General features: G+C 38.6%; 31 protein-coding genes and 1 rRNA gene (1 of these 32 running past the window's edge). 3 read left to right on the top strand and 29 right to left on the bottom strand.

The features are described from left to right. The 19 genes from D0817_RS21320 to D0817_RS21235 form a co-directional block, all read right to left on the bottom strand. Nucleotides 1–1,034: the 5' portion of a glycoside hydrolase family 28 protein gene (locus D0817_RS21320; protein WP_127340374.1), read on the bottom strand. The gene continues 538 nt to the left of window position 1, outside the view; only the first 1,034 of its 1,572 coding nucleotides appear in the window; its start codon is at nucleotides 1,032–1,034; its stop codon lies off the left edge, out of view. A 109-nt stretch (nucleotides 1,035–1,143) separates the two neighbouring features. Then, entirely contained in the window at nucleotides 1,144–2,544 is a 1,401-nt protein-coding gene (locus D0817_RS21315; protein WP_127340373.1) for a glycoside hydrolase family 140 protein, read from the bottom strand. A gap of 154 nt (nucleotides 2,545–2,698) precedes the next feature. Next, the gene (locus tag D0817_RS21310) at nucleotides 2,699–5,857 is read right to left on the bottom strand and encodes a DUF6298 domain-containing protein (RefSeq protein WP_127340372.1); all 3,159 of its coding nucleotides are present in this window, start codon (nucleotides 5,855–5,857) and stop codon (nucleotides 2,699–2,701) included. Between the two features lie 97 nt (nucleotides 5,858–5,954). Continuing rightward, a complete protein-coding gene (locus D0817_RS21305; RefSeq protein WP_127340371.1) occupies nucleotides 5,955–7,664 on the bottom strand; it encodes a polysaccharide lyase in 1,710 nt (569 codons plus the stop codon). A gap of 151 nt (nucleotides 7,665–7,815) precedes the next feature. Further along, complete coding sequence (locus D0817_RS21300; protein WP_127340370.1) at nucleotides 7,816–8,487, bottom strand: DUF3826 domain-containing protein; 672 nt, start codon at nucleotides 8,485–8,487, stop codon at nucleotides 7,816–7,818. Between the two features lie 108 nt (nucleotides 8,488–8,595). Continuing rightward, the gene (locus tag D0817_RS21295) at nucleotides 8,596–10,188 is read right to left on the bottom strand and encodes a polysaccharide lyase (protein ID WP_238160923.1); all 1,593 of its coding nucleotides are present in this window, start codon (nucleotides 10,186–10,188) and stop codon (nucleotides 8,596–8,598) included. Nucleotides 10,189–10,401: 213 nt separating this feature from the next. Further along, a complete protein-coding gene (locus tag D0817_RS21290) occupies nucleotides 10,402–12,378 on the bottom strand; it encodes a RagB/SusD family nutrient uptake outer membrane protein (protein ID WP_127340368.1) in 1,977 nt (658 codons plus the stop codon). Between the two features lie 18 nt (nucleotides 12,379–12,396). Next, complete coding sequence (locus D0817_RS21285) at nucleotides 12,397–15,792, bottom strand: SusC/RagA family TonB-linked outer membrane protein (protein ID WP_127340367.1); 3,396 nt, start codon at nucleotides 15,790–15,792, stop codon at nucleotides 12,397–12,399. Nucleotides 15,793–16,452: 660 nt separating this feature from the next. Beyond that, a complete protein-coding gene (locus D0817_RS21280) occupies nucleotides 16,453–18,474 on the bottom strand; it encodes an aceric acid hydrolase (RefSeq protein WP_202866496.1) in 2,022 nt (673 codons plus the stop codon). A gap of 493 nt (nucleotides 18,475–18,967) precedes the next feature. Next, nucleotides 18,968–21,418, bottom strand: coding sequence for a pectate lyase family protein (locus tag D0817_RS21275; protein ID WP_127340366.1), 2,451 nt, complete (start codon nucleotides 21,416–21,418; stop codon nucleotides 18,968–18,970). Nucleotides 21,419–21,423: 5 nt separating this feature from the next. After that, complete coding sequence (locus tag D0817_RS21270; RefSeq protein WP_127340365.1) at nucleotides 21,424–23,754, bottom strand: DUF5703 domain-containing protein; 2,331 nt, start codon at nucleotides 23,752–23,754, stop codon at nucleotides 21,424–21,426. Nucleotides 23,755–23,856: 102 nt separating this feature from the next. Continuing rightward, on the bottom strand, nucleotides 23,857–25,290 hold the full coding sequence (locus D0817_RS21265; RefSeq protein ID WP_127340364.1) for a sialate O-acetylesterase: 1,434 nt from the start codon (nucleotides 25,288–25,290) through the stop codon (nucleotides 23,857–23,859). 501 nt (nucleotides 25,291–25,791) lie between these two features. Beyond that, nucleotides 25,792–25,923 (bottom strand): hypothetical protein, encoded by a 132-nt coding sequence (locus D0817_RS26445; protein ID WP_262708236.1) that lies wholly within the window; start codon nucleotides 25,921–25,923, stop codon nucleotides 25,792–25,794. Between the two features lie 107 nt (nucleotides 25,924–26,030). Continuing rightward, nucleotides 26,031–29,441 (bottom strand): glycosyl hydrolase, encoded by a 3,411-nt coding sequence (locus tag D0817_RS21260; RefSeq protein WP_127340363.1) that lies wholly within the window; start codon nucleotides 29,439–29,441, stop codon nucleotides 26,031–26,033. Between the two features lie 106 nt (nucleotides 29,442–29,547). Further along, nucleotides 29,548–32,883, bottom strand: coding sequence for a glycoside hydrolase family 2 TIM barrel-domain containing protein (locus D0817_RS21255; protein WP_127340362.1), 3,336 nt, complete (start codon nucleotides 32,881–32,883; stop codon nucleotides 29,548–29,550). Nucleotides 32,884–32,942: 59 nt separating this feature from the next. Beyond that, a complete protein-coding gene (locus D0817_RS21250) occupies nucleotides 32,943–34,052 on the bottom strand; it encodes a glycoside hydrolase family protein (RefSeq protein ID WP_127340361.1) in 1,110 nt (369 codons plus the stop codon). A 214-nt stretch (nucleotides 34,053–34,266) separates the two neighbouring features. Further along, on the bottom strand, nucleotides 34,267–35,958 hold the full coding sequence (locus tag D0817_RS21245) for a glycoside hydrolase family protein (protein ID WP_127340360.1): 1,692 nt from the start codon (nucleotides 35,956–35,958) through the stop codon (nucleotides 34,267–34,269). Between the two features lie 157 nt (nucleotides 35,959–36,115). Then, complete coding sequence (locus D0817_RS21240; protein WP_127340359.1) at nucleotides 36,116–38,305, bottom strand: alpha-L-rhamnosidase-related protein; 2,190 nt, start codon at nucleotides 38,303–38,305, stop codon at nucleotides 36,116–36,118. Between the two features lie 208 nt (nucleotides 38,306–38,513). Then, on the bottom strand, nucleotides 38,514–39,332 hold the full coding sequence (locus D0817_RS21235; protein ID WP_127340358.1) for an AraC family transcriptional regulator: 819 nt from the start codon (nucleotides 39,330–39,332) through the stop codon (nucleotides 38,514–38,516). Between the two features lie 101 nt (nucleotides 39,333–39,433). Here D0817_RS21235 and D0817_RS21230 point away from each other — a divergent pair, with 101 nt between their 5' ends. Further along, a complete protein-coding gene (locus D0817_RS21230) occupies nucleotides 39,434–40,645 on the top strand; it encodes an MFS transporter (RefSeq protein WP_127340357.1) in 1,212 nt (403 codons plus the stop codon). 1,169 nt (nucleotides 40,646–41,814) lie between these two features. On the opposite strand, the gene D0817_RS21220 is transcribed toward D0817_RS21230, so the two are convergent. The 9 genes from D0817_RS21220 to D0817_RS21180 form a co-directional block, all read right to left on the bottom strand. Then, nucleotides 41,815–43,395 carry a sodium:solute symporter gene (locus tag D0817_RS21220; RefSeq protein ID WP_127340356.1) on the bottom strand — a complete coding sequence of 527 codons (1,581 nt, stop codon included), beginning with the start codon at nucleotides 43,393–43,395 and terminating at the stop codon, nucleotides 41,815–41,817. Then, the gene (locus D0817_RS21215) at nucleotides 43,392–44,456 is read right to left on the bottom strand and encodes a Gfo/Idh/MocA family protein (RefSeq protein ID WP_127340355.1); all 1,065 of its coding nucleotides are present in this window, start codon (nucleotides 44,454–44,456) and stop codon (nucleotides 43,392–43,394) included. Before D0817_RS21215 ends, D0817_RS21220 begins: the two co-directional genes overlap by 4 nt. Nucleotides 44,457–44,637: 181 nt before the next feature. Next, a complete protein-coding gene (locus D0817_RS21210; RefSeq protein WP_127340354.1) occupies nucleotides 44,638–47,148 on the bottom strand; it encodes a right-handed parallel beta-helix repeat-containing protein in 2,511 nt (836 codons plus the stop codon). A gap of 272 nt (nucleotides 47,149–47,420) precedes the next feature. Then, nucleotides 47,421–49,562: a bifunctional aldolase/short-chain dehydrogenase gene (locus tag D0817_RS21205; protein WP_127340353.1), complete on the bottom strand. Its 2,142-nt coding sequence runs from the start codon at nucleotides 49,560–49,562 to the stop codon at nucleotides 47,421–47,423. A gap of 193 nt (nucleotides 49,563–49,755) precedes the next feature. Beyond that, nucleotides 49,756–50,586 (bottom strand): amidohydrolase family protein, encoded by an 831-nt coding sequence (locus D0817_RS21200; protein WP_127340352.1) that lies wholly within the window; start codon nucleotides 50,584–50,586, stop codon nucleotides 49,756–49,758. A gap of 6 nt (nucleotides 50,587–50,592) precedes the next feature. Further along, on the bottom strand, nucleotides 50,593–51,393 hold the full coding sequence (locus D0817_RS21195) for an SDR family oxidoreductase (protein ID WP_127340351.1): 801 nt from the start codon (nucleotides 51,391–51,393) through the stop codon (nucleotides 50,593–50,595). A 21-nt stretch (nucleotides 51,394–51,414) separates the two neighbouring features. Further along, a complete protein-coding gene (locus D0817_RS21190) occupies nucleotides 51,415–52,425 on the bottom strand; it encodes a zinc-binding alcohol dehydrogenase family protein (protein WP_127340350.1) in 1,011 nt (336 codons plus the stop codon). 18 nt (nucleotides 52,426–52,443) lie between these two features. Continuing rightward, complete coding sequence (locus D0817_RS21185) at nucleotides 52,444–53,298, bottom strand: fumarylacetoacetate hydrolase family protein (protein ID WP_127340349.1); 855 nt, start codon at nucleotides 53,296–53,298, stop codon at nucleotides 52,444–52,446. 190 nt (nucleotides 53,299–53,488) lie between these two features. Continuing rightward, nucleotides 53,489–54,253, bottom strand: coding sequence for an SDR family NAD(P)-dependent oxidoreductase (locus D0817_RS21180; protein ID WP_127340348.1), 765 nt, complete (start codon nucleotides 54,251–54,253; stop codon nucleotides 53,489–53,491). A gap of 375 nt (nucleotides 54,254–54,628) precedes the next feature. Between D0817_RS21180 and D0817_RS21175 the strand changes: the two genes are divergently transcribed. Together D0817_RS21175 and fucP are read left to right on the top strand one after the other, a co-directional pair. After that, nucleotides 54,629–55,702, top strand: a complete 1,074-nt coding sequence (locus D0817_RS21175; protein ID WP_127340347.1) for a Gfo/Idh/MocA family protein — start codon at nucleotides 54,629–54,631, stop codon at nucleotides 55,700–55,702. 109 nt (nucleotides 55,703–55,811) lie between these two features. After that, a complete protein-coding gene (fucP, locus tag D0817_RS21170; RefSeq protein WP_127340346.1) occupies nucleotides 55,812–57,119 on the top strand; it encodes an L-fucose:H+ symporter permease in 1,308 nt (435 codons plus the stop codon). A 469-nt stretch (nucleotides 57,120–57,588) separates the two neighbouring features. Here the strand turns inward: fucP and rrf are convergent. Then, nucleotides 57,589–57,671: ribosomal RNA gene (gene rrf / locus D0817_RS21165) — 5S ribosomal RNA — on the bottom strand; the annotation flags it as partial.

The raw sequence follows: 57,671 nt of genomic DNA, 5'->3' as shown, positions 1-57,671 counted from the left end.
TCCTTAATGTTTTTCATGACAATATTATCCACACGAATATCTTCAACAACCCCACCTCTTCCCCGAGCCGATTTGATACGGATTCCTCGATCTGTGCCATCAAAAACACAATTCGAAATTGTGACTTTTTTGATTCCGCCGGACATTTCGCTTCCAATCACAACACCTCCGTGACCACTTAACATGGTGCAGTTGGTGATGGTCACATTTTCTGTAGCTCTTGCATATTTACGGCCGTCTCCGTCTCTTCCTGATTTTATCGTGATGCAGTCATCTCCAACGCTGATGTGGCAATTTGAAATATGAACATTTTTACACGAGGAGGGATTGATTCCGTCTGTGTTAGGCGAATGCGGATTGAAAATGGTCACTCCTGTTATGGTTACATTATCACAAAATTCGGGATTTATCGTCCAGAAAGGCGAATTTTGAAACGTTACGCCTTCCACCAATATGTTTTTACAATTGTAAGTCTGGAAAAAAGAGGGCCTGAAAAACTTTTTATCGATGGTTCTTTTGTAATACGGTTCTGTAAATAACCCCTTGTTTTGTTCTTCCCACATTTTTTGGTATTTGGTCAGCGGTAAAGGCTCTTTGGTGGTTTCAATCCGATAGACTTCATTCCACCATGCTTTTCCCTGTCCGTCAATTACCCCTCTTCCTTTTATAGTAATATTCTCGGCATCTTTTGCATAAAATAAGGGTGAAAAACTCTGCATCACAATTCCTTCATAACGCATTTCCACAAAAGGCAGGTAATCATCAAAATTATCGGAAAATTTCAAAAGCGCACCTGAGTCCAGATAAATGGTGATGTTGCTTTTTAATTTTAAAGCACCTGTTAAATATTCCCCCGCCGGAAAGAAAATGGTTCCGCCACCCTTTTGAGAAGCTTTTTCAATGGCTTTCTGAATGGCGTCTGTACAAATTAGTCCTTTGTTGTTGCCCCCTTCGTTTAGGATATTCAGCCAGCCGTCATTTGCAAAGGCTGCGTTGAAAGTTATAAAACAAAGAATGATTAGTATGTTTTTCATGGTTTTATGCTTTTTGGTTTCACGCAGATTTACCAGATTGCGCGGACTTATTATTTTTTTGCTATCCGATTTAAACCCGACAGGTTTTAAAAACCTGTCGGGTTAATCGTTACTTATTTGACTTCAAAATCAAGACCCAGTCGTTTCCATCAACTTTATTTCCGGATGGCTGAAATTCCTTTGTTCCTTTATTTTCAACAGATCCGATTTTTGTTTCTTTTCCGTTTCTGGGATTGTACCAGCTTGCGGTTACTTTATCACCGGCAATTTTTCCCATATTGAGTAAAATTTCCCTACCGTTGTAGGTATAAATTAAGGCGTACTTTCCTCCTCTTGTTGCTATAAGGTAATCGTATTTCTCGCCCTGGTTTGCAATCAATGTCTGGTCGGGAACTCTTTCTAAATACGGAAAATCCAGCATTAGTTTTTTAAGGTATACCATTTGTCCGGCTCCGGGTGCGTTGATCGCGTTTGTCCATAAAACCTTGTTTCCGTAAGCAGGTTTATCGCCTTTTCGGAACATCTGCATTACGGCATTATGCCCGTAGGTATAGCCTGCCGCTCCTGCAAAAACCGACCAGTAGCCGTAACGTCTTACATCATTAGCTGTCCATTTTGGCTGTAATGTATCGTGAAGTCCATGCGGAATTCCTTCGTAAGAGGGTTCCCCGTCCAATGTTGGTTTAGCTGGTTTTAATTCGTAGTCTCTTTGAACGAATTTGTAATTGTCTTCTTTGAAAGATCCTGCCAGTGTATCCTGGTCATACCTGCGGTGACCGGACTGGAACATATTAAAATCCAGCCATTTTTCGTTGTGATAATTTTCAGAAGAATCGGTTCGGCCGAAAGGATGAAACGTCACCAACTGATCCGGATTACTGGTTTTCAGGGTACTTCCAATCGTATTCCAGATGGCTGTGAACTCGTTTCCGTGTGTGTCTCCGCCATTTAACCAGATAATGTTGGTTCTGTTTTTGTAGCGGTCTGCTAAAAATTGGGCATATTGTTGTGCCTGTTCTTTGCTGACTTTATTTCCTTTTGAAACATTGGTGCCCCAAACCGGGACCATAGCCACATAAATTCCGTTTTTCTGAGCAACGTCCAGCGTATAATCTACGTGATCCCAATAATCATATTCCTGAGGATTATTAAAATTATTCCCTGCTGTCGTCAATGGTTTCGAAACATCTTCATTTACTAAAGCTTTATCTCCATACACATTTGTTACATTCAGCGAATGCAAAACCATTACCTGAACCACATTGAAACCCTTTTCTTTTCGATCCTGAAAATATTTCGTTACGCCTTCTCTGTCCAATTTTCCAAAAGTCAGCCAACCGGTATCGCCAAGCCAGAAAAATGGTTTTTGGTCTTCGGTGACAAAATAATGATGGTTTTCTGATACTTTAACTTTCGGTAATTTTCGCGCAGACTGAGCATATCCGTTATAGGCTACTAACAGTAAAAGGCTTATAATAAGTATGCTGTGATATTTTGGCTTATGGATCATTTTATGCTGTTTTGAATTATATATTATCTGGATCGCGGGTTTAACGGATTATACGGGTTTTCGCTGTTTTTTATTTCTCGCAGATTTAGTTTAATTTTTAGGCTTTAGTTTTAATGGTGTTAGCTTAAATCCGTTTCGTCTTTGCGATCTGTGGCTAACTTTTTTTTACTATGAATAGTACTTTTTCTTTAATTTCAATTTTCGGAATTACGATTTTTTTACCTCCGCTGATACTTGCTTTTTTCGTTAAAGCTCCTGTCGAAGCGTTAATGGCATATACTTCAAAAGTGCCTTTGTAACCTGCTAAGTCAACTGAAATATCCTGATCGTTTTTCAGGTAAAAAAGATAACTTTTCCCTTTGTTTTCCAATGTCCAAACTGCATCTGAAAAAGTATTTCCTTCCACGGGTTTCATTTCGGAAAGTGCTGTATAAAACTGCGGCAATTCAACGGTTGGAATGTTGGGCAATGAAGCTCCTGCCATTAAAACAGCCCATCCAAATCTTGAAGATGCATCGGTCGAATACAAAATCACTTTTTCGGGATAGGGATCACGGTATTCCCGAATGGCACGATAGACCTGATTTTCGGTTTCTTTTCCTGTTTTCAGTTTTCTTGCATGCTGACGGGGTGCTAAATTTACACCGCCTTCCGGGGCATATGCCGTGCCGTCTTCTTTGTAATACCAATACCTGATATCGATTACGTCAACTGTTTTTACTCTTTTGGCATCTTTTAAAACAGCATCCTGTACGTCTTTAGTGGCACTTAAACCAATAAGTCCTTTTTTACCGGTTTCGTCTTTCCATGTCTGAACTTCATCCAGCCAGAATTGCATAAATTCTAAAGGACCTGTATATTCGGCACTTGTTAACTGAATTACATTACTGTTATCCTGAAAATTCTCTAATGATTTACGAATAAATCCCTGATGTAATTTTCTTCGCTGTGGGTTATTAATGTCATAAAACTGCTCTGCCATAAAGATCCTTTTGTCTCCTGCATAGGGCGGCGGTTCCGGAAAACCGGTGCTGTTGATATTGTTTGCAGAACGCCAGGGTGAACTTGCCCAATGGGCTCCGGCTTCTAAAATATTGTGCTGAAAATATTGCTGGTTGATTAGCAGCTGCCCGTTTGTTTCTGCCAGATTAGCGAAAGACGTCAGACGGTTCCAGTACCAATCGTTGAATTTGGTCAGGTCATATTTGCTCAGGTGATCCCAGGCTAAATCCTGTCCGCTTCTGGCAAAGGGCTGCTCATAATACGGAGGCCATGCATCGGCATCGATACGGCGAACACGTTCGTGATCATCCATTCTTCTGTCGTACCATAAACCGTAATTGTGTTCCAGCGCGATCGTATGGTTCGTTTTCAGATAAGCAACAACTTCCTCTATCTGGTCTGTAAGTCCGGTTCCGGTTCTTCCGGGCACAAAACGTGTTACGTGTGGCAGTGATTTGGTTACATCATTATCTAAAAGACTTCCTCTCCACCAGGCCGTATTCATTTGCTTTCCGGCGATAAGTTTTCCTTCAAAAGTAAGCAGGCCGTTTTCGGATTTTATTTTTGAAGCTGAATCTGTTGTTTTATTATTTGTTGCAATTTTTAAATCATCTGCATTTTTAAGTTTTGAATTGACGGTATTTATCGGATTTGACTTCGACGCTTCTGCAATCCATTCCGGTAAACTCATTGCTGTTTTTACTGAATTTTGAGTCAATTCTTTGGCAACCTCAACCGTTGGACTTGATGAAGGTTCTGAGCCCAGATCGTAAATGAAAGGTTTTACGGGAAGTGGTCCTAGGCGGTTTTCTAATTGAGCATAGAATAAACTTCTTGGACTAATATGTCCGTTTACATCTTTCCAGATTCCGTTTCCTTCAAACTGTCCCCAGACTCCAAATGCCCAGTTAAGGGCTGTCGGCGGACTGTAACATTCTATTTTCGACGCTGATGATTCCCAGATTACAGAATTGGCCGCTGTCCATCCTGCGCCCCTTCCGCCTTGTTCCCTGTTGTTGTAACTTAATGCTTTTCCGTCAATGTTTACGATATCGAATAAAACTCCGGTGGCCCAGCTTCCGATTGCGCCACTATTTTCATAAGGCAAATGTGATTCGCATTGTACAAATACATTCGGGCCTGCCGTACCAAAACCTCCAACTGCAAAATCATGATATCCGTATTCGGAATAACAGCGTTGAAATAAGGTCTGTTGTCCTTCTGTGTAAAAAGTATAACGCCTGAAAGAAGCAATTTCAGAAACCGGTTCTGTTGCTATGCAATCCTCCACTGTAATTTGCTGTGCCGTTTTTAAAAGGGTAACGGCTCCGCCTGCAAAATGCTTAAAATTAACTTGTCTTACCCAGGCATTTCTGGCATTTTCAATACTAATGGCCTGCCATCTGTGCTCTTCGTCTTTTGGGTTTGACGCATTAAAAGTCGATTTTATTAAAATATTTTCGATTCCGTTTTGCTCTGTTCTTCCCGGCCAGGAATAGGAAATTACTTTTGCCGTAGCATATACTTCATTTAAAGCCATCGTTAACGGGGCATCAAGCGTAATTTCATTTCCTTTGATATTGGCGACAACCCTGTTCCAGTTCATATCCCAATCTCCTTTTTTCCACCCGATCCAGGAAGTTTCTCCTCCAAAATCCTGCATTTTCAGTTCCCTGATCCAATTATCGGTTAATGGATTACTGACGATAATTTCATCTGAAACTTTTAATTTTGAAGCATTTTTAAGCTGAATTTTTTGTGTTCCTAAAGGAAAGAAGCCATTGGCCAATTCGAAAGTTTCCTTGTATTTTCGATCATCTGTTCCCAGAATTCTGATTAAGGCTTCTCTTTCTAAGCCTGTTCCTAAAAGAATTGTTCCCTCTTCGGTGTTTCCGCTTCCACGGAGTACTACTCCCGATTTTCTGATGTATAAGGTTCCTTTGATTTTGAATGTGCCTTTATCTAAAAGAACCGCACCGCGAAAACCGGATTGGTCCGGCTTTAGAGTACTGACATAATCGATCGCAGTTTGTATTTTCTGGGTAGCATCTTCTTCCTGTTTTGGGACAAAAATTTTATTCTCAGGATTCGGAATTGCTTTTTCTGATGAACGGTATCCGGCAAAAGAAAAATCAGGAATCCGGTTTCCTAACTGATCTGCCGTAAAAGAAAGTTTCCCTTCTTTGGTTTTGACAATATCCGGAAAAGTGTTTTGCCCAGCCATCGCACTGCTAAAAAGCAATGCAAAAAGGAACAAACCGATTTTATCTTTTTGAAGAAAAATGATATTTTTTAGCTGGATAAAATTCACTTTATTATAATTTTAGAATGAAAACTGTGTTTTTTGTTTCAGGTTTCAAGTTTCAGGTTTCAGGTTAAACTGTGACTGAAAACCGCGACTCACTTCTTTACTGTAATAATCCTTTTGACAATTTAGATAATGTATCGGTATTATTTTCAGTTTTTGTCCAGTCGATTTTTTCTTTTGGATCAATTCCGTTAAAATATTTCTCGATATTGGTATATCCGTCACCGTTTGAATCCTTGTTTGCATCAGAGGCATCGTTTGGATTCAGTCCGTATTTTTTCTCCCAGTTGTCCGGAATTCCGTCAGTATCCGAATCTTTATAGGCTTTTCCTTTGTAGTCGGGATAACCTCCTACTTGTTCGATACTGGTGATTATTCCTTTTTTATAAGAATCCGCAGGAAGCCTTCTTTTAATGAATTCTTTCCCAATAGCATTCTCTAAACCGTCTTTCGATTCTATTTTTCCGGTTCGGACCTGTTTGATTATTCTTTCGTCTACAGCGTCCCTTTTTGGTAAAGTCGCCCCAACATTATTCAGGACAAATTCATACGCTTCTTCTGCTTTCATAATCGTAATGTGCGGCATCGAAAATTGTTTCGGCTGTCGGATACTTTCTAAAAATGATTTAGTCTGTTCCGCAGAAAGATCTTCCAATTGCACTCCTCCATTCCAGTTATCCGCTGTAACTTCAGGTGAACCTGCCATATAATTGCCCGCTACATAAGCCCTTCCGTATTGTTTCGGTTCAATATAACCTGATTCCGGTTTTACAATTCTGTGCGCAATAGGCTGATCTGCTGGCGTAATGGGCCCCGGTTTGAAATAATTGTTGATGATGTTCAGCATCGAACGATAATCGCCACCGTCTAAAGTACGATTCCACCAATTGAAAATTACATTATTCACAAAATTAAAATCACCGTACATTCCGATAGAAGCATTTCTTGAAATATTATCGGCCCATAAATTTCTCATAAAGGTACTGTTTAATCCTCCAATCGTGCTTCCAAAAGCGTGATTGTAAGTATCTAAGCCTTCTGATGAAATAGTATTCTGGATGGTAATATTGCAAGCCGGTAATTTTTCTAATTTAGATTTTTCGTTGGCCTGAAACTGATGTCTGTACAAAGAAATATTTTCGTCTAATCCCCAACTCACAGAACAATGATCAATAATAATATTTCCCATTGGATTTCCGCCCAATGCATCATCTCTTCTGGTGACTTCGGTTGCACCCCGTCTGAAACGCATGTGCCTGATGATTACGTCATGAGTATCTATTTCTAATGTCTCGCCCGCAATACAAATTCCGTCACCCGGAGCAGTCTGACCTGCAATGGTTACATAAGGCGCACGCATGCTGATTCTTTTCTGCAATCTGATAATTCCGGAAACATTAAACACGATTGTTCTTGAGCCTACTGCTTCACAGGCTTCCCTGAAAGTTCCTTTTCCGCTGTCCTCTAAACTGGTGACTACAAAAATCTTTCCTCCGCGGCCACCCTGCGTAAATGCTCCTCCGCCTTCTGCTCCCGGAAATGCGGGAATAGCTGCCTGTACAAAATCTTTTGGGTAGGAAGCCCAAGGTAAATAGGGTTTTCCCTGTTTGGCTTCTTCTTTAATAATAGCCGCATTGCTGACCCATATTTCATGAAGCCTTTTTTCTTCATCGGCTAAAAGGGCATCGGCTTTTTCCTGAACCGGTTTTGGAATGACAGGATATTGTGCATAGGCTGATGAAACTAAAGAACAAAATGACAACACCAAAAATGTTCTTTTTAAAGTACTGCTGGGAAAATTATTTTGCATGAGAATATCATTTTCAATTGAAAAACTAAAGGTTTTTAAGTGTTTGTCATTTCGACGAAGGAGAAATCACACCTGTATCTCGACAAACATGGCGAATTGATACGGAATTTCTTTATGTGATTCCTCCTTCGTCGGAATGACAATATTGTGTTTATTTTTTTGCTTTTTCCTTTTCTCGTTCCTCAACACGTTTATGCCAATCAGCACTTTCTTTGTTCAGGTCGTAACCCTGCTTTGATAAATAATTATTGATTCTTCCTTTGTATTTACCAAACCAGCCGTGTTTTTCTTTAGAAGATCCTCCGTCCATTGCATGTTCTCTCGCTTCAACAAGAGCTTTATAAATATAGTCTTTTTGTTCGGCAGTTAAATTGGGAAGCATGTCCTGATAGCCCGCATAGGTAATAGGCAGCACTCCGTAGGTCATTCCGTCTTTTACCTCAGTGATTTTTTCTTCAGTCAGCTGAGTCCCTAATTTTTTCAGATAGGCTTTGTGTAATTTTTCGATGGACTGGTCTGCCTTTTCTTTTAGTTTATCAATCTTCTCGTTTTGCTTTTCTTTTGATAAACTGCTGTCATCTTTCAGTTTTTTGATTTCAGCATCTCTTGGATCCTGAATAGCGCTTAAATCTCTGAATTGCTTAGCTACTATATCCGTTACTGCTTTTTCTTTTTCAATATTATTCAACGCTAGTTTGGCAACAATTTTTGCCGCTCTTTCGTTGGTAACTTTGATGTATTCGGGATCTGAATTTTGTTGCGCAATACCGGTACAAAATACCAGTAACAGGATCAGAACACTTTTATTTTTGATTGATTTCATTTTAATAAAGAATTATTAATTGCAATGACTTTTGTGAAGTCTGCCTAAATTGCGAGCTAAATTTTTATCTCGCAGATTTAGCAGATTTTGGAGATTCTTTGTCTTAAATTATTCTTGCAAAGACTTGGTTAGCGTTTCATGATTGTTGCTTAGGTCTTTCCAGTCTGTCTTTTGGTTTGGATCTGTACTGTTGATGTACTCTTCGATATTACCATAACCATCTCCGTCGGTATCTAACTTTGCATCAGATGCATCATTCGGATTTAAACCGTGTTTTTTCTCCCATTTGTCCGGCATACCGTCTTTGTCTGTATCTGTATACGGTTTTCCTTTGTATTCCGGATATCCTCCAACCTGCGAAATATCGGTGATAATTCCCTGTTTGTAGGAATCCATCGGTAAGCGTCTGTGTTCAAACTGATAGAAAGTTTTTTTCTCTAATCCTTTTGCGTATTCAGGAACTCCGGTTTTAACGGTTCTGACAATTCTTTCGTCTACTTTATCTCTGATTGGCAAAGTTGCCCCTACATTTTTAAGTACAAAATCATACGATTCTTCAGCAGTCATGATTTTGTTGAACCATGGCATTGGAAATGGCCGGTCGCTTTTCATTTTATCGAAATACGTTTTCGCTTCCTCATACCCCATTAACTCCCCTTTTTTGTTTTCGATCTGAACTCCGCCGTCCCAGTTGTCTTTAGTAACTTTTTCATTATTATTAATAACATTTCCGTTTACATAGGCTCTTCCAAATACCATATAAGGCAATTTGCTTCTTCCGGATTCCGGTTTTAAGATTCTATAGCTGATTGGCTGTGCCAAATCGGTAACAGGTCCCGGTTTATAAAAGTTGTTGATGATATTATAATTTGCGGTATAATCGCCTCCGTCTGTAGATCTGTTATACCAGTTGTAAATGACATTGTTTACAAAATTGAAAATACCGTTCCATCCAATTGAAGGATTTCTTCCGGCATTGCTTGCCCACATATTTCTCATGAACGAACAATTTTCTCCGCCCAGCGTACTTCCAAAAGCGTGATTGTAAGTATCTAAAGCTTCTCCGAATAAACTGTTCTGAATCGTAATATTCACCGTAGGTTTCTTCTCGTCGGGATAACCGGCACCAGGGCTGTACATATGTCTGTAAATAGACATATTTTCGTCTAATCCCCAGGTAGCGGAAACGTGGTCGATCATGATATTACCCACCGGATTTCCTCCAATGGCATCATCACGGCGGCCTACGAAAGTTTCTCCTCTTCGAAAACGCATATGTCTTATTACCACGTCGTGTGTATTGATCCAAACCGATTCCCCTGCTACACAAATACCATCTCCGGGAGCAGTTTGTCCCGCAATAGTGATATAAGGAGCACGAATAATTAAAGGGCTTTTGATCCTGATAATTCCGGAAACATTGAAAACAACGATTCTGGCTCCACCTTTCTCGCATGCTTCACGCAAAGTTCCGGGACCTCTGTCTTCTAAGCTTGTCACCGTGTAGACATTTCCGCCACGACCTCCGTTAGTAAACATTCCTCCTCCTTCTGCACCGGGAAAAGCTGGAATTGCGGCCTGTGGTAAATCATTTGGACGGGACGCCCATGGAATGTAAGGTTTGCCATGTTTGGCTTCTTCCTCGATAACGACAAGCGCTTTTTCCCAGGCTTCGTTAGAAAGTTTGTCCGCTTCATCCATGATAACTTTGGATTCTGCCTGAACTTCCGGGCTTATTTTGGGATATTGTGCGAAACATTGGAAACTTCCTAAAAACAACAGGAAATAGCCGATAAAGTGATATTTTTCATACTAATTTTTAATTGGGGTAATTCTTTTTAAACAAATCACCTGTACTTTTTTAAAGAATACAGGTGAAGTGTTTTTATATAAAACTTGTCTTGATCTTAAAATTTATTCCTGGTAATTAAATGTTCCCTGTCCACCAAAATTATCATTCCATCCTATCGTTTGTAACAACCATGGATTTGAAGTCAGGGCAGTTGTATTAAGACCATTTATATAATAATTTGGATTGAATTTAATATTTACTGCAACGCCGTTAAAATTGTCCATAGGCGTAAGCAATGGTGTACGAATAAAATTTGCGTTATAGAATGCTGCCAGAGCTGTAAGCTGTGTTCCGAAATTTGCAGCATCCGGATCTGCCACTACATTTGCACGATCACCTGCTAAAGGATCTGTACTGGTAGAAGTTGTTGGAACTTTATACTGTAAAAAGTTACCGGTACGTTTTGTTCCATTAATTGGAGCTAAACCTAATTTACTTACGGTTCCTCCTGTAACTCCGGGAAGTACTTCATTATCATATAACATCCATCTCTGAACATCCCAAAAACGTTTTCCTTCATAAGCCAGTTCTACTCTGCGCTCATACAAAACGGCTTCAATTGCCTGATACTTACCTGTTAATGTACCAATTCCATAATTGTTTGCAGCAGGTATGCCAACACGATTTCTAATTCTTCCTAAATAAGCTAAAGTATTGTTGGTCTGACCTAACGCCGCATAACATTCTGCAATATTCAATAATAATTCAGCATAGCGATATTCAAAAATATCTGTTCCGGAATACTGGAAGTTAGTTTCTTTGCTAGCCGCCAGATTAGTCATTTTTCTAACGAAAGCCGGGCTTGATATTGCTGTGTTTCCATCTGAAAAACCTGCTTTATTGGAGCCATCTACCCAACGATACGCCCAAAGAACAGAATTAGGAGTTTCTTTTGAGCCCCATTTAGCCCCTGAAAAAGCAAAAGTTCTGTAAAATCTTGGATCTCTGTTAACGAAGAAAGTAAAATCATTGTACCCGTTTGCAGCAGTTGGTCTTCTGCCATCTGCCAACGGAAACAGGTCGATCATTTCTTTAGGTGCCGCTACTCCGCCTCCTGTTCCGCCTAAACTTAGCAAACGAATTGATTTTTCCCAGGAATTATTAATGGCCTGAGAAGTAATTCCAATTCCACAAAGTTGTACCGTGATGGCTTCCGGGCAAAAAGCATTGTCAATCAAAAACATTTTTTCCCATTGTTTCGCACTGCTTCCATATAATCCATAGCCATCAGCAGTCAATTGAGCTTCTGCTTCTAATCCGGCTTTCAAAGCGGCTTCCCAGCGCTCATTTGAACCATCCCAGTTTTTATTAAATAACGGACTTGCAAAAGTTAAAAGAACTCTCGATTTTTGAGCTAAAGCTGCCCCTCTGGTAAAACGTCCGTAAGCACCTGATCCCCAGTTACCAGGCAACAAAGTTGCCGCCAGGTCTAAATCTTTTACAATTTGCGCTACCACCTCAGACGGTTTAGCTCTTGGAAGCTGAATAGACGGATCGTCAGCCGAAGCTGCCTCTACAGTAGTAACAATAGGAACTCCACCGTAAACACGCAGTAAATCAAAATACTGCATGGCACGCATATAATACATCTGTCCTTTTGCCTGATCCCGAAATGTTTTATCAAGATTTGAACCTTTTACATCAATTTCTTCTAAGAAAGCATTACATTCCCTAATTCTGTTGTAGGGATGATTATTTATACTTGTTGCTAATTTTGCTCCATAGTAACCGCTTGCATCAGCCGAGTTTACAAGGGTTTTATTCGGATTGATAAAATCCTGTGTTCCGCCTAATTCTTCTGTTAATCTTGAATTTGCATCTGTATAAGAACCAATTACTGTAGAGACAGGCGACTTATAAGCGTTATAAAAATCATAATATTGATTATCTACATAGGCTTGTGCACGTTCCTGAGTCTGATAAAACGTATCATCATAAAAGCCATACCCTTTCTTATCTTTCAGAAAATCATCACTACATGAAGCGGCACCTGCAGCAAGTAATAGTGATAGTGTTATATATTTAAATGGTGTTTTCATAATTACTTTTTAATTTGATTAGAATGATACGTTAAAGTTAAGCGACCAGGTTCTAAGTGTCGGATAGTTTACTGAAGAATTATCATACATATTTCTGTAATGATCCGGATAAGGATTGTATAAATCCCAAAGATTATTACCTGTAATACCCAATGTCATGGCAGCGATTTTCGTATCTGCAAAGACTTTCTTAGGGATATCGTAATTGACACTTAAGTTTCTCACAAAACAACGGAAAGTGTTCACCTGCCAGAAATCTGACGGACTGGAAATATAGGCCCATTGCGCCACATTCGGATATTTACCATTTGGATTATCCTCCCCGTACATATCTTTCCAGAAACTCTCGCGGGACCACATATTGTTTGCAGATGATGTACCCTGATTTACTAAATCAACAAAATTAGCGCCTCCCCATGAAGTTGATATTTGGGTTCTTAAAGAAAATCCTTCATATCTAAAACCTAAATTTGTTATCACATTATACGTTCTGTTGCTGTTGGCTAATTTCACATAATCATTCTCTTTCATAATTTGCCCGTCTGCCGGTGCCAATGTTCCGTCTTGATTAAGTTGCCCTGCAACATCCTGATAAGCAAGGGATCCTTTTCTGATTCCGGAAGCTGAGTTAATATCTAAATATCTTGGTACCCCGCCAACTGCGTTAGCACGTTCTGTCAGATAGGCCCAGTAATTGGCAATATCTTCATCGGTACGCAGAATACCGTCTCCTGTTGATGTTCCTTTCCAGGTTGCAAATCCCCACACCGGATTGAATGATGAATAGCCTACTCGCGAAGTGTTATTAGACGGAACAACATTTCCCTGATCCGGATATTTTTTGATTTCATTGTTATTATAACTAAAGTTGATTCCAACATTATAGCTCAATTTACCTTTTATCTTATCACTCCAGTTAATGCCAACCTCTGATCCCCATGCATCAATTTGACCATAGTTTTGTTCAGCATAAGCTCCTCCTACAGAAATTGGCACACCTACAGCACTGCTCATATCTGTTAACATTTCTTTATTTTTATCGTAATAGAAATCATAAGTTAAGCTTAATCTGTTTTTCAGCAAATTAATATCAACTCCCACGTTATTTTTTATAGTCGTATCCCATGTTACATCTCTATTTGGATTTACTCTTGGCGTCAAGCCATTTCCATTAAATCCACCTCCACCGGTAGCCGTACCAGGTCCGAACTGAAAACCTTTATCTACAATAAGATCGTAATACTGTTCCCATCTCCACGGACCGATATTATCTTTACCGGTTTTACCAATTGAGTAACGAATTTTAAAGAAGTCAACCCACGGTACACTTTTTTCAAACCAGTTTTCTTTCGACATTACCCAACCCAATTGAACTGATGGGAAAGTTCCCCAATAATTTTCCGGTGCAAATTTTGTCGAAGCATCACTACGCAGAATAAACTGGAACAGGTATTTTTGTTTAAAGCTATAATTTAAACGTCCAAAATAAGATAATGTCCCTCCTTCTACTTTTGTAGCCTGGCTATTAGAAGTACTTAAGGTACCCGCTGTACGATAATCACCTAAGTAATCTTTTCCGGTGTTCTCATAAGCCAAACGTGTAAAAGTATTATAGGTTTCTGAAGCCTCTCCACCTACCATGGCTCCAATTTGATGATCTCCAAAAGTTCTGTCATAGTTGATCAGGAAATCTCCCTGAGTACTTTTGCTATCTGTATTATTATAATAAACTCTTGAGTTTCTAACGTTTGTTTCTAAAATATAACTTCCTGTCGGATTAGTGGATCCATTATAAAAACTCGGATTAGCAGCACTTGCTAAGTGTTTGTCCTGAAGTTGATAATCTCTAATTCTCGCTAAATCATATGGCAATTGAATCTGCTCATTATATGATGAACTTTGATTTCTTGAATAGCTCACTTTGAATGACAATCCTTTCACCGCAGCTACCTTATAATTTAATGAAGCATTTACATTGAATGTGTTATCATCAGTAGTTTGATGCGAACCATTGTTTAAATTGGCAAAATAGTTCCAGCCGGCAATATTATTATTTGCATTGGCACTTCCAAAGTTTTTGTTTGAATTAGGAAATGGCGATACGTAATATTGGTTACCATCTACAGTTGTTTGCCACGGTACATGTTGCGGCATATGTAGTAAAAATCCATAATCAGCTTGTTCTCCGCCAGCTGCAGAAGCATAACTTCCGTCACTGATATTAGAGGACGCTTTGGTAAACGATTTATCGGTAAATCCAACATTTCCGGAAACAGAAGCAGAAAAATCTAAATTCTTAGCAATTTTCGCATTAATACCTGTACGGAAATTCCACTTTTCATATTTTTGATACCCTAAATTAGCATCTTGCGTCAGGTACGTTGCACCTGCAAAGTAGGTAATATCTTCAGTCCCTCCACTCACGTTGAACGAGTGTTTTTGCTGAATAGCCGGTCTCCACGCTTCTTCTAACCAGTTATAATTTAAGCTTTTCATTTGCTCCAGCTCTGAAGCTGAATAAATAGTAGCCTGATCAATCACAGCCGGCGGAGTCACTCTTGAGTTAAAAAATCGGTTACTAAACACTCCAAATTCATAAGCATTTAAAACTTTACTATGACTAACCGCATCATTTACAGCAAACTGACTGTTATACGAGAATTTCGCTTTACCCGCTTTACCACGTTTCGTTTTTACCACAATTGCCCCTTGTGAAGCACGGGAACCATAAATTGCAGCAGAACCATCTTTTAAGACAGTAATACTTTCAATCTCAGAAGGATCTAATCTATTGAACTGTTCTAATGTAGGCTTACCATTACTCGGATCTACCTGGATCATATCATCAATGATTATCAAAGGAGCACTAAAACCTCCATCTTTAGACAAACTAAACGTTTGACGAATTGAAACGCTTCCTGCTTCGCCGGGACGACCAGTTCCACTAGTAACGTTAACACCCGCAACTAATCCTTTTAATGCATCAGATAAATTTGTAACTGGCAAATCCATTAAATCATCTGCCTTGATCGTAGCAATAGCTCCGGTAAGTTCCTTTTTTTTCTGGGTACCATAACCAACCACAACAATATTATCCAGCTGGTTAGAATCATCCTGCATTTTGGTATTAACAATCGTTCGTCCATTTAATGGTAATTCTACTTTCTTCATTCCGATGAAAGAAAAAACTAATGTTCCTCCGCTCTTTATCTTAATTTTGTATTGTCCGTTAAAATCTGTCGTTACTGTATTTTTGCTGGATTTTTCTGTTACGTTAACTCCAGGTAAAAGAAGTCCTGAATTATCGGTAACCGTTCCTGTTACAATAACATTACTTGATTCTTGAGCATAAGTAAGTACACTCATTAAGGTAAACAAAAGAAAGCTACATCTTTTTATAAGTGCTTGTTTCATAAATGTTTTTTTTGGTTAGGTTATTTATTGTTAGTTAGTCATGTTTAAAAAATAAAGCACTTTTATTTTAATTAAATAGTAAAACATTTTATTAAATGTTAAAAATACATTTATTTTTTATATCCCAAAAATATAACGACGATACATTAGAACCGTCCTGCTCTATCCTGCTTTAATCGGATAATCACAAAAAATAAGACTTAAAAAAACAATATTAATAAAAAAAGAAAGAAAAAAATAGACTAAATAAAAAAATCCTCCTTCAATATTGATCATTATTGAATTAGAGAATCTATTTTGGGTGCAAAACAGCAAAAAATACAGCAAAATCGATAATTAGCTGTAAAATCTCTAAAAATCGACAATGAACCCTTGATATGTAAGCGATTACACTTTATTAGGAGAAAGTAATTTTTAGTTTACTTTTAATTAAAATTGAAAAGTTTTTGAAGATAAAAAACTTACAAATAAAGCACAGGTTATACTACCATTATTAAAGATGCTTTTTTTCAAAAAAATATTTTTAAACGGTAATTTCTGGTTAACAAATATTGAATGCTCCACATTTTTAACTTCAAAAATTGTTTTAGTACTAATTTTCCATCCTGTCAAACGGTTCTCTAACAGGTTTTCATTCTTAATTAGAATTCTGAAATTGGATTAATGCGACATCCAAACCGTCATTTCGCCTTTTCCTTTATTTCCCCATGCAAAATAGGGAATCAGTTTTACGTTAAAGGAGTTACCTTCCTGAGTTGAAATTGGTTTGTATAACGTTTTATTCCATGAGGTATCTGAAGGAACAGAAGTATCTGCCTCAATACTAAGTACTTTTCGATGGTCTAAATCAATAAAATGCGTCGTGAATTTAGAATTGACATTCAAAACAACATCATTCACACTGGTGTTTGCCGGAAGCTGATCCGATTCTAAACAATAAACAAGCGGTCCCCTTTTTACAGCAACCTGATTTTTCACTTCTTCTACCAGAGGATTAGCCTCCATTATTTCAACAGGCATCGGAAGGTTTAGTTCGATAACATCTCCTTCTTTCCATTTCTGGCTGATTCGGAAATAAGATCCTGAAATCACTTTGCCATCGATTTTTTGATTATTCACAGCAACCGAAGCATTCTGGCTCCACCCTGGAATTCTCAGGAAAAAAGTTTGTGTTTCTTTTGGAGCTTTTATAATTTTTAAAACAATTTTTCCATCCCATGGATAATTGGTCTGCTGTTCTGCTTCCAGAATTTCCCCGTTTAAAGTTTTGGTTTTTAAAGTATTACTTCCGTATAAATTCACATACAAACCTTCTTTTGAAAGATTGTACGCATAATTGGCCACTTCGGCAATTGTTCTGGTCACATTTGGCGCACAGCAGTTAGATAATTTGATATAACCCTCACGCTCATTTCCCCATCGCTGCTCAAAAGGCAGATTATCAGAAACATTCAACGGATTATTGTAACAGAATTTTTCTCCTTCGAGGTCAATTCCGGACAGGACACTGTTGTAAAGTGTCAATTCTACAATATCTGCATATTTGGCATCGGCTGTAATCTGCAGCATTCTCCAGTTCCACAATACGTTTCCGATATTGGCGCAGGTCTCCGTGTGCGCCGTCGCATTTGGCAGTTGAAAAGGCCTTCCGTACGCCTGATGAATTTTTTGAACTACCGTTGGATCATACGAAGTTCCGTCCGGCGAAACACCGTCATACAAGGCACCGCATGCTCCCGTGATATACATTTTTCGATACGCCACATCATCCCAGATAGATTCCAGATTCTCTAATAATTTCTTTTCTCCTGTTTCGGCATACAAATCGGCTACACCCGCGTACAGATAATTGGCACGTACGGCATGTCCCATCGCTGCTGTTTGCTGCCGAAACGGAATCCGGTCCTGATTGTCGTCTGTCCCGTCATTTGTAGTTCCCCTGATATCAATCAGATTGTTGGCGAGTTCTAAATATTTTGGATTTTTAGTGGTCCGGTACATCTCCACAATTCCCATATAATGCGATGGACAAATGGCATTTCGCGCCAATTCCGGTGATGCTTTTTTATAAAAATCATACAAATAATCGGCAACACCTTTGGCTATTTCCAGAAAATTGGTTTTGCCGGTGGCACGATAATGAACACAGGCAGCCGTCATCAAGTGCCCCATATTGTATTTCTCGAAACCCAGTTGTTTTTTAACTTCTTCCGGGCCTAAAGTTCCCCAGCGTTCGTCAATTAAAACCGGAGTATGAATATAACCGTCTTTGCGCTGCACTTTGGCAAAAAGCGCAATGGCTTTATCCATTTCCGCATCTAGTTTTTTGTCTTTTGTAATAGCGTAAGTGGCCGCCATTCCTTCAAAAATTTTATAAAAATCACCATCGTGAAAAGAGGGTCCGCTAAATTTTCCTTTCATTAAACCTGCCGCAATTTCGAAGTTTTTATACGCATGTGAAATCGAATCATTATGATACAAATTCCACATATACGGCAATGTATTTTTGGTTTCAACATCAAATTGTTCTTTCCAGAAGCCATTTGTCCAGCGCACCTCATCAAGACCAACACTTTGCAATTTAGAATATGGACTTTGGGAATTGCCAACCAAACCTTTGTTCTGTGCGACAAAAGCAGTGGTAAAAAGTACGGTCGATATTATGATGATAGACTTTTTCATTTTGATTTTTCTTAATATGAATGTTTTTTTAGCTGCTTGATCTGCAAATCTGCGAGCTATTTTTTTTTCACGCAGATTCAGCAGATCACGCAGATTTTTTAGCAGTTTATATTCCAATAAATAAAAACCCCGCGCTGATCTGCTCAATTTGCCAAATCTGCGAGCGATTTTTTTTTCTCGCAGATTCAGCAGATAAACGCAGATTTTTCTTTGGCCGCGAATTCCACTAATTCCCACTAATTTTTTATTGAAATAGTTTGAAAATTAATTCGTGAAAATTCGTGCAATTCGTGGCAGCAGTTTTTTTCACGCAGATTTAGCAGATAAACGCAGATTTTTTAGTGTATATTCTAACAAATAAAATCCGCGCTGATCTGCTCAATCTGCCAAATCTGCGAGCTATTTCTTTTGCCATTAATTCCACTAATTAGCACTAATTTTTAATGAAACAGTACGAAAAATTAATTCGTGCAATTCGTGGCAGCCTCTTTTTTTATTTTACAAATAAATGTATCGTTCTGCTCATCGAATCCCCATCGGCATCTTTTACCGCTAATACAAAAGATGCAAATCCTGGCTCGATGGCTGTAAACTCAACATCTGCTCCTTTCAAAACTACTTTTCCGTTTTTAAGATCAGAGAACGTATAAACCGGTTTGTTCTCATAACCCTTGAAAAAGTCTGTTGCCGAAATTTTTAACTGCGCTCCTGAATTCACAAAATGATGAGGCGTGGCCAGCCAGTCTAAATAATCATCCAATTGTGTAAAACCATCTTTATCCGTATCTGCATTGGCGTCTGAAAAATCTCCTGCTTTAGAATTCTCATCTGAACCCAACGCTTTTTCCCACCAGTTTGGTAATCCGTCATGATCCGTGTCAAAATTAGCTGGTCGCGATTCTGTAGCAAAATCTGGCCATCCTCCGGCATCCGATTCGTTATCGATCATTCCGCCTAAACCACTTTTACTTCCTTTAAAACTAAAGGTTCCCTTTAAAGTTTCATCCACAATCCGGTGATCATGCTTGTCAAAAAACGGCTGATTGGCCCCAACATCTGAAAGTACATTTTTATAGGCTGCTTTCGCGGATTGCGTTTCCACAAAAGATTCGAAGAAAGGTTTATCGACAAAGGTTTCATAATTCACAATCTCTTTATTGGAAATTGTCATTTTTCGTCCTTTTTCCTGGGAAGCCTCATCAAAATAACCCGGCATTACATTTCCGTTAAAATAATAACGCTGCATTCCTTTCCCCACCCCTTCATGCTGTGCATTTAAAGCGACGAAAATACCTGTAGAAGCACCTGGTTTATAAAAATTATTCACAAAATTTACTTCATTGGCACCACCGTCGGTTGTGCGGTGTCCCCAGTTGTAAACCACATTATTTGTAATATCTACTTTACCGGAATAATAGCCGTCACCATTTAAACCACCGCCAATACTCCAGTTACGTCCGTAATTATGAGCCAGCAAATTGTGGTGAAAACTTCCGATATCACCACCAATCGTCGCTGCGTATCCGTGCATCTTTCCGGCTTCATATTTATCATGTCCCGCCACATTTAAAGCCTCTGAAATTAAAGTACGCTGCAATGTGATATGATGGGCTCCACGGGAACTAAACGATTCATCGATTGTCCAGCTGATGGAGCAATGATCAATTATACTGTAATTGGCGCCCGTTAATCCCATTCCGTCATAGGTCGTCCCGCCTCCAATTCTAACTTTCAAAAAACGGACAATACCATCATTTCCGGTCAAACCGATGGGTGCCCTGCTGATTGTGATCCCTTCTCCCGGCGCCGTTTGTCCGGCAATAGTAACATAAGGCTGATTTACAACTAATCTGGAAGCCAGTTTAATATTTCCCGATACATTAAAAACAATTGTTCTAGGTCCAATTTCCTGATTAACAGCATCGCGCAGACTACCGGGACCGTCATCATTTAAATTGGTTACTTCAATGACTTTACCGCCTCTTCCGCCTACAGCAAACCGTCCATAACCTTCAGCTCCGGGAAATGCTAATTGTGCCGGTTTAAACGACCATACATTTCCTAAAGTTACAGCCCCTTTCGCATCCACTTCATCAATACGCCAGTAATAGGTTGAACCACTGTACAAATCAGCAACCGGAAATGTAGTTGTCGTTAATTTGCCTTTAAATTCTTTTGAAGTTTCGGTTGCATTAGCTACTGCGTTTTTATCTTCTCCAAAATACAAATGATGCGCTACGGCTTTTTTTGAAGCATCCCATTTCAGCACTGTATTTTTATCCACAACAAAATGTTCGTCAGCGTTTTGGGGTTGCGGAGAACGCGCCTGATTCATTAAGTTTGGTGTATCAATCTCAAAACCGTTGATCACGATTTGTTTTACAATATCCGGATTTGTGGCTGGATCTATTTCAAAACGAACTATCACATCCTTAGCTTTTGCAGCATTAAAAGTAATATAAGCCATCGCAGCATCAATCTTGGCATTGGCTCTCTGACTTGCCTGTACCGTTTCCTGCAGTTTTCCGTTTACATAAATTCTGATGGGGGAAAAAGTCTTTCCTGTAATGACATCAAATGCATTATGAAACGTCAGTAAGGTATGTTTTCCCGGCTTTAATCCTGTGATTTTTAATTCTAAATTTTCACTTGTTACTAAACCGTCGCTTCCTAATCTGTTGTAAAAAGGGGCATTCATTCCGACTTTATACCATTTTGAAGTAAAATTTCCTTTTAATTTAAAGGTTACTTTATTAAAAGATTTCTCGTCTTCTTTTCCTTCCTTTATCACCCAGGACTCATAATTAGGATCGTGAACTTCTTCCAGTCTTCTTTGAAAAAAATCAAAGTCAACTTTTACAATTTGTTTCTCCTGCTGCTGTGCCTGCCCGTTTACTGTTAAGATTATGGACAGTACAAAAGAGCTTATTAATTTCTTTATCATTGCTGTTATTTTAATTTAATTTTTTCTTCTATTGATTTCCCTAGGAGACTGACAATATCTTTTGTTCTTCCTTCGGGAGTAACTTTTATAATTTTGAAAGTTCCGTTTTGAAGTTCGGCCTCAACAATCGTATTTCGGGAAGCGTGTAACTTAAAATGAACATTCCATTCTTTTGGCCAGGCCGGAAAAAGATAAATTTTACCCTCTGCTTCCTGCAAAAGCATTTCCTGCATGCCGATCATTCCCGAGCCGCCCCAGTTATGATCCGGAACCCAGTCGAAACCCGGTCCCCAAAATGCCGGAAACCTTCTTTCTGAATTGGCCATTTTCAGCAAATTGTATTTTTTAGCTTCTTCGGTTAAGCCCAGGCGCGCAGCAAAAATATTATCCTGTTTCCAACCCACATGGCTTCTGAATTTTATAGCATCAGCGTCATACTTCCAGGTATTCAAAGCGGTTTCTAAATCTGGTTTTCCAATGCCGTAAATTCCCCAGGGATACACCGGATACAATTGCGGTACTTCTGAATTGTTAATACGCTCCCACGATTTTGCAGGGACTAATACTTTGTGATTTTCAATCGCTCCAAAATTTAAAGGCGGAATTCTGGTTTGAAATCCGGTTAGGTAAGCTAGATCTTCTTTCGATAATTCTGTTGAAGACAGATTTAAAAGCTGTTGTGTAATTACTTTCAAAGCGGCAATCGTACTGTTGGCATTATGAGCCATTTTGTAGGTTTCTGCACCGGAACCCGGAAAAAGAATCAAATGCCCGTTTCCATCCAGTGCTTTTCGTCCTCTCTTTTTAGCCAGATATTGATAATGTTCATCAAAAAAACGAAGACAGCTGATAATAAAAGAATTGTACTTTTGTATATCTTCCTTGCCAAATTCCTTCTGTTGCAGCATCATCTGGCAAAACTCAAAAACCGTATCCCATTCGTACTCCAGCCATGCATTATATTCCATTCCGGGATCATAGTCTGCGGGGCGTTTCCATTCGTATTCGGCCGGATTTGGCAGCCCAAAATTTTCTAATTGTTCTGTGAATGAGGCACCGTTGTGATTCCAATAGATTTTACTTCTCAATTCTGCATTTTTCTGAAGGCTCACATAATAATCCAGCTGCGATTTCATCAGATCAAAATCACCGCTTTTCACCATAGGGAAATAAACCAGTCTCTGGTTTTGAGCCGTCATGGTTCCGCCTCCCCAATTCCTGAAATCTGGTGTAAAATTCAAATCCGGATTGGTAAAAACGGGATCGACCGTAAAAAGCCCCCCATTGAATTTCGTCGGGTATTTCCCATACGCATTACAGCCCAGCATATAGCGGAACAATTGATAATTTTGGCCTATTTGATACACCGAATCTTTCTCTGTCGTTTGTTTTTTTTGCGTAAAAATAAAACTGCGGTTCCAGAAATCATTCCACCATTTTACCGTATTTTTTTCCGCTTGTTTTGAAATATTTTTATTTGCTGAAATCTGATTTTTCAATCCGTTATTCCAAACCTCAACGCCAGAGTGACTTGTATTTAAATAAAGTTGTAAAGCCTGTTTTTTCGAAGGTTTTATGCTCGAAAGACTATATCCTTTAAAATCGGTATTCTGATAAATTCCCGAATAAGTGCCGTCAGGTTTTAAATTACTTCCTGTCATGAATCCGCCAAAAGTCAAATTCGCCAAAGGATTCAGCATTTGATCTTTTACCGATTCCATTTTTTGCTGTTGTACTGCCACATCAAAAACAGTTTGTTCTCGATTTTTATGATAGAATTTTATGCCGTTGTTTTCAAACGAAACCGAATCTTTATAGGTGATAATTTCTCCCTGAGGCGACCATTTATACGAATTGGCATTATTGGCTTTCCCTTTGGATTCCCGATTTTTATAACGCCAGCTTTCGTAGGAGGCAGTCATTTTCAGCGGCGTCTGACTTTCAAAATCCAAATGAATGACCGGATTAAACACATCCACCCAAAGTTTTATTTTGGTATTATTTTGAGCAATTAAAATACAACCGTCTTTCAAAACCAGTTCCTGATGAAAACCTTCATTTGCCTCAAACGGATTAGGGGTTAACGTAACTTTTACACGACCCAGTTTGAGTAAAGTATTATGTTCGTCGAAAGTGCCGCTTCGGGAAAAATAAAAATACAAATCACCTTTTTCTACCCAGACATTCAGTCCAGTATCACCGCCTCCCAAAGGCATTGATTCGGAGGAATTTTTACTTTGTGTATTCCAAACCTGGTTGTAGTTTTTGAGCACAGGAATTTGCGCCTTAGCAAAAAGCGTTACAAATAGAAAAACCAGGATTAAAGCATTTTTCACTTTTATTACTTTATTATTTTAAAATCTGCCTAATCTGCTAAATCTGCGAGCTAATTTTGTTCACGCAGATTTAGCAGATTTGGCAGATAATTATTTATATGGTTAAAAAACTTCCCATTCATCAGTCCTGAAAGACGAAACCGGCAAACCTCCCGCACTAAACAATTCTGCCTTAACAAAATCCTTAAACAAATATCTCACGGCAACGGGCTTCGCCACCTTATCAGAAGTCAAAACCACTGATTTTCTGCGGACTACTGTTTTCGCCGGGTAAAATACTTTATCTTCTCCAGCCAGTTCAAAACCCGTTACTTCTTTATCATACGAGGTAATTCCGTTGGCAGCATCATCAAAAGAAACCGTTACGGAACCGTCTTTTATTTCCATGGCTTTGTATTTTGGACTTTCAAATTCGAACCCTTCCATTCCGTAGGTTTTTGCCAAAGCCTGAAAAGCCAGCCTGTTTCCGCCTTTTTCTTTATCCATTGGGTGAATGTTATTTTCTTCCCCAACATCCATCAATACAGCCATTCCTGAATTCGGAATTTCTTTTGAAGCCTTCAGCTGTGCTTCTCTCAAATATGCCGAATTGTACTTTTCGAGATAATCTTTTGGATGAAATTGCGCATAATTAAAAGGGGCAATCTGGGAGTAGTAGAAAGGAAAATCGCCCTGTTTCCATAAAATCCTCCAACTGCTGACCATTTTTTTCATCAGCGCCGTATATTCAGAAGCTCTTTCGTAATTGGATTCACCCTGATACCAGATACAGCCTTTGATTCCGTAACCGATAACCGGCGAAAGCATTCCGTTAAACAAAGTCGTCGGAACGCGATTGGGATCTTTTGCCAACTCTTCCTTGGTGGTCGGAATCTTAGCACTTGCAAAATCTTTCAGCATTTCCTGATTCATCCACGCTTCCATGCTGGAACCACCGTACGAAACATGAATCAATCCTACCGGCACATCTAAAACTTCCTGTAAAAGCGACCCAAAATACCAGGCTGTTGCACTAAAATTAGCGGTCGATTTTGGTGAAGCCACTTCCCATTTTCCTTCAAAATTATCCAAAGGCTCCAAAACTGTTGCTCTTGGAATGGTAATCAGATGAATATTTTTATTGGCGGATCTAACAATAATTTCGTTTCCGTTTTTAACGGGTTGTCCCTGAAAGCCTTTTAAAGGCATTTCCATATTCGATTGTCCGGCACACAGCCAGACTTCTCCGATCATTATATTTTTTATTATTACTTTTTCAGTTCCCTCGCTAACTTCAATTGTAAACGGACCGCCTGCTGCAGGCGTTTGCAGGGCTACATTCCATTTTCCAAAGTTGTCTGCTTTGGCTTTATAAATTTTTGAATTCCATGACGTTTTTATGGTAACCGCTCCATTCTTTTCTGCCCAGCCCCAAATAGGTGCATTCGATTTTTGCTGCAGCATCATATTATCTGAAAACAAGGCAGGTAATTTTATTTTTGCATTGCTTTGAAAGCTTGCTAAAAATATTGCAATAGCTACAAGAGTATATTTCATTGGTCGTCTGTGTTTTTTGCCACTGATTATAGGATTGTATGGATTTTTAAATCTGTGCTAGTCCTTTAATCTGTGGCAAAGGTTTGTTCATTCTGTTTATATCCTATTTTTTTGAATTACCTCCAGCTTTAGCCGGAGGTCCCAATTTCCTGCCTTCTTCATCCAGCTAAAGCTGGACGCTATTCATTATATTTTTATTCTTTTGCCACAGATTAGAGGATTATATGGATTTTTGAATCTGCGTTAATCCTTTAATCTGTGGCAAAATTTTGTTCTTTTATGTTTTCTATTTTATCTTTTAAATTGTCTACTGCTTTAGCTGGGGGAATAAAATTGGCTCTGAAACTGGCTTTAGCCAAAATATTACCGTTTTTGGCTAAAGTAACAATCCTGATTTCCTACCTTCTTCATCCAGCTAAAGCTGGACGCTATTCATTATTATTTTTATTCTTTTGCCACAGATTATAGGATTATATGGATTTTTAAATCTGCGTTAATCCTTTAATCTGTGGCAAAATTTTCTTCATTCTGTTTTCTATTCTCTTTTAAATTGCCTCCAGCTTTAGCTGCAGGAATAAAATTGGCTTTGAAACTGGCTTTAGTCAAAATATTACCGTTTTTGGCTAAAGCCACAATCCTGATTTCCTACCTTGTTCATCCAGCTAAAGCTGGACGCTATTCATTTATTTACTTCCTTTTCCTCTTTCCTCTATACTCTTTCCTCTATACTCTTTCCTCTTTCACTTCAACTCTTTCACAATCCTAGCGGGCCCCAATAAACCAGCTTTCAATAATGGCTCTCCTTCCAATCTGAAAGGCGCTGTTGTCCAGGTTAATCTTTCTTCTTTCGGTAACTTTTGGTCGCCAATTAACCGGTTTGCCCAGGTATTGGTGATTTTTATTTCAATCTTGTTTTTTCCTTTTTGCAGGGCAGCTGAAATATTAGCCCTGTACGGAAATGTCCAGATTGTACCGCAGTCTTTTCCGTTGACGCTGACTTCGGCGATATTGGCAATTGTTCCTAAATCCAGCCAAAATTGACCGGTGGTATTTCCGTTCCAGATCACTTCTTTTTGATACGAAACTGTTCCTGAATAATATTTAATCCTGTCGTCTGAAGAAGTGCTCCAGTCAAAAAGTACATTTGTTTTTACGACTTCTTTAGGGCCGTGGAATTCCGGATCAAACCGCAGTTCCCAGTTTTCGTCTAGAGTCTGTACGGTTTCAAACTCGGTTGTATTCTGATTTGCCTGACCTGATTTATTTTTTGTTTCTTCTTTAAAAATGACAAATCCGGATTGATTTTCATTTAAGGATAATGGAATCAGCGTTCGCCCATTTTCTATTTTCCAGCTTTTTAAAACAGTGGTTTTATCGGTTACAGGATTGTACCATTGTGGAATTTTTCCAGTTACGCGAAATGAAACTTCAAATGTTCTTTTTTCTTCTTTCTGATTGGATAGAAAATAGATTTCTTCCGATTCTGATTTGCGGTGTGTCCAGGCAATTGTTTCTGAGTCTTCGCGATTTAATTTTAGAAAATAAACATCCGGTGCTATTCCGATTTCCTTAAAATCATTTCCCAAATAAGGAAGTTTAATAACTGTTCCTTTTCCTATTTTCCACGAAGAAGCATTCGGGCTGTCATTCCAGATTTCATCTACTATCAACTGCCACTTTTTCTCATCTGCATCTGATTGGATTCCCGGCTGTACATTCGGTTTTTCAGCAATAAAAATAGTCCCTCCATCTTTTAACAGCTGTACTATTTTTTCGGCGGAGGCTAAAGAAATCATTTTATTCGGCGCCATTTTATGACTTCCCGGAAAAAGTAAAGCGCCATATGAAATGCCTCCGTCAAATGTTATTTTTCCGTTCTCGACTTTAGCTTTGCGGATTAAAACATCTGAGTTAAAAGAATCGTACTGATAGCCATTCATCGCATTTATCCATTGTGATAAATCGGTACTGTTTTTTGAAGAGGTAACTTCCTTTGGTGCTCTCAAACCCGGCTGTCCTTCATTTTCCAATCTGATTTTCTCCTGCTGTACTCTTGCCGATCCGAAAATATTCGGAATAAAAGGCACTAATCGGTCCGGAAGAATGGAACGTGATGGTAAATCTTCACCAATAAAAACAGCCAGATCAATAACCGGTTTACCTTTTTGCAATTGAAACTGCACTCTCTGGCAGTAGTCTACCCAGGCTTTTCCGGCTTTCCACCAGGTTTGATCCCTTTGAAAGTAAGAACCAACACCATCTAAAGTCATTCCGGGTTTTCTGTCCGTCCATGGATTGTGTACAAAAACGTGGTAGAAAAACCGGTTGATTCCAAGTGCGTAATTTCTATCGGCAAGCGTTTTGAGATTTCCGGGATGCTCGTCCCAGTCCATTTTTAATTCGGTAAAAGCTTCTGCCTGAATAATATCTTTGCCATAAATATGCCCTCCCGAAATAGCATCGAGCATATCATTTGGTTTGTCGTGTGTAGGGCTTTTTAACCAAAATTCGCCACTGGGATAATCGATGTGTTTAAAATGCAAAAGTCCGTCGCTCATCATCGTTGGCGCTACATTTTCGGAACTGAATTGTACTCTGGCTTTCTTCGCTTCATCGGCCAATGTGGCAAAAAAGTTATCGGTTATTAATTCTGAAATCGTTTTTCTGACGTCGTACAAAACTTTTTCGGAAGTCTCAATATCATTCAATGGAATCCCTGCCATCACCGGAAGATAGTCTACGATATCATAGCCCCTGCGTTTTTTGAATTCATCGCTAAAAACGGGCGACCAGTTCTGGCTGCCGCATTCCCAACTGTCAATATGAAGGATTTTCACCACTTTTGAGGCAAGTTCCGGACCTGCCACCCTTAGCATTTCACCAAACCAATGATCGAGTTGAAAGCGAACGGCATCAACATTAAATTTATCAACTTCCAATCCTCTTCCTGCTCCTGCTGTGGCGTTTTCATAGCCTGTAGATGTATAACCAAAACGGATAATTCGCCAGCTTGTATTCGAAGGCGCTTTCCAGTTCAGAATTCCTTTCGTATCTGTGAATTTTGAAATATTAATCATTTCTGATTGTGCGACGCAATCATTATCCTTGATTTCGGCCGTTGTGGTCTGCGGACTGAGCCTCCAGATTGCCCCGGATTTTCCCTGATAATTATCAATCAGCGCTTCGTTGGATAAAATAATTTTGGCGACTTTTAATCCCTGATTCCATTTTGCCGGATCCAGATCTTCGGCTCCGGGTTCTGTGCCTTCAGGATCATAAACAAATCTGAAATACTTGGCTTTTGTCGGGATAAGACTGTGCGTGTAAAAAGCATCTGCATCCTGCCAGCCTTGTCTTGGTGTTGTTAATCTGCCAAGGTTCTTAAAGTTTTTTCCATCATCGCTTACTTCGATAATCAGACGATGTGCCTGGTAATTATTGCCTTTGGTCTCGATCTGAATTGATTTGCACAAAAATGGCTGGTCAAATTCATACTGAATCCATCCTTTTTCTTTTAACCTGAATTGATCTTCTTTATTGGGATCACTCAGAAAAGAAGCATCAAAATCTCCTAAAGTTGAGGTGATTTTTGGCTGTTTTTTAACTGAGGTTATTATTTCTTCTTTTAGCGGAATCGCAAAAACAGCAATATCCTTATAATATTCTTTGTAATGTTTTGGAACGGGTAAAGTCAGATTTTTAATGTCTTTTCCTTTCACGGTAACATCTGCCCAAACCACTTTTTGCATGGATATCTCGGGCGTAATCCAGGGTCCGCCGGCAACCGCAAAACCATCCGCGGGATGGAAGGCAATTTTTACGCCCAAACGGTCTGCTTCTGTCAATGCCCAATGCACTAGCTCCCAAAATTCTTTACTTAATTGTAAAACCGGAGGCGAAATCAAAAGCGGATTTGCCGGTCCTTTTATAGTCATGAGATAAGCGCCTCCGATTCCTGCCTGTTTCATGGCTTCTAAATCGGCGGTGATGCCTTCTTTCGAATACGAACTTTGCATCCAGTACCAATATACCCAGGGTCTGGAAGATTCGATTGCAGGCTGGAATAAATTGGTTTCTTTTTTATGGATTTCCTGCGCGGAAACGAACCCCGCGAAAAGTAACATTAAAAAGAAGTATGCTTTTTGAAACATTGGTATTGTTTTTTATTCTTTAGTATTTAAACCGGACAATCTGTGTGTAAATTTTTACTCTCACAGATTTTGCTGATTAAGCAGATTTTTTTTTGATATTCTTTACTTAATATTTAAATTTCTTCAGACTTTCATCTAATGCACTTTTTGAACTGTTAAAAGGGATTAGGTAAAAACTATACTCATAATCCCCCGAAGGAATCTGATATTGTTCTAATGGCTGTGCAACTTTTGTCCAGCTGTCATTTCCTCCAACTCCCATTTGAATTAAATCGATATTGACTGTCAAAAATCCGGGATCCTTTAAATCGAAAGTATGTTTGGCTGCACTTAAATTTTCCTGCGTATACGGCCAGGCACTCATGCTCAGGACTTTCTTATCATCTGCCACTATCAATCCTTTATTTTTTTGTGGTGTTGTAAAAGCCATCCATCGCACTTCTGTTCTGTTGGCGTTTTCCTGAGGTTTTACATAATGCTCTAAAAACTCATTTATGGGTAACGAATATTTACCCACAAGCGACCCGAAACTTCTGTCGATATAGTTCTCAAGTTCTCCTTTGCCGTACCATGAAATCTGATCAAATTTTCGTTGGACTCCCAGCTGCATTCCAATTTTCGGGATGTTTGGCAATTTGTTGGTTGCTTTTAAGCTGTAAGCTACTTTTATGATTCCGTTTTCATGAATTTTATAGATTACCTGCACTTGTGCGCTGTCTTTTATCACCTCATAATCACTGGTAATGATGGTTCCGTCATTTGCGATGGCCATTTTAGTACTGACCACTTTTGGTTTCGCCTGATACCAGGGTTTTAAGACTTTCTGAGATTTCCATCCCCTTTTATCGTTATCGGTAAGCGGTCTTACAAAGTTGGGAAGCAATGGAGCGAAAATTTGTTCTTCGCCATTAAAAATATAAGAACTCAAAGCTCCGTTTTCTTTGGTAAAGGTAATTTCAAACTCTTTGCCTTTGATTTTATAATCGGAATCAGTTTCCGCACTTTTAAATTTAGTGTCTTTTGGAGTGGCAAAGTTTAAAGCAACCTCCGCCTTTTTCAATAAAAACTGATCGGTTGCGACGGCATATCCTTTTGGAGCCCATTCTTTATCTGATGAAAGCTGAAATTCAATATTTAAAAAGTATTCGGCTTCTTTTTTCATTTTTGGCAGATACGGATTTAAATCTAAAATTACGGATTGTCCGGCTTCCAGATTTAAAGGTTTTAGTATCTGGATTTTAATGAGATTTCCATTTTCCAGTATTTTCAGAACAGGAATAAAGTTCTGTAAAGAGGTAACGGCCTGACGGTTTTTTATTTCTAACTGATGTCCGTTACTTAAGTTGGAAGTTACCGGCTGGAATACCCATTTGCATTCATAAATGGAGCCTTTTGGTTTTCCGTTTGAATCTACAATTCCTTTTGTATTGAAATTCCCGTCATGGTATTTTTCACCAAAATCACCTCCGTGTGCAAAATATTCCTGGCCTGTTTTCTCATCGATTTTAACCAGTCCCTGATCTTTAAATTCCCAGATACAGCCGCCGATCACTCTTGGAAGCGAACGGAACTGATCCCATAATTCTTTTAGATTCCCAACTGAATTTCCCATGGCATGAGAATATTCAACGAAAATAATCGGACGTGTATCTTTCTTTTGGTCCACCAGAAATTTAGGCGTAAAAACGCCCGGATAGAATCGGCTTACCATATCTACATACGGTTCGTCCTGCGGATTTTCAAATCGATAGGCATGGTCAATTGTTTTTGGATATCCCGGATCCAGCGGATCAATATATCCGTCTAATCTCGGGTTTCCCTGAGCGGGCTCATAATGTACGGGTCTGGTGATATCGAAATCATGAACCCAGCCTGCCATAGCCGAATGATTCGGGCCTTTTCCTCCTTCGTTGCCCAGACTCCACATGACTACAGACGGATGATTTTTGTCTCTTTCTACCATTCTGGTCATACGTTCCAGATAAGCATTCGTCCATTTTGGATCGTTGCTTAGTTTTCCTCCAATCCCATGTGTTTCCTGATCGGCTTCATCCATCACCATGATTCCGTATTGGTCACATAAATCATAGAAATACGGATCGTTTGGATAATGACTGGTTCTGATAAAATTGAAATTAAACTTCTTAATCGTAATTAAATCCTGTTTAATATCTTCTCGCGACAGCGCTTTTCCTTTCGTCGGATGCTGGTCGTGACGGTTTATTCCGTACACATAGGTTTCTTTTCCATTGATTAACATTTTTCCGTTTTCTTTGGAAAATTCAATGGAACGAAAACCAACTTTACAGCTTTTTGCATCAATAATATTTCCTTTCGGATCTTTTAACCACAAAACCATGGTGTATAAATTGGGTTCTTCGGCGCTCCATTTTAAAGGATTTTTAATAGTTTCCCTGAACATTCCAAAACGAACATTATCCAGACGCGGATAACTTTCGTTAATCATATCGATAACCGGTTTCTGAAGCGGTTCTTTGAATAAGGCAACATTTTTCGGATCGTACAATTGCACCTGGAAAGTATAATCCTTGATTTTTTCCCCGGTTAAATTCTCCACTTTGGGACGCAACTGAAAGACCGCATCTTTATATTCCTTGTCTAATTTGGTCTGATAAAAGAAATCCTGAATTCGCAGTTTAGGCTCGGCCATAATAAAAACTTCACGCTGAATTCCGCTCACACGCCAGTGATCCTGATCTTCAAGATACGAACCGTCTGTCCAGCGAATTACCTGTACAGAAACTGTATTTTCGCCCGGTTTTAAATAAGGGGTGATGTCAAATTCAGAAGGAAGAAAACTATCTTCGCCATACCCTAAAAATTCCCCGTTGAGCCAAACCTGAAAACCGGAACTTACGGCTCCAAAATGTAACGTTACGGTCATATCTTTCCAGTTTTCCGGAACCGTAAAACTTCTTTGATACGAACCAACACCATTATAATCTTTAGGAATATAAGGCGGATTTATGGGCCTGAACGGATAAACCGCACTTTTGTAAATCGGAATATCATAGCCTTTTAATTCCCAGTTGGAGGGCACTTCAATCTTATTCCAGCCTGAAACTTTAGTTTGGTAAAAATCTTTGGAAGCTTCTTTTAAACTGGAGGCATATTTAAAATCCCAGTTTCCGTTCAGCATTTGAATTCTGCTCTTCGTTCTGTCGCCTTTTAACGCATCTTCGATATTTTCATATGAATAGGCCGTGGCTCTGGAAGGCTGTCTGTTTATGCTGGTTACAGTTGGGTCTTCCCACGGAGCAAACTCATATTTTTTATGCAATTCCGGAATTCCGGCCGGTTCTCCGGTTACGGATTGGGCGTTTGCAAAAACCGTAAAAAGTAAAAGGTAAGTGGTGAAATGCAAAATATGATTCGAAAACCGAAACCTGAAAAATGGATTACTATGATTTGACTTCAACATTTATGGTATGTTTTTGTAGTTGTTTGTGTCATTCCGATGACTGCAACTGTGACTGAAAACTATTTTTTCTTCTCCGGCGGCGCAACAAAATTCATTTCGCTCTTGCCTAAATCTTTGGAAGTTGCAATGGCAATTCCTCTTTGTTCTGCTTTATTTACGGCACAATAAAAATGGTAGACCACTCCGTTATGTTTTACGACAAAAGATTTATGGGCAAACAGATCATCATAAGGCTCTGATGACTTGATCAGATCTTCGCCTTTCCAGTCGTTCCAGTGAATTAAATCATTAGAAACAGCAAAACGATTAAATGCTCCCGGTTTCCAGAACGCACCAAAATAGAACATGACCCAGGTATCGTTAATTCTTTGAATGTAGGGATCACCCGTAATTCCCTTGTGATTATTCAACACCGGATTTTTTCCGTAACGTTTCCAGTTTTTCATATCGTCGGAAACTGCCATTCCAATTCTTTCAGCTCCCCGTGCGGGTTTCAAACTGTCCCCACGGGCATTGTAATACATGATAAAATTAGATCCGGTTTGTTTTTCCGTATCGCGAATAACCGTGTTTTTGTACATCGTGCTATTGTCCCACCAGCTTACATCAGTGTCTTTTGGCCTTAAAACCGGCTTGTCTAATCGGCTAAATTCGTGTGCTTTTGTTGGAGACTCTTTGGTGTATGCCATTCCGATAGAAAGAACTCCTGCTTCATAACCTTTGCTGTCTCCGCCAAAATAACTCATCCAATATTTGTCCTCATATTTTTCCCATTCGTAGCTTCCTCCCCACGCTGGGTCCTGTAACGAAATATATCCTGCTTTTTGATTGACATCCCAGTGTGATTCGTTTTCAGAGAAAGACATTACTTTTCCTAAATGTTTCCAGTGCAATAAGTCGTCACTTTCGGCAAGCCAGGTTTCGTAGCCTCTTCCACCGTAAATAAGATAAGTCATAAACCATTTCCCTTCTTTTCGAAAGACACTTGGGCAATCCATTTTGTATGAGTTATCCGTTGGCACCATTACCAAGCCGTACTTATAAGGCGTTTTGATTTCGTTGTAAATCTCCTGCATTACGGTTTCAGTTATTTCCCTTTTTTTGTATTTTGTTGCACAACTGGTTATGAAGAGAATGGTGATGGCAATTATGAGATATTTAATTTTCATTTCTTTTGCTTTAAGCCATGAGGCGCTAAGTTTTTTTATTTTTTCTTTTATTTTTTTTGAAATTTTCTCTCTTTGACAAATAATCCCGAAAAGTCGCAGAATCGCAAAGTTTTATCTATATTCCTGATCTTTTTTTCTCTCGCAGATTTGGCAGATTTAGCCGATTTTTATTTTTTTTTATCTGCTGAATCTGCAAAATCTGCGAGAAACTTTATTATTCTTTTTTCAATTCTTCCAAACGCGACTGCATTACTTCTTTGTTCAGTTTTACTTTTACCATTCCAATGGGGTGAAATCTTTTCTTTAAATCTATTGCAGCATAGACAATTGTATAAACGTCATTTCCTTCCGGAATCAAGCAAAGCGGAGTCCGCATGATATCCCACCATTTATTTACTTTGGTTTCTATGGGTAAATATCTTGCTTCCGACCATTGATAGCCGTCTTTAGATAATGAATAGCCTATCATATTGGGCAAATGATGTCCCCAGCCATCCGGACCTCCGTCAAAAATGGCGATGTATAATCCGTTTGGCAGCTGGCTTACAATAGGATTCTCTACAAAAAAAGGATGTATTGACTTGATTGGCTTAATGCCTTTGTTCCTTCTCTTCCACGGGCCTTCTAAACTATTTGATTCGGCTAAAGCAACAAACCAGCCTTTTCCAGATTTTTTAGGATAATCTGCCCAGGAATCAAACGGATAGGCACCGCTGTAAAAACCAAGCCATTTATCTCCTGCCTGATACGGGAAAAAAGAAGCCACGCCCTGGCGTCCTTCCCAAGGCTGGGAGTCTAAACCGGGTTCCATAATGATTCCCATATCTTTATAGGGACCGCCAATGCCGTTAATTCCGTCTATAGTAGATTCGCATCTCCAGATCCGGCCAAAAGAATGGTTGGGTTCTATTTCTTTACTCACGGTATAGGCTAAATAATAGCCGTACCATTTGTTTGCTTTTTCATTGAAAACCGGCATATACGACCAAATAGCCGCACGACGATCGTTCATCGGGTTATCATCTTCGGTAACGGCATAGGTTCCGCTTGCCTGATAAATTGTTGCTTCTCTTTTCCAGTGAATTGCATCTTTACTGGTCCAGTGTCCGATTTTAGTTTTTACCCGATCGTAATAATAATCGACTCCTTTTTCGCCTGCTCTTTCTGTTGGAAACATATGGTAGTTATCGCCTACTTTTACAACACGTCCGCCTTCAAATCCGCCCTGATTTTCTTCTGTTCCGGGGATTCCTTCGTCTACAACCGGCTTGTTTTCTCCGCCAATAATTTCGAAAAGCGGTTTTTCATCTGAAAATCCTTCAACGATAAAAGTTGGATTCCAAAGTTTTCCGTCCGGAAGTGCTGCGTTTCTGAATTCCAATTTTTGATTGCTTTTTACAACTCCTAAAATGGCGTATAATCCTTTAGCATCTGGTAAAATAGTCTGTGTTCCTTTTGCGAAAGAAATAGCATACACATTAACCGGAGGCAAACCGGTAATCGTTACCCCGTTTTCTAAAACTAATTTTGCCTTTTGCAGTTTATTTGACTGAAGATATTCTGAACCATTTTCCTGAAAAATGCCAATTAATAGGACAACATTTTCTTTAAATTTTAATTTTAAAGCAGAATTTGTGCCGCTTTTATAAGTGTCCAAAGGAAGTTCAACACCTTGTAAACCTTTTAATTCTGGAGCTAAACGAACAATATTATGTTTACTTCCTGAAAAAACATGTGCGTATTGCGTGGTTTTGAAAGTTTTATAATCGGATTTTATGACTTCAAAAGGAGCTGGGTTCCATGCTTTGTTTTGTGCCGTAACTGAAAATTGAAAACAAATCAAAAACATCAATACAGAAGTTATTGTTAAAGGAGTAAAGTGATATTTTATTTTATTTTTAAACATTTATTTTATTTTTAAAAGTACAGCAGAATGAAATTGCCCGATCTTGTCATTCCGAGGAACGAGGAATCACACTAGAAACTCCACAGCTATAATCTACAATCTTTATGGCTACGCGTGTGATTCCTCGTTCCTCGGAATGACAAAACGTGACTTAATACTACAGTGCTTTATAACTTATTTTATACTCCACATTCGGTTTTACAATCAGCTGATATTTATTCTTCGCTAATGCTGTAATTGTTCCAGAGTTTGACTTTGGTTTAGCTGAACTTTCAAAAATCAATTTCCCTTCGCCTTCCACCGCTTTTACTTTGATTTCTTTGGTACTGCAGTATACTTCAATTTCACCATTTGGCGTTGGCACTTTTCCCTGCATCCATTGCAAACCCCCTAAGCTGGGTTTGATTTCGTATTCTGAATATCCCGGTGCGGTTGGTTTTACGCCAAGATAATATTTCCCCAGTAAGTAAATCGGACTTGCGCCCCAGGCATGACAAAGGCTTTTTCCGAATTCCCTTCCGTACATCGCCAGATGTTCTGTTCCTTTTTTCGTCGGATTGTATTCTTCCCAAAAGGAAGTGGCTCCCAATTTTAGCATTCCGCCCCAATACTCTTTCATTTCTTTCAGGACATAATCCTGTTCTCCCATCGCACACAAAGATTCCAATTCATAAAAACGCATGTAGGGCGTTACGATTTTTTGCACTTTATCATTCAAAAGCACTGATTTTTTTACCTGTTGTTTTTGTTCTTCGTTGAAATAATCAAAGAAAATCGCAAACATATTTGCGTAACGCGTTACATTTTCGGTTTGTTTTCCGTCAACATAACTGTGTACCAATGCTTGTTTTTCGGGGTTCCAGTATTTATCGAAAATTTTAGTTTTTAACTGAATTCCAAGATCTTTGTATTTTGCTGAATCTTGCTCGTTCCCTGCAATCGCAGCACAAACAGTCATCGCTTCTAAACTTCTTGCCAATAACAATTGTTCGAAACTTACTTCTCCTTTTTTGCTGAGCCCTTCCGCCCAGTCAATAAAAATCCAGTCGCCTGAAAGTCCCTGCATCATTCCGTTTTCATTTCTTCTGGACAGGCAATATTCCATTAAGGATTGCATTCTTGGGTAAAATTGTTTGATAAAAGTCTTATCCCCGCTGTATTGATAATAGTCGTAAATCCCTAAAAACCAGTAAAACGTATAATCCATAATCGTATTGATGTGGGCCGTAACGGGATCTTTTCCGCGTAAAGCCAACAGCGTTCTTTCCACTGTTGGTGAATCATTCGTTAAGTAATAATTCATCAGGTAACTCTGGTAGGCATCACCGGACCAGATCCAGCGGTCTCTTTTGATTCCGTCAATAAAAAACTCCCTTGAAGTAAGGTGAAAAGTGTATTTGGCAACATCGTAAATTTCATTAATCTCAGCATCTGAGCAGGTAAAACTTCCTTTGTCTTTTAAATCGGCATATTCGAACCACATCATTACGGAAGCAATCTCCACTCCGTTAGAAGGAGCTACCAGAACATATCTGAAAGCTTTTGAAAGTTCCATTATCCTGTCTTGCGGGGTATTGGAAGCTACTTCTATCTGATCTAAGGTTTCGCAATGTTCTTTGGAAAGTGCCTCTTCTTTTGATTCTCCGTAATAAATAGCAACTGTTCCCTTTCCCTGAAGTCCGTTTAACTGAATGAAACCAAAAGTTTCTTTCCCGAAATCATATAAGGTTTCCGTACCCATTTTGACATGGCTTACCGCTTCCATTTTTTTAACAGGCAAAGCAAATTTAGAAGGTGGGAGGCTTGCCTGGTTTAGATTCCACGAACCCGCCTGAAGCCAGGTTGTTCCCGATTGATCGGAAGCTTTTCCGGTTTCGTCGATCCATTCTTTATCTTCGTAAGTCACCAGCCAGCTGTTGTCGGATTTTATTGTTTTTCCATCAATAAAAATTGCAGGAACGGAAGCCTGATTGTACACTTTAAGGCTCAGTTTATGTTTCCCGGCAGGCATGGAAATTTTCTTCGGAAAACCCTGAAGTGCCTTACCGTCAATTTTTATGTTATACGTTCCTTCGACTGCAATTGTAACATCTTCAGGAGCCTGAAGATCGAAAAATTTATGAAAATCAACCAGGTTATAAGGACTATCGGTTTTCCAGAAAACAGGAAAAAAAGAATCCCTTTCTGTTCTTCTGTTTTGCATCTGATTGGCCAGATTGATTTCGAAATCCCCCGGGTACCAGATCCACGTTGCTTCCTTAGTTTTTTCCTGAGCAGACAGGAAAGAAGAAGAGAATATCACCACAAAAACAAGTAATTTCTTAAAAACTGAAAATCGGGTTTGCATAAAAATATATTTGGCATTAAATATAAGTGTTATTTTTACATTTCACAACCTGTACTGTCCTGTTATTTTGTAAAATATTGCGACCTTCAATAATTTTTAAGGAAAAAATTACGACTTATACCTTTTTTAGTACTAAAAAAAACGATCTGCCAATTTTTGATTTTATACCTAAATATAGTTTGAGGGAAAATACTCTGGCCAATAAAATTTAAGCCGATAATTGATCTGAATCGTTTTGGTCTTCTAAAATATAATTGGAAGGAGTTTTTCCCAGATGCTTTTTAAACATATAAATAAAAGCACTTGTAGTTTCGTAACCTAAATTGAAGGCAATTTCTTTTATAGATTGCTTTTCGCCTAAACGTTTTATGGCTTCAAGCAATTTCAATCTGGTACGCCAGTCACTGAAATTCATTCCCAATTCTTTAATAAATAACCGGGATAACGTTCTGGTGCTCATAAAAGAAAGTTCGGCGAAATACTCTATGTTGTTTTTATTTGCAACATCATTCAGCAAAAGTTCCACTACTTTTTGCAATCTTTCATGATTGGTGGTAGGTAAAAAAGTAGCACTTGGTTTGATTAAAGCCAATTCGTCTAAAAAAACGTCCATAATTCTTTTTTGTGAAGGTTCCAGATTTCCTTCAGTCCCAAAAGAAATAATTTTAAAAATCAGCTGTTTTAAAAACATCGGAATGTCAAAAGAAAAACTTTTTGACGGTAATCTTTCCGTTACAGACGGATCAATAAAAACGCTGTAATAATTAACATCTTTCTGAAAAGTAACCTGATGTTCTACACCTCCCGGAAGCCATAATCCCTGTAATGGATTGACAACCCAAATATGATTCCCTACAATGACATTCATTACTCCCGTCGTAGCGTAAATAAGCTGCCCTCTGGGATGTGAATGCGAGATACACACTTCATTGGTTACCATTTCACTATATCCTATCACGGGTATTGAAGGATTAATTTGGTATCCGTAATCCTGTGCTAATCGATATGTCCGAATTTGGTTATTCATTGTCCAAATGTAGCAATTCTGACATTACTATTCTTTTAATCTTTGCAAAAAATAATACAGCTGTTGTTTTTAAACCTAATTTAAGAATCAAAAAATAACCTATGAACACTATTAAAGCCAATCCTGACCTACTCAAAAAAACGACCTATTCGATCTTATTTATTATCAGTTTTTCTCATTTAATTAATGATCTTTTACAGGCTGTAGTGCCGTCGATATATCCGCTTTTAAAGGAAAATTTCAATTTAAGTTTTTCTCAAATCGGAATTATCACTTTTACTTATCAAATCGTTGCGTCTATATTACAGCCATTTGTGGGAATGTATACCGATAAAAATTCAAAACCGTATTCTTTGATTATCGGAATGTGTTTTACCATGACCGGACTTTTTCTGGTTTCTATTGCTTCCAGCTTTACTTATTTATTGTTGTCGGTTAGTTTAATCGGAATCGGTTCTTCTATATTTCATCCCGAATCTTCGAGAGTAGCACATTTGGCTTCTGGCGGAAAAAAAGGATTGGCACAGTCTATTTTTCAATTGGGAGGAAATGCAGGAAGTGCCATCGGGCCATTACTGGCAGCATTTATTGTTATTCCGCACGGACAATCGTATGTGGCCTGGTTTTGTATCATCGCCATTATTGGAGTTTTTGCCTTGTATAAAATTGCGATTTGGTACAGTGATCATTTATCATTACGAAATGCCAATAAATCAGCTCACCAGATGGAAACGCATCATTTATCGAAAAGAACAGTAACTTTTTCACTGATCATTTTATTGGTTTTGATTTTTTCGAAATACTTCTATATGAGCAGTATTACAAGTTATTATACTTTCTTTTTGATTGATAAGTTTCACATCAGCATTCAGCAGTCGCAGGTTTATTTATTTTTGTTTTCCGGCGCAGTTGCTGCCGGAACTTTGATTGGAGGACCAATCGGAGACCGATTTGGAAGAAAATATGTAATCTGGGTTTCTATTTTGGGTGTTGCTCCTTTTACGATGTTACTGCCTTATGTATCTTTATTTTGGGTGGGAACATTATCTGTAATTATTGGGTTGATTCTTTCTTCGGCATTTTCAGCAATTTTAGTGTATGCCACTGAATTAATGCCCGGAAAAGTGGGACTTGTCGCAGGTCTTTTCTTCGGATTTGCCTTTGGAATGGGTGGTTTGGGTTCTGCTATTTTAGGCAAAATTGCCGATGCAACAAGTATTGAATATGTTTTTAAGATTTGTGCGTTCCTGCCTTTAATTGGAATCATTACCGGATTCTTGCCCAATCTGGAAGGAAGAAAAAAAACTGAATAATAATTTTTTATTTTAAACACATAGAATATACTATTTCGATTGTCTATAGAAATGCATTTCATTTAATAAAAAACACATAGCGTTCAATTGAAATGCTATGTGTTTGTTATTTAAGATTCTCTTTAAAACATAGCCCGTAGTTTCAACCACGGGAAACATAATGTGATAAACGTAATTTTATATATTTTGCGTCCCCATGGTTGAAACCACGGGCGATATTTGATGAATATTCAATACCTTATTACTTAAAAACTTATAGCGTTTTGTTGAAATGCTATGTGTTTGTTATTTAAGATTCTCTTCAAACATAGCCCGTGGTTTCAACCACGGGAAACATAATGTGATAAACGTAATTTCATATATTTGCGTCCCCATGGTCGAAACCACGGGCGATATTTGATGAATATTCAATACCTTATCACTTAATAAAAAACATATAGCGTTTTGTTAAAATCCTATGTGTTTTTATTTAAGATTCTCTTTAAACATAGCCCGTGGTTTCAACCACGGGAAACATAATGTGATAAACGTAATTTCATATATTTGCGTCCCCATGGTCGAAACCACGGGCGATATTTGATGAATATTCAATATCTTATTACGTAATAAAAAACATATAGCGTTTTGTTGAAATGCTATATGTTTTTTATTTAAGATTCTCTTTCAAACATAGCCCGTGGTTTCAACCACGGGAAACATAATGTGATAAACGTAATTTTATATATTTTGCGTCCCCATGGTTGAAACCACGGGCGATATTTGATGAATATTCAATACCTTATTACGTAATAAAAAACATATAGCGTTTTGTTGAAATGCTATGTGTTTTTTATTTAAGATTCTCTTTCAAACATAGCCCGTGGTTTCAACCACGGGAAACATAATGTGATAAACGTAATTTTATATATTTTGCGTCCCCATGGTTGAAACCAGGGGGTATTTTGAATAAAGTAATAAAGAATTAGCCAATCATTTGGGTAAACTGTATCGACTGTTTCCCGTTGGTGTACAAATGAAGCTCAACCTTCTATTGACACTTTATGAGGTTTCTAAATATTTGAAAGTTGATATTCGGGAGTTATTGATTTCAACCCAAAATAAAGCATAAAAAATAAAACACTGCTTTTAGGCAATCTTTTATTTTTACTAATAGTTTTTTTTCTGTACTTCTAATTCCCATTAAAAATAAAGTACAAACTAAGAATGACAATTCCCAAGGCAGTAAACATCAGTTTTACTTTCTTACTCGTTTTCGGAATATCAGTTTCATCTGAAAAATTAACTTCAGGATTTTTATCTGCTAAAGAAATAATAACTGCTGCCATTAAAAGCACTGCAAAAATGTAAAAGGATATCAATAAAAAGTGCGGCCAAACCGGATATTTATCAGCCGGGAAAATCCACAAATATAAAACCCCGACCAATAAACTAAAGGCGGAACCCCAGGATAAAGTCGCATTTACAGCTTTCTTCGTCGTGCGTTTCCAGAAAATACTCAACAGAAAAACTACGGATAAAGAAGGTGCCAGAAAACCCAGAACAGCCTGAAAAATATTGAACAAATTTTGTCCTTTTATATTGTCAATCGCAACGGCAATCAGAATAGCAAACAAACATCCGACTGCAATGGTAATACGCCCTATTTTAATTTGTTCTTTGATGGAGGCCGATGGGTTTATTTTCTTTACATAAATATCATTGGTAAAAACAGTACTTAACGCATTGAGCGAAGAACCGATAGTTCCGACCAGGACCGCTATCATCACACAAATTACCAAACCATTCATTCCGCTTGGGAATAAATTCGTCACCATTGTCATATAAGCCAAATCGGAATTTTTGCCTAATTCCGGAAACAAAACAGAACACAGTATTCCGGGTAAAATAAATAACGGCAAAGCCATTACTTTAAGCCATCCAATGAAATTAACGCCCAACTGTCCCTGTTGCAAATTTTTCGCTCCCAAAACACTCTGCACCATCGATTGGTCGGTACAAAAGAAAGCTACTGCAGCCACAGGATATCCCAATAAAATAGCCGGCCACGGATAATGTACATCATTGGCTGGCTGCGTTAAATTCCAGAAATTAGAAGGGGTTTTGGCTATTAAAGCTTCGATTCCGCCCACTTTTTGCAATCCTAAATACGACAAGGTAAGTGAAACGACAATCAATAAAATCATCTGAAAAACATTGACTTTGGCAATCGCTTTCAAACCTCCCGCAAACGTAAAAATTCCCGAAAAAATCACCAAAACCGTTACACTCTGCCACATAGGAATGCCTAAAATCTGGCGTACCAAAACACCTCCGCTAAACAATCCCAAAGAGAGCCAGCTTACCAAAATTTTAACCATTGCGTACCAGGCCAAAATAGTTTGGGTACTGTCGCCATATCTTTTTCCCATATATTCGGGCATCGTGCTGACTTTACTGGCAATATATCTTGGGGCAAAAACGATAGCGAGAAGCAATAAAAAAACAAAGGCATACCATTCAAAATTTCCGGCTACAATTCCGGTTGCATAACCAATACTCGCAAAAGCCAACAAGGATGATGGGCCAACATTGGTACCCCACATGTTAAATCCGATATTGTACCAGTTCAGCGAATTTCCGGCCATAAAAAGCGTTTCGTTCTTTTTGCTTTGCTTCACGCTCACCACATAACCAATGACCAGTAAAGTCACCAGATAGATGCCAACAATTATAAAATCGAAGGTGGTTAATTTGTCGTAGATGCTGTTCATAGTCCGGATTTTTTAAGGACATCAGCTATTTTTACCGGCATTCCGGTTTGCAGAGATTGGTCCATGGCCTGCAATAAAGCCACAGTTCCGATACCTTCTTCCATATCTGGATAAGCGGTAAAATCCTGTTCTATACTGTCTGCAAAATATTCTAAGTAATTCTGATATTCCCCCGCATGATGGCTTTGTCCTTCAAAACGAAAATAATGTTTTAAGGTACTGTCTCCCCAGGTTATTATTTTTTCTTCTCCAGTTTTATCTGTGACTGCATAACGAAGTTCATGATAATCGGCCTGACTTGCCCCTTCGGTTGCCCTTAAAATGGTACTCATTCCGCTGTCTCTTAGTGCGGGCTGTGTTGGTGAAGTATAAACTCCGCTTACCCTTGCAATTCTTCCGTCGCTTGCTTTGAAGATAAAATGCATCGTGTCTTCATTTTTCAAACCTGCGATACTTCCGTTACTGCTGATCATTCCGTAGCCCATCACCTCTTCAATGTTGGGAAGATACCATCTGATAAAATCCACCGGATGACTTAATCCGCCGTACAGCCATTTAAAAGATTGCAATAATGACCATTCTTTTTTCAGAAACCATCTGTGATCTGCATGATAATGCGCTTCTATGGTAATTAAATCGCCTAGTAAACCGGCTTCGAAATCGGCTCTTTGTCTTTTTGCAGGTTCGAAAAAACGCGAACTCTGCCCGATAAAAACCTTTTTTCCGGTCTTTTTGCTTAGTTCCAGTAATGCTTTCGCATCCGAAAGATCATCTATAAACGGTTTTGTGCAAACCACATGCTTTCCGTGAAGTAAAGCTTGTTTCACATGATCAGCATGCAAATGATCCGGAGTATAGATGGCTATGATATCTATCGAATCATCATTTAGTAAATCATCGTAGTTTTGGGTATAGGAATGAAAATCAAACTCTTTTGCCCGTTGTTTACACAATTCTTCATTTCTGTCACAAACTTTTACAAGCTCTAATTTTGAACTTTCCAAAGCGGCCGACATGGTACTGCGGCCTTCACCGAGTCCCAGAATAGCTATTTTTAACATTGGTTGTGGTTATTTTAGATTGTTGGTTTTAGATATTAGATTTTTTGCCGCAGATTAAGGAATTTTCACAGATTAGAAAAAATCGTTTTAATCCTTTAAACTGTGGCTAAATATTTAAATTATTTTCTTCAACGGAAACCCGACAAGTTTTAAAAACCTGTCAGGTTTAACCGATACGTAATTATTTTGACTCTACTTTATTTAAAAATATCCAGGTTTCGTCCGGTTTTGTGCCTTCAATTCCGGTTTGGTATTTTTTCATTAAAGTATTCCAGTCGTTGACACGCGGATTATTTTCGGTGGTTTTGGGATTTAATTTATCGAAATTTTCTCCTTTTGGAATACTGATGACCAGGATCAGTTGTCTTTCATTTTTGAAAACCTGTACCTGCTGGAAATCGGCATTACAGAATCCTTTTGCAATTTCCGGCCATTTTTCAAATTGTGTCGTGTGGTAGTCGACATATTCTTTCTGCAGTTTGGGATCATCAACCAAGTTGGCTGTCAGCACAATATTTTCCCAGTCTGATGCCGGTTTTGAATCCTTGCATCTTTCAAAATTCTGGAAATCATAAACCGGATTTTCATAGATTTTTATTTGTAAAGAAGGAAAAGCTAACGCCAGTTTTCGTTTTGTTCTTTCCGGCTGGGTCATTTTACCGTAAATCACCAAATGATTTTTCCACTGGTACAATTCCTGACCCACAATTCTGAAGCCCGTCAGTGTCGATTTAATTTTTTCGATATCAAAATCAGCACCTGTTAATTCAATAGCCACCGGTTTTGGCATTTCCTGCAATCCCCAGGATTCGTCGATTACAACTTCCTTAGTTAAGTCACTATAGGGCGCTCTGATTCCCGCAGTATTTTTAATCTTCGTACTGACATACGGATCGTTATTCTCCCAGACATTTCCCTGCGGACCGTTGTGATTTTTTAAGATTTTCTTTTCTACAATCCAGTTATTTTTGATCGTAAATCCCTGCGTTCCTTCATCCGTATACAAATACAGCCATAAAAACGGATCATGTGCGTACGGACTGTTATACACTTTGTCAATATAATTTTCTTCAATTCGGCTGTCGGGTTGCGACGAAAGCGTGTAAATTCCCGAAACATCGTGTAGATGTTTGGCGTAGTGATGAATTTTATTCGCCAGAATTTTGTTATTTTCCATCACATTTTTGGTGTGCGTCCAGCCCCAGCCCATTGCAATTCCGGAATAGGAAACATCTGAAATTTCATTGTGTTCAATGGTAATATTTCGAACAAAGCCGGCACTGATGCCTAAAGTTCCCCAATCTTCATTGGTCACATTGGTAATTAAATTATCGGCGATTACTTCATCTGAACAAATTTCTCTTTCGTCTTTTATAATCAAAGGCAGATGTGCCTCAAAAGCTTCTTCAGAGAAAATGCCGACATTAATGGCACTTCCGCCAATGTCTTTGAATAAATTTCCTTTTACAGTATTATGATTGGTTCCTTTATTGAAGTCTAATCCGGTTGATGACAAATGCTCAAAACGGCAGGATTCAAATTGAATGTTATTCGAATAATTAACTTCCACGGCAGCTCTTGGTCTTCCTACCCAGGCCTGATTTTCCAAATTTGCCTGATTGGGTGTTCCCGGAATTTTTAATTTATAAGCATCCAAAAGGTACAAACCGGATTGCAACGGCACATGCCCCTGTTGTGACGGACGAAGCCAGTTGCTGTATTGAAAGGAAATCCCTTTAAATCCAAAATGATGCACGGGAGAATCGATCGTTCCTTTAATTGCTATTAAATTTTCTAAAACGGGAGCTGTTATTTTTACCGAATTTATCTCTTCGCCAACTCTTGGAATATAATAGATTTTGGAAGCTTTTTTATCCAAAAACCATTCTCCCGGTTCGTTCAGCATTGACATTGCATTGTTGAGATAAAAAGCTGAGTTTCCATTGTTTTTTGAAATCCAGGGTGCCGGCCAGGGATGTTCGCTTTGAATTCTGCTTTCCGGCTCTTCAAAAGAAAGCCTTGCACTGTCTTGTTTTACTTCAATATTTTTTATGCGAAGATTGGCTGTTGACCACCATTGCACAATAAACATTTCCATTCCCTGCTGGTATTTTATGGTTTTATCTGTAAAAGGAATCCAGCAGGTCTGCGACTCATGGTCCCACGATAAAATTCTGTCCATTTTATTTCCTGAGGTACTTTTAGCCCGAACTGCTTTTTTTCCATTGACCCATAATTGTCTGTAATTCATCACATCACCGGCAATTTTTGGAGCATCAGCCACCCAGATCGTTCCTTTTTTAAGTCCGTTTATACTTGTCGTTGTTTTGGTCCAGTTTTTTATTTCGATTCCACCGTTTAAAATGGGTTTTGCATTTTTATCCGCTTCAATTGTAGTCGGACTTTCTGCAGTTCCCGAATCTTCCGGTCGTACAAACAGAGGCTCATTCAAATAATAAGTTCCGTCCATTACAATAATTCGAATACCGTCTTTTATAGAGGCATCTTTTAATCTTCTCAATTCCCGGGCTTTTCGTACGGCCATTTGTAGCGTAGCCAGCGGACTTTCTTTTGTTCCTGTATTTTTATCGCTTCCGTTTTTTGAAACCCATATTTCAGCCGCATTTACAGAGAAACTGGCGCAGATAAGCAGAAAAAAGATCCCTATTTTTTGTATCGTATTCAAATGCATTGTTTATTTTATTTTGATTTAACTAAAATGGAAAGACATTTAAAGTTCACTTTATATTCTTATACATTTAACCAATTTAAAGCAGCTATCATGGCACAATTTAGCAGAAGATAAAAACATAAGCATCCTGTACCCTCCTGCATTATTGGAACTTAAGAATCAACAGCAATACTAAAACTATAATGTTCGCTTAAAAAATTAACGCCCGATTACTCGGGCGTCAATGTCACAAAAAACCACTTTTGCTTAAACAAACTTAAAAAACTATTTTTTTATCTATAGAAGCCCATTGCTACTCCGCCATCTACGTTTAAGGCGTTTCCTGTCGATTTACCCAGCAAACCGCCAACAAAAGCAAAACAGGCGTTTGCAATATCATCAGGCAATATAATTTCATTGAGTAAGGTGCGTTTGGCATAATACGCCGGCAGTTCTGCTACCGTTACGCCATAGGCCTTGGCACGTCCTTCTGCCCAGCCTCCCGACCAGATATTCGAGTCTGAGATTACCGCATCGGGGTTTACCGTGTTGACACGGATTTTATCGATTCCCAGTTCGGCTGCCATCAGACGGGTTAAATGAGCCTGCGCTGCTTTGGCGGAACCGTACCCCGGATTGTTCGGGCCTGCAACAACGGCATTTTTAGAAACGATGTTTACAATATCTCCTCCAAATCCCTGTTTGCGCATCACTTCTATGGTGGCTTTGGAAACGATAAATTGTCCCTTAACCAGAATATCATACAATCTGTCCCATTCTTCAAGGCTATGTTCTGCAATGGATTTGGAAATACTGATTCCGGCATTATTCACTACGATGTCAACGCCTCCGAATGCCAGACAGGCCTCGTCTATCGCTTTCTCTGTACTCTTCTCACTGGTCACGTTCAACAGTGTACTTGCCACTGCATCTTTGCCAAAAGAAGTCGTAAATTCTGCGGTGGCATCTCTCAGGCGTTCTTCGTTGATGTCGTTGATGATTACACAGGCGCCTTCCTGGGCAAATTTCTTTGCGATTGCTTTTCCAATGCCTCCGGCAGATCCCGTAATCAGGGCTATTCTTCCCGATAGAGCTTTGGGTTTTGGCATACGCTGTAGTTTGGCTTCTTCAAGTAACCAGTATTCAATATCAAAAGCTTCCTGATGTGGCAGTGAAGTATATTCTGAAACAGCTTCCGCACCTTTCATCACATTCACGGCATTGATATAATATTCCGAGGCCAGGCGAGCCATGGTTTTGTCTTTCGCAAAAGTAAACATTCCAACTCCCGGATATAAAATCACAACCGGATTGGGGTCACGCATCGCCGGTGAATTCGCTTTTTTACAAGTATTGTAATAGTCTTTGTACAGGGCTCTGTAAGCTTCAAAGGCCGGTGCCAGTTTTGCTTTTATCGCGGCTGCATCTGATATATCTTCGTTTGGATCTAATGTTAAAACCAAAGGACTGATTTTGGTACGCAAAAAGTGATCGGGACAGGAAGTGCCAAGTGGTGCCAATTTTTCAAGATCATTGGAATTAATGAATTCCAGTACTCTTTGATCGTCGGTATAATGCCCTATCATATGACGTTCTGACGAGCAGAAACCTCTTAGGATCGGGGCTATTTTGGCTGCTTTCAAACGGCGTGATTCTTCTGAAAGGCTTTCTATTTTTTGTCCGCCAAAAACGGCACGTTTTTTTCCGTAGTTGTTCTCCAGGTATTCAGCACATTTCTCAATCACTTCAAGTGTGTTCATATAACTTTCATATGAAGTATCGCCCCAGGTAAATAGTCCGTGGGAACCCAGCATGATGCCGCGCAGTTTTTTACCTTTTTTCTCCGCTTCTTCCAGGCAGGATCTTAGCTGAAGTCCAAGGTCAAAACCCGGACGCTGCCAGCCTACCCAGCCAATTTCACCGTCGAATAATTCTTCGGTGATCTTTGCTCCGTCTTTGGCTGCTGCAATAGCAATAGCCGCATCGGGGTGCAGGTGATCGATATGTTTGAAGGGTAAAAAACCATGAAGCGGTGTATCTATAGAAGGTGCTTTTGAACTTAAATCAAAAATACAATGGTTGAACAATTCTACCATTTCATCCTCGAATGCTATTCCTCTGTAAACGTTCTCCAGATTACGAAGCCTTTCCAGATACAGGGCTGCACAGCCTGATTTAGTTAATGTCCCGATATCTCCTCCGGAACCTTTTATCCACATTACTTCCGAACTGGCTCCTGTTAGGGGATCTTTGTCTGTTATTTTTACGGAAGTGTTTCCTCCCCCGTAGTTGGTCAGCCTTAAATCGGCTCCCAGTATATTGGAACGATAAATGAAAAGCGCTACTTCATCTCCTGCCATTGCTGCCGCCCTGGATTCGTCCCAAAGATAGCTTACATGCTTAAAATTCATATGGTTTGTTATTGTATTTGACATAGTGTATGTTATTTGAACTATCAATCTTATTCTGTAAAATAAGAGAATGTAAAAAACAAAACTATCCTGTACTATCCTTTGTCAAAATCACTTCTTGTTATTCTGCAGTAACAAAACAAAAAAAGTGCTTTCAAATTTCATCAGCCTAAATTGATTTTGAAAGCACTTCTTATATTTGAATATTATTGGGAGATCAGAGTCTGTAAAACATTTTGGCATTTTCAGACCAAATTTTATTCTGCTCCTCAATTGAAAATTGGGCGATATAATCTTCGAGTGTTTTTACTATGAGATTGTAATTGGCAGCCACATTACAAACTGGCCAGTCGGAACCAAACATTAGTTTATCCGTTGAAAAATTTTCAAAAATAACGTCGAGATATGGTTTTAGGTCATCTTCTTTCCAGGAACTCCAATCTGCTTCGGTGACCATTCCTGAAATCTTGCAGCTTACATTTTCAGCTTTTGCAATTTCCTGAATATCTTTTTTCCAGGACGAAATATTTCCTGCTTTTATATCCGGTTTTGCAACATGATCAATCACAAAAGGCTGATCGTGAAAATGATTTACCAGATCTATTGCGGCTGGTAATTGCCGGTGAAAAATGAGAATGTCATAAGTGTAATCAAACTGTCTTAATGCAGCAATGCCATTTCGAAGATCGGCCCTGAACATAAAATCATCCGGCTCTCCCTGAACAACATGCCGGAAGCCTTTTACTTTTTCATGAACGGAAAAATACTCCAGTCTCTTTGCGACATTTTTATCACGCAAATCTACCCAGCCGACTACTCCTTTTATAAAATCATTTTTAGAAGCTAAGTCTAATAAGAACTTTGTTTCTTCTTCAGACTGGCTGGCCTGAACAGCAACACAGCCTTCAAATTTATTGGCGGTCAGTAAAGGCAACAGATCTTCAGGCAAAAAATCCCTCTGAATTTTGCGCATTGTAGCATCAATCCAACTGTCCCGTAAAGGGTCAAATTTCCAAAAGTGCTGGTGTGCATCAATTCTGGTATTCATAAAACTTTATAAATTTACATCGTTGATTAAGGCACGGTCTAAGTGTACATATCCGCCATCAACAAAAACAAATTGCCCTGTGGTGTGGGAAGAGCGATCTGAAATAATAAAAAGTACCGTATCGGCAATCTCTTCGGTTTTTGTCATTCTTCCTTCAAACGGAATACTTTTATTGATTTTTTTCAATACTGCTTCTCCATCCGGCATTGTTTTCAGCCAGTCATCATAAGCAGGTGTAAAACTTTCGGCAATAATAATCGCATTCGAACGAATTCCAAACTGAACCAGATCAACGGCCCATTCTCTTGTTAGTCCGAGCACTCCTCCTTTCGCAGCAGCGTAACCTGAAGTCCCGCCCTGTCCGGTTAAAGCAACTTTGGAACCGATATTCAGAATATTTCCTTTTGATTCTTTTAAAAACGGCAATGCATATTTAACCAGTAAAAAATAGCTCGCTACATTTAACTTCAGTGAATCCATGAATTCTTCATAAGTAGCCTCTAAACCGACACCGTCATTGACACCGACATTATTGATAACCGCGTCTATTCTTCCGTATTTTTCTGCAATTATTTTTATGGCATTCTCCATTTCAACAGGATCTGTAACATCAGTTTTAACAAATAAGGCATCAATACCTTTTTGCTGAAATGCTGCTGCGTAACGATCTCCTCTTTCATTTCTGTCTATAAGAACCGGTATGGCACCTTCATCGGCCAATCGGTTGATGATCGTTTCTCCAATACTTCCTTCTTTGCCTGCCGAACCAGAAACGACAACAATTTTATTTTTTAATCTTAAATCCATAGCAATTCGTTTTCATTACGCTTATAATTCTATCAATGCTTTGATGACATTATTTTTGGGATCGATCCATTTTTCGAATTCATTTATCATATCCGTAAAAGGAGCCCTGTGGGTAATGTATTTTTTGGGATCGATTTTTCCTGTTTTTAGGCAATCCATTACATATTGAAAATCTTCAATTGTTGCATTTCTGCTGCTCATTAATGTGGATTCTCTTTTGTGAAAATCAGGATGGCTAAAACTCAGTTCACCTTTTTGAAGTCCGACCAGAACAAATCGCCCTCCATGCGAAATGTAATTGAAAGCATTATTCATAACATTTCGGTTTCCGGTTGCATCAATTACGACATTGGCCATATCACCATTTGTAATTTCTGCTAATTTTATAGAAACGTCATCGTGCAATGGATTTATAGTTTCATCCGCGTTCAGCGCTTCTTTACAGAAATTCAATCTGTATTCATTAATATCCATTACGATAACTTTTGCCCCGGCTATTTTAGCAAATTGAATCAGGCCAATTCCAATTGGTCCTGCTCCCATTACCAGGACTGTATCATTCGGACCAACATTGGCTCTTCTTATACCGTGAGCTGCAATTGCCAATGGTTCAACCAAAGCCAGTTCATCATAATCTAATCCGTGCCCGTGAAGCAAATATTGCTCAGGAATAGTTACGTATTCGGCCATTCCGCCATCGATATGTACTCCAAAAACTTTAATATTCACACAACAATTGGTCAGTCCGTTTCGGCAGGCAACACATTTTCCACAATTAAAGTAAGGAATAAAAGTTACCTTGTCTCCCGGTTCAAAACCTGCAGCATTTCCTTTGATATATTCAGCAGCAAGTTCATGGCCTAAAATTCTCGGATATTCAAAATAAGGCTGGGTACCGCCATAAGCATGAATGTCAGTTCCGCAAATTCCGATTCTTTTAATCTTTAACAATACCTCACCTTCTTTTGGCTCGGGCATAGGTTTTTCTTTCAGTATAAATTCATGCGGGTTTTCACATACTATAAATTTCATCTTTGCAATTTCTTTAAATTACTTTTTATAGGCTACTGCCGTTTGTTTGCTGGATCCCAAACCTTCCATTCCTAATTCTACAACATCTCCGGCTTTAAGATATATCGGTTCCGGTTTGATACCCAATCCGACACCCGGAGGAGTTCCTGTACTTACAATATCACCAGGAAGCAATGTCATAAACTGACTCAGGTAGTGTACTAAAAAAGGAATTTTGAAAACTAAATTTGAAGTGTTGCTGTTCTGAAATTTTTTCCCGTTTACAGTCAGCCACATCGGTATGTTATTGACATCTGCAATTTCGTCCTGTGTGGCTAAGAAGGGTCCAAGAGGTGCAAAAGTATCGCTTCCTTTACCTTTTGCCCATTGTCCTCCGCGCTCGATCTGAAAAGCTCTTTCACTATAATCATTCAGCAAACAATAACCTGCCACGTAATCTAATGCTTCTGCTTCTTCAACATAACTTGCTTTTTTACCTACTACAAAGGCCAGCTCCACTTCCCAATCTGTTTTTTCACTGTTTTTAGGAATAATCAAATCATCATTTGGTCCGCATAAAGAAGTAGTCGATTTAAAAAACAGAATCGGTTCTTCCGGTATTGGCGCATTGGTTTCCCTGCAGTGATCTACGTAGTTTAAGCCAATACATATTATTTTAGAAGGCCTCGCAACTGGTGATCCTAAGCGTACATCGGCAGCTATTTCCGGCAAAACCGGATTGCTATCTAATGCTTTTTTTAATTTTTCAAGACCATTTTCTTCAAAGAAATTCTCATTAAAGTCCGTCACAATTGAAGAAACATCATATCTTTTTTCATCAATTAAAACTCCTGGTTTTTCTTTTCCGATTTCTCCAAAACGTATTAATTTCATTTTATTTAATTTTTAAAAGTTACTAAGTTGCTAAGGTTCTGAGAAACTAAGTTTTTTAGTCTTGGTTACTGGAAACCTTAGTCCCTTTTTTAATTATTGTTTTTGTAAGCTATTTTTTAAAGATGCTAAGATGCTACCCTACTAAGATCAAACTTAGTCGCTTAGAATCTTAGTACCTTAGAGCCTTATGTTAATTATTTAATTTAATAAAACCTCCGTCTATCGGATAATCACAGCCCGTAATAAAACCTGCTTCATCACTGCACAGGTACAAAGCCAATGCGGCAATTTCTTCGGGTTTTCCCATTCTTCCTATGGGTTGTGACTTCGATAATTTTTCAAACATTTCTGCTTCTTTGCCAGCATAATTTTTTGAAATAAATCCATCAACAAAAGGGGTATGCACCCTTGCAGGCGAAATAGAATTACAACGTATATTTTCTCCCATATAGTCTTTAGCCACAGATAATGTCATGGCCATTACGGCTCCTTTAGCTGTTGAATACGCAAATCTGTCCGGTATACCAACCCATGCAGCAATAGATGCCATGTTAATAATTACACCACCATTCGAAAGCCTGAATTGCGGAATAGCCGCAAACAAACAATTGTAAACGCCTTTTACATTGACCTCAATAACACGGTCAAAATCTGATTCCGTTGTAGTATCGGCTTTGCCAACATTGGCAATTCCGGCATTATTGATCAGAATATCCATGCTTCCTATTTTTTCAAAGGTGGCCACAACCTCTTTTTGACTGGCCACATTACAGGCATAAGAAAATACATTTCCACCTGATTTACTGATTTCATCTAGGGCTTCCTGTGCACTTTCGACAGTTAAATCAATAATGTGCACTTCAGCTCCCTGCCTGGCAAACAAGACTGCAATTGCTTTTCCAATACCACTTCCTCCGCCTGTAACTACGGCTTTTTTATTTTTTAATGAAAACATCCTTATTCTTATTTAGTCATTTTATGAGATTGTAACAGCTTACATTTTTTCTATTATTTAATAAATGTAAAAAACACATTTACAAATGTAATTTTTAATATTAATATTTGAGATATATTTTATTAAGTTTCTTCTAAAATACTCATAGTTTAAAAAATTATCACATTTTTTATGTGATTTGTAAAAAAACAAACCCGTCACTTCATATTACACAAAAAAGATCATGTAATAAAGTTAAGATTTCTTGCATGTTTAAATCTTATTTCTACATTTGTAAATGTATTTTTTACATTTATTAAATTTCAGGTAAGACGATATCTGTAAAACTTTAAAAATTAACAGAATAAACTCGAATTAATATTCAAAAAAACTCATATGAATATTCCGTATAAACCTTTGCTTGCCGAAACAGAGCAGCCGATCATCATAATCGGGGCCAGTGGTATCGTAAAAGATGCGCATTTGCCTGCTTACGAAATGGCCGGTTATACCGTTTTTGGCATTACCAACCGAACGATTTCTAAAGCATACGATTTAGCAAAACAGTTCAAAATCAAACACGTTTTTGAAAATGTTGGGGAAGCCGTAAGACATGCCCCAAAAAATGCTGTTTATGATATTACTGTTCTTCCGGATCAGTATATCGAAATTTTAGAACAGCTTCCTGATGGAGCAGCTGTCCTGATCCAGAAACCAATGGGAAATGATTTGAGCCAGGCACGCGAAATTGTTGCAGTTTGTGAACGCAAAAAATTAGTTGCTGCCATAAATTTTCAATTGAGATTTGCTTCTTTCGTAAGTGCTGCACGGTACCTGATCAATCAGGGAATGATTGGAGAATTGTACGATTTAGAATTTAAAGTTACTGTAAATACACCTTGGGAATTATTTCCTTTGATTAAAGAACACCCCCGATTGGAAATTCTTTTTCACAGTGTGCACTATATCGATTGCATACGGTCATTTTTAGGAGATCCTAACAGTGTGATGGCCAAAACGGTAAAACATCCCTTAAAGAAATTATCTTCAAGCCGATCTACTATCATTCTGGATTATGGAGAAAATAAGCATGTGGTAATCAATACCAATCACGACCATCATTTCGGGCCAAAACACGAAGAAAGCTATATCAAATGGGAAGGTACAAAGGGCGCCATTAAAGCAAAAATGGGCTTATTGATGAATTATCCCGACGGACTCCCTGATGTGTTTGAATATGCATTGCCAATTAAAGAAGGGGAAAATAAATACGAATGGACAAAAGTGACACTTGAAGGTTCCTGGTTTCCGGAAGCCTTTATTGGAGCCATGTCCAATCTAATGCGCTTTAAGGAAGGTACTGACAGTACACTATCAGCAAGCGTTCAAGACGTTCTCGGGACTATGAAAGTAGTCGAAGCATGCTATATCAGCAATAAAAGCGGAGGTGTTTTACTAAACGAATTATAATTTAAGTCAAAAGTAATATCTCAAAAGTGAAAAAATTGTAATTCAAACAAACCTGGGCTTTCTGCATTTATACCTTTCAACTAACTATTTAACCAAACTAACATAAATTATGCAACCAACCAACCAGACGGGCGACCAACATCAAATAACGGCAGAAGGCGGAAACAGACATAACTACCTTTTGCCATTTATCTTAATCACAAGCTTATTTTTTCTTTGGGGAATGGCGCACAATCTCGATTCCATTTTAATTCCGCATTTAAAAAAGGCCTGTGAGCTAAACAATCGCCAATCCACTTTAATTGATACTTCTGTCTTTTTCGCCTATTTTGTAATGGCAATTCCGGCCGGAATGCTCATTAAAAAATTCGGATACAAAAACAGTATTATTACAGGTTTATTAGTTTTTGCTGCGGGTGCTTTTCTATTTGTGCCAGCTGCAAACACCAGAACTTACGAACTGTTCTTATTTGCATTATTTGTAATCGGATGTGGATTAACTATTCTGGAAACTAGTGCAAATCCATACGCAGCTATTTTAGGGCCTCCGGAATCATCATCTAAAAGATTGAATTTAGCAGCGTCCTTTAATGGTCTGGCAGCAATGGTTGCGCCAATTGTAGGTTCATTATTTATCCTCTCCGGTAAAACACATACTCCTGCCCAGATGGCGGCTATGCCAGCTGCCACAAAAGCGGCTTATTTATTAGAAGAAGCTTCATCGGTAAAATTACCGTACATTATATTGGGAACTGTATTGGTTTTGGTAGCTATATTATTTTACTTTATGCATTTACCTTCCATGAAACCCCAACATACAGAGGTAGAAGTTAAGCCGGGTTTTTTCTCAGTTCTAAAATTCAGGCATTTAAGCTGGGCCGTCGTCGCACAATTTTTTTATGTAGGAGCTCAGGTTTGTATCACCAGCTTTTTTATCAGAATAGCACAGCAGGGAGCTGGTTTAGATGAAAAAACAGCGGGATATTATCTCGGTATTTATGGGTTTCTCTTTATGGCTGGCCGTTTTATTGGAACTTTATTTCTAAAATTCGTTAAGGATTATGTGCTACTTTCCATCTATTGTGTAATTAGTGTTTTTCTATGTTTGATAGCTATCTACGGAACTGGGATTTATGTTATATATGCCCTAGGTGGAATTGGATTTTTTATGTCTATTATGTTTCCCACTATTTTTTCTTTGGGAATTGTTGGATTAAAAAATAACACAGAAACAGGTTCATCATGGCTGGTAATGTCAATTGTTGGGGGAGCAATCTTACCATACGGAATGGGTACACTAATAGACCTTAATCATGACGATATTCAGTCAGGATACATTATTCCATTAGTATGTTTTATAGTAATTCTTTCTTTTGGTATGTTTGGACACAAAGTAAGAAATAGTTTTTCTTCCTAAATATTCATTTTCACCATAAACTTTAGCCAGGAACCTTTTACTAAATCATCAGTTATTGCATTTGGGCGTTTCCCTCCGGGCCGAGCTCTTCGCTAAATCTTTTGCGGGAGTGGTTTGGTTGTTACTTCAGGACTTTGGGGGTTCCCGCAAAAGGATATCGCTGCGATCCCTAACGCAGTGAGGTATAAATACAAATTCCAATGCCGATAGCTATCGGGAAAAGTTCCAAATTCCAATACTTCCCGCACAGCCTTTGCGCACCTTGCAATCTAACCGTATTCCAAAAAACCTTTGCGATCCTTGCGGTTAAAAATCCACGAATCAATATAAAACAAAAAACCCCGTTTCGTTAGAAACAGGGTTTTTAAAAGAAAGGCGACCACCCCCGATAGCTATCGGGGCTCCCACATAATTACAGTACTTTGAAAACAAAAAATCCCCATCAAATAAATGATGAGGATTTTTAAAAGAAAGGCGACGACATACTCTCCCACATAACTGCAGTACCATCTGCGCAGGCGGGCTTAACTACTCTGTTCGGGATGGGAAGAG

The organism is Flavobacterium cupreum (assembly GCF_003996965.1).
GTDB classification, from domain to species: Bacteria; Bacteroidota; Bacteroidia; order Flavobacteriales; family Flavobacteriaceae; genus Flavobacterium; species Flavobacterium cupreum.
This window is presented reverse-complemented; position numbering and strand designations above follow the sequence as displayed.

What these genes read in the sequence shown, in the direction of transcription:
- D0817_RS21315 (WP_127340373.1), bottom strand. Translation starts at nt 2,544, where the DNA reads ATGATCCATAAGCCAAAATATCACAGCATACTTATTATAAGCCTTTTA.
- D0817_RS21305 (WP_127340371.1), bottom strand. Translation starts at nt 7,664, where the DNA reads ATGCAAAATAATTTTCCCAGCAGTACTTTAAAAAGAACATTTTTGGTG.
- D0817_RS21300 (WP_127340370.1), bottom strand. Translation starts at nt 8,487, where the DNA reads ATGAAATCAATCAAAAATAAAAGTGTTCTGATCCTGTTACTGGTATTT.
- D0817_RS21295 (WP_238160923.1), bottom strand. Translation starts at nt 10,188, where the DNA reads ATGGATGAAGCGGACAAACTTTCTAACGAAGCCTGGGAAAAAGCGCTT.
- D0817_RS21290 (WP_127340368.1), bottom strand. Translation starts at nt 12,378, where the DNA reads ATGAAAACACCATTTAAATATATAACACTATCACTATTACTTGCTGCA.
- D0817_RS21285 (WP_127340367.1), bottom strand. Translation starts at nt 15,792, where the DNA reads ATGAAACAAGCACTTATAAAAAGATGTAGCTTTCTTTTGTTTACCTTA.
- D0817_RS21280 (WP_202866496.1), bottom strand. Translation starts at nt 18,474, where the DNA reads ATGAAAAAGTCTATCATCATAATATCGACCGTACTTTTTACCACTGCT.
- D0817_RS21275 (WP_127340366.1), bottom strand. Translation starts at nt 21,418, where the DNA reads ATGATAAAGAAATTAATAAGCTCTTTTGTACTGTCCATAATCTTAACA.
- D0817_RS21265 (WP_127340364.1), bottom strand. Translation starts at nt 25,290, where the DNA reads ATGAAATATACTCTTGTAGCTATTGCAATATTTTTAGCAAGCTTTCAA.
- D0817_RS21260 (WP_127340363.1), bottom strand. Translation starts at nt 29,441, where the DNA reads ATGTTTCAAAAAGCATACTTCTTTTTAATGTTACTTTTCGCGGGGTTC.
- D0817_RS21255 (WP_127340362.1), bottom strand. Translation starts at nt 32,883, where the DNA reads ATGTTGAAGTCAAATCATAGTAATCCATTTTTCAGGTTTCGGTTTTCG.
- D0817_RS21250 (WP_127340361.1), bottom strand. Translation starts at nt 34,052, where the DNA reads ATGAAAATTAAATATCTCATAATTGCCATCACCATTCTCTTCATAACC.
- D0817_RS21245 (WP_127340360.1), bottom strand. Translation starts at nt 35,958, where the DNA reads ATGTTTAAAAATAAAATAAAATATCACTTTACTCCTTTAACAATAACT.
- D0817_RS21240 (WP_127340359.1), bottom strand. Translation starts at nt 38,305, where the DNA reads ATGCAAACCCGATTTTCAGTTTTTAAGAAATTACTTGTTTTTGTGGTG.
- D0817_RS21235 (WP_127340358.1), bottom strand. Translation starts at nt 39,332, where the DNA reads ATGAATAACCAAATTCGGACATATCGATTAGCACAGGATTACGGATAC.
- D0817_RS21230 (WP_127340357.1), top strand. Translation starts at nt 39,434, where the DNA reads ATGAACACTATTAAAGCCAATCCTGACCTACTCAAAAAAACGACCTAT.
- D0817_RS21220 (WP_127340356.1), bottom strand. Translation starts at nt 43,395, where the DNA reads ATGAACAGCATCTACGACAAATTAACCACCTTCGATTTTATAATTGTT.
- D0817_RS21215 (WP_127340355.1), bottom strand. Translation starts at nt 44,456, where the DNA reads ATGTTAAAAATAGCTATTCTGGGACTCGGTGAAGGCCGCAGTACCATG.
- D0817_RS21210 (WP_127340354.1), bottom strand. Translation starts at nt 47,148, where the DNA reads ATGCATTTGAATACGATACAAAAAATAGGGATCTTTTTTCTGCTTATC.
- D0817_RS21205 (WP_127340353.1), bottom strand. Translation starts at nt 49,562, where the DNA reads ATGTCAAATACAATAACAAACCATATGAATTTTAAGCATGTAAGCTAT.
- D0817_RS21200 (WP_127340352.1), bottom strand. Translation starts at nt 50,586, where the DNA reads ATGAATACCAGAATTGATGCACACCAGCACTTTTGGAAATTTGACCCT.
- D0817_RS21195 (WP_127340351.1), bottom strand. Translation starts at nt 51,393, where the DNA reads ATGGATTTAAGATTAAAAAATAAAATTGTTGTCGTTTCTGGTTCGGCA.
- D0817_RS21190 (WP_127340350.1), bottom strand. Translation starts at nt 52,425, where the DNA reads ATGAAATTTATAGTATGTGAAAACCCGCATGAATTTATACTGAAAGAA.
- D0817_RS21185 (WP_127340349.1), bottom strand. Translation starts at nt 53,298, where the DNA reads ATGAAATTAATACGTTTTGGAGAAATCGGAAAAGAAAAACCAGGAGTT.
- D0817_RS21180 (WP_127340348.1), bottom strand. Translation starts at nt 54,253, where the DNA reads ATGTTTTCATTAAAAAATAAAAAAGCCGTAGTTACAGGCGGAGGAAGT.
- D0817_RS21175 (WP_127340347.1), top strand. Translation starts at nt 54,629, where the DNA reads ATGAATATTCCGTATAAACCTTTGCTTGCCGAAACAGAGCAGCCGATC.
- fucP (WP_127340346.1), top strand. Translation starts at nt 55,812, where the DNA reads ATGCAACCAACCAACCAGACGGGCGACCAACATCAAATAACGGCAGAA.